The organism is Bacteroidales bacterium, from assembly GCA_021648725.1.
Taxonomy (GTDB): domain Bacteria; phylum Bacteroidota; class Bacteroidia; order Bacteroidales; family JAADGE01; genus JAADGE01.
The window spans coordinates 1-57671 of sequence record JAKISF010000013.1; the positions used below are offsets into that span (position 1 = coordinate 1).

The 57671-nt window shown below is 31.5% G+C and carries 38 protein-coding genes and 1 pseudogene; 25 read left to right on the forward strand and 14 right to left on the reverse strand.

The genetic code is table 11. The features are described 5' to 3' along the window. Positions 1–81: 81 nt before the first annotated feature. A pseudogene (locus L3J35_06550) lies at positions 82–1055 on the reverse strand (IS1380 family transposase). Between the two features lie 115 nt (positions 1056–1170). On the opposite strand from L3J35_06550, the gene L3J35_06555 reads away from it, so the two are divergent. The 5 genes from L3J35_06555 (at position 1171) to L3J35_06575 (ending at position 7470) form a co-directional block, all read left to right on the forward strand. Beyond that, positions 1171–1437, forward strand: a complete 267-nt coding sequence (locus L3J35_06555) for a hypothetical protein (protein MCF6365849.1) — start codon at positions 1171–1173, stop codon at positions 1435–1437. A gap of 62 nt (positions 1438–1499) precedes the next feature. After that, entirely contained in the window at positions 1500–2099 is a 600-nt protein-coding gene (locus L3J35_06560; GenBank protein ID MCF6365850.1) for a transposase, read from the forward strand. 66 nt (positions 2100–2165) lie between these two features. After that, the gene (locus L3J35_06565) at positions 2166–4283 is read left to right on the forward strand and encodes a competence protein ComEC family protein (GenBank protein MCF6365851.1); all 2118 of its coding nucleotides are present in this window, start codon (positions 2166–2168) and stop codon (positions 4281–4283) included. Positions 4284–4421: 138 nt separating this feature from the next. Beyond that, entirely contained in the window at positions 4422–6575 is a 2154-nt protein-coding gene (locus tag L3J35_06570; GenBank protein ID MCF6365852.1) for a tetratricopeptide repeat protein, read from the forward strand. 88 nt (positions 6576–6663) lie between these two features. Further along, the gene (locus L3J35_06575; GenBank protein MCF6365853.1) at positions 6664–7470 is read left to right on the forward strand and encodes a methyltransferase domain-containing protein; all 807 of its coding nucleotides are present in this window, start codon (positions 6664–6666) and stop codon (positions 7468–7470) included. A 241-nt stretch (positions 7471–7711) separates the two neighbouring features. On the opposite strand, the gene feoB is transcribed toward L3J35_06575, so the two are convergent. Next, entirely contained in the window at positions 7712–10192 is a 2481-nt protein-coding gene (gene feoB, locus L3J35_06580) for a ferrous iron transport protein B (protein ID MCF6365854.1), read from the reverse strand. Between the two features lie 132 nt (positions 10193–10324). On the opposite strand from feoB, the gene L3J35_06585 reads away from it, so the two are divergent. Continuing rightward, a complete protein-coding gene (locus tag L3J35_06585; GenBank protein ID MCF6365855.1) occupies positions 10325–11173 on the forward strand; it encodes a hypothetical protein in 849 nt (282 codons plus the stop codon). A 59-nt stretch (positions 11174–11232) separates the two neighbouring features. Continuing rightward, positions 11233–11865: a hypothetical protein gene (locus L3J35_06590; GenBank protein MCF6365856.1), complete on the forward strand. Its 633-nt coding sequence runs from the start codon at positions 11233–11235 to the stop codon at positions 11863–11865. A gap of 22 nt (positions 11866–11887) precedes the next feature. Here L3J35_06590 and L3J35_06595 read toward each other — a convergent pair whose 3' ends face one another. Genes L3J35_06595 through L3J35_06605 form a run of 3 tightly spaced genes read right to left on the reverse strand, consistent with a single transcriptional unit; the run spans position 11888 to position 13777 of the window. Then, the gene (locus tag L3J35_06595; GenBank protein ID MCF6365857.1) at positions 11888–12178 is read right to left on the reverse strand and encodes a DUF721 domain-containing protein; all 291 of its coding nucleotides are present in this window, start codon (positions 12176–12178) and stop codon (positions 11888–11890) included. A gap of 4 nt (positions 12179–12182) precedes the next feature. Next, positions 12183–13196, reverse strand: coding sequence for a UDP-N-acetylmuramate dehydrogenase (gene murB, locus L3J35_06600; protein MCF6365858.1), 1014 nt, complete (start codon positions 13194–13196; stop codon positions 12183–12185). 8 nt (positions 13197–13204) lie between these two features. After that, positions 13205–13777 (reverse strand): SiaB family protein kinase, encoded by a 573-nt coding sequence (locus L3J35_06605; protein ID MCF6365859.1) that lies wholly within the window; start codon positions 13775–13777, stop codon positions 13205–13207. A gap of 108 nt (positions 13778–13885) precedes the next feature. On the opposite strand from L3J35_06605, the gene L3J35_06610 reads away from it, so the two are divergent. From L3J35_06610 to uvrC, 13 genes are all read left to right on the forward strand, one after another. Next, positions 13886–16090, forward strand: coding sequence for a S9 family peptidase (locus L3J35_06610; protein ID MCF6365860.1), 2205 nt, complete (start codon positions 13886–13888; stop codon positions 16088–16090). A gap of 311 nt (positions 16091–16401) precedes the next feature. Beyond that, entirely contained in the window at positions 16402–17412 is a 1011-nt protein-coding gene (gene ruvB, locus L3J35_06615) for a Holliday junction branch migration DNA helicase RuvB (protein MCF6365861.1), read from the forward strand. A 10-nt stretch (positions 17413–17422) separates the two neighbouring features. Beyond that, the gene (locus L3J35_06620) at positions 17423–17938 is read left to right on the forward strand and encodes a hypothetical protein (protein ID MCF6365862.1); all 516 of its coding nucleotides are present in this window, start codon (positions 17423–17425) and stop codon (positions 17936–17938) included. Positions 17939–18185: 247 nt separating this feature from the next. Further along, positions 18186–18359, forward strand: coding sequence for a hypothetical protein (locus tag L3J35_06625; protein ID MCF6365863.1), 174 nt, complete (start codon positions 18186–18188; stop codon positions 18357–18359). 332 nt (positions 18360–18691) lie between these two features. Continuing rightward, positions 18692–19687: a hypothetical protein gene (locus L3J35_06630; GenBank protein MCF6365864.1), complete on the forward strand. Its 996-nt coding sequence runs from the start codon at positions 18692–18694 to the stop codon at positions 19685–19687. A 78-nt stretch (positions 19688–19765) separates the two neighbouring features. Continuing rightward, positions 19766–21520, forward strand: coding sequence for a tetratricopeptide repeat protein (locus L3J35_06635; GenBank protein MCF6365865.1), 1755 nt, complete (start codon positions 19766–19768; stop codon positions 21518–21520). 8 nt (positions 21521–21528) lie between these two features. Further along, positions 21529–22338: a DUF4292 domain-containing protein gene (locus L3J35_06640; protein ID MCF6365866.1), complete on the forward strand. Its 810-nt coding sequence runs from the start codon at positions 21529–21531 to the stop codon at positions 22336–22338. Beyond that, a complete protein-coding gene (locus tag L3J35_06645; GenBank protein MCF6365867.1) occupies positions 22331–23452 on the forward strand; it encodes a peptidoglycan DD-metalloendopeptidase family protein in 1122 nt (373 codons plus the stop codon). Before L3J35_06640 ends, L3J35_06645 begins: the two co-directional genes overlap by 8 nt. Positions 23453–23479: 27 nt before the next feature. Further along, a complete protein-coding gene (locus L3J35_06650; GenBank protein ID MCF6365868.1) occupies positions 23480–26812 on the forward strand; it encodes a hypothetical protein in 3333 nt (1110 codons plus the stop codon). 77 nt (positions 26813–26889) lie between these two features. Beyond that, the gene (gene ybeY, locus L3J35_06655; protein MCF6365869.1) at positions 26890–27333 is read left to right on the forward strand and encodes an rRNA maturation RNase YbeY; all 444 of its coding nucleotides are present in this window, start codon (positions 26890–26892) and stop codon (positions 27331–27333) included. 139 nt (positions 27334–27472) lie between these two features. After that, complete coding sequence (gene mnmG / locus L3J35_06660) at positions 27473–29350, forward strand: tRNA uridine-5-carboxymethylaminomethyl(34) synthesis enzyme MnmG (protein MCF6365870.1); 1878 nt, start codon at positions 27473–27475, stop codon at positions 29348–29350. Between the two features lie 159 nt (positions 29351–29509). Next, positions 29510–33238, forward strand: coding sequence for a DUF559 domain-containing protein (locus L3J35_06665; GenBank protein MCF6365871.1), 3729 nt, complete (start codon positions 29510–29512; stop codon positions 33236–33238). Between the two features lie 24 nt (positions 33239–33262). Then, positions 33263–35095, forward strand: coding sequence for an excinuclease ABC subunit UvrC (gene uvrC / locus L3J35_06670; GenBank protein ID MCF6365872.1), 1833 nt, complete (start codon positions 33263–33265; stop codon positions 35093–35095). A 506-nt stretch (positions 35096–35601) separates the two neighbouring features. On the opposite strand, the gene L3J35_06675 is transcribed toward uvrC, so the two are convergent. From L3J35_06675 to tsaD, 3 genes are all read right to left on the reverse strand, one after another. Continuing rightward, positions 35602–36306, reverse strand: a complete 705-nt coding sequence (locus tag L3J35_06675) for a hypothetical protein (GenBank protein ID MCF6365873.1) — start codon at positions 36304–36306, stop codon at positions 35602–35604. Between the two features lie 78 nt (positions 36307–36384). Next, entirely contained in the window at positions 36385–37197 is an 813-nt protein-coding gene (locus L3J35_06680; GenBank protein ID MCF6365874.1) for a hypothetical protein, read from the reverse strand. A gap of 98 nt (positions 37198–37295) precedes the next feature. Then, positions 37296–38315 (reverse strand): tRNA (adenosine(37)-N6)-threonylcarbamoyltransferase complex transferase subunit TsaD, encoded by a 1020-nt coding sequence (gene tsaD / locus L3J35_06685; protein MCF6365875.1) that lies wholly within the window; start codon positions 38313–38315, stop codon positions 37296–37298. A 131-nt stretch (positions 38316–38446) separates the two neighbouring features. Here tsaD and L3J35_06690 point away from each other — a divergent pair, with 131 nt between their 5' ends. After that, positions 38447–42904: a translocation/assembly module TamB gene (locus tag L3J35_06690; protein ID MCF6365876.1), complete on the forward strand. Its 4458-nt coding sequence runs from the start codon at positions 38447–38449 to the stop codon at positions 42902–42904. A 12-nt stretch (positions 42905–42916) separates the two neighbouring features. Here L3J35_06690 and L3J35_06695 read toward each other — a convergent pair whose 3' ends face one another. Next, positions 42917–43588 (reverse strand): hypothetical protein, encoded by a 672-nt coding sequence (locus L3J35_06695; protein ID MCF6365877.1) that lies wholly within the window; start codon positions 43586–43588, stop codon positions 42917–42919. 48 nt (positions 43589–43636) lie between these two features. Further along, on the reverse strand, positions 43637–45181 hold the full coding sequence (locus tag L3J35_06700) for a PepSY domain-containing protein (GenBank protein MCF6365878.1): 1545 nt from the start codon (positions 45179–45181) through the stop codon (positions 43637–43639). A gap of 190 nt (positions 45182–45371) precedes the next feature. On the opposite strand from L3J35_06700, the gene L3J35_06705 reads away from it, so the two are divergent. Beyond that, positions 45372–48176 (forward strand): insulinase family protein, encoded by a 2805-nt coding sequence (locus tag L3J35_06705; protein MCF6365879.1) that lies wholly within the window; start codon positions 45372–45374, stop codon positions 48174–48176. 84 nt (positions 48177–48260) lie between these two features. Here L3J35_06705 and L3J35_06710 read toward each other — a convergent pair whose 3' ends face one another. Beyond that, a complete protein-coding gene (locus tag L3J35_06710; protein ID MCF6365880.1) occupies positions 48261–51455 on the reverse strand; it encodes a lamin tail domain-containing protein in 3195 nt (1064 codons plus the stop codon). Between the two features lie 98 nt (positions 51456–51553). On the opposite strand from L3J35_06710, the gene L3J35_06715 reads away from it, so the two are divergent. The 3 genes from L3J35_06715 to L3J35_06725 all read left to right on the forward strand — a co-directional run bounded on the left by L3J35_06715 (position 51554) and on the right by L3J35_06725 (position 53914). Then, on the forward strand, positions 51554–52543 hold the full coding sequence (locus L3J35_06715; protein ID MCF6365881.1) for an aspartate-semialdehyde dehydrogenase: 990 nt from the start codon (positions 51554–51556) through the stop codon (positions 52541–52543). Beyond that, positions 52540–52992: a D-aminoacyl-tRNA deacylase gene (dtd, locus tag L3J35_06720; protein ID MCF6365882.1), complete on the forward strand. Its 453-nt coding sequence runs from the start codon at positions 52540–52542 to the stop codon at positions 52990–52992. Before L3J35_06715 ends, dtd begins: the two co-directional genes overlap by 4 nt. An 88-nt stretch (positions 52993–53080) precedes the next feature. After that, positions 53081–53914: a 5'-nucleotidase, lipoprotein e(P4) family gene (locus tag L3J35_06725; GenBank protein MCF6365883.1), complete on the forward strand. Its 834-nt coding sequence runs from the start codon at positions 53081–53083 to the stop codon at positions 53912–53914. 100 nt (positions 53915–54014) lie between these two features. Here L3J35_06725 and L3J35_06730 read toward each other — a convergent pair whose 3' ends face one another. The 3 genes from L3J35_06730 to L3J35_06740 form a co-directional block, all read right to left on the reverse strand. After that, positions 54015–54818 carry a DUF4249 domain-containing protein gene (locus L3J35_06730; GenBank protein ID MCF6365884.1) on the reverse strand — a complete coding sequence of 268 codons (804 nt, stop codon included), beginning with the start codon at positions 54816–54818 and terminating at the stop codon, positions 54015–54017. A gap of 22 nt (positions 54819–54840) precedes the next feature. After that, entirely contained in the window at positions 54841–57177 is a 2337-nt protein-coding gene (locus tag L3J35_06735; protein MCF6365885.1) for a TonB-dependent receptor, read from the reverse strand. Between the two features lie 172 nt (positions 57178–57349). Beyond that, complete coding sequence (locus L3J35_06740; GenBank protein MCF6365886.1) at positions 57350–57574, reverse strand: hypothetical protein; 225 nt, start codon at positions 57572–57574, stop codon at positions 57350–57352. Positions 57575–57671 lie beyond the last annotated feature (97 nt).

Here is a 57671-nt window from a genome sequence, read left to right on the forward strand (position 1 = left end):
TTTATTGTAGCAAAATTATTTATATATTTTTTAGATTTTATTTTCTTGCCCACACTTTTGTCTCAAAACCTGAGCCTTTGCCTATAAACAAAGGGGTAGACAGGTTTTAGGCTGATGAACTTCCGTTTTATCTTCAAAATTACTGATGATATATCTGACATTCAGCCCTTTACCTGTACTTTCAACTTTTGCATAGCATTTTTTTGGAGCATTCCATGTTCCTGCCTGATAATCAAATGATTCTGTAAACACTTGTTTCTTTATTTTTTTTGAAACACAAGAGTAAGTAACACATTTTTCAAGGAATTTTGTGCGTTTTTTTAAGACATTATTTGCAGCAATTCCAATAGTAAATTTCAAATTAAATTCTTGTGCTAAATCCACTGTCTGCACGTATAAATATCTTCATGTCAGGGTATTGTTCTCGAATTTTATTTATAATCCTTTTTAAAATTGCAACATACCACCAATTGGAATGTGCATTTCCGGGACGTAAAACCGGCAAGATGATTTCACCTGTATCCCCATCATGAAAAAAAAGTTCATTATACATTGTGTGATCATAAAATCCATTAAACATTGACAACTGTTGTTTTCCAAAAGTTTCTGCATCTGTAGCATCAGCATCAATTGTAATTTGAGTTCTGCCTTTAAGCCCGGAGACATATCTGTCAAGCCATGCTTCTGGCAGGGTGAACATTTGATGCTTATCAACTCTATTTTAAAACCTGGAAAATTGTTGGTTGAGAGCCTAATTTATTATCGAAAGTCTCATTCAGAATAGGGTCATTTTTCAGTTTATCAATATCGTTAGTATCTTCATAGTCTTGCATCAACAATAAAACCCTCTGTTTCAGTAATTTATCTATTGAGTGTTGTGTGTATGATTGATGTCTGTCATCTTTGATAAATTTGCTAAAGTAGTTGATTAGTTTGTGTTTACGCTCAAATTTATCAATAAGCAACAACCCGCCTTCTGAACTTATTTCCCTTGCGTTAAAATCTATTAAAACCGCTTTGTTTTTCTTGTAAAATACTGTACCTTTATCACTCATTATTGGGGTATAAATTTGCTTAGTTTTGTTTTTATAACAGATTTAAAATTAGCAAATTATACCCTTTTTTGCAAATTTATTATGAATAATTCGGGTTAAGCCTTATGCTAAAAAAATGGAAAATTTATGTGAAATAAGAGATGCCAGTAAAAATGAAAAAGCAAATGGATATTGGCTTTGTCAGGTTGTAGGCTCTAATATAACTGATAATGACGCAATTCCATTGTATAATGTAGCTTATTCGCAAAAAGCCAAAGATTTTAAAAGTGCTAATGCTGAAATCATTAAAGCCATTGATACAGTGAGTATTCACATCGAAAATAGAGGTATTTGGACAATTGACAGGGGGGAGATAATGTTCTGTTTTTTAGAAAATTTGTAACAGAAAATAAAAAATTTGTTATCCGAGTGAAACAGAACAGAAATGTCACACATAAAGGTAAGATGTTTAATATCAGGGATTTTGCAGATAAATTTGAGTGTAAACATAAGGCAAAAATTACGTATTTTAAAGAAGGCAAAAAAAAAGTAAAGAATATAAGCTATGGTTCTGCGGTAATAAAAATAAATGATTTAAAAGATGAAGAACTTAACTTAGTAATAATAAAGGGGTTTGGGAAAGTTCCTATGCTGCTTTTTACTAATAAAATGGCGAATAATATAGTTCCGGAATTGGTCTGGAAAATAGTAGAAATTTATTTAACCCGATGGAAATGCGAAGAGGTTTTTAGATACACAAAACAAAGCTATAACCTTGAAGATGTGAGAGTAATAAGTTATATTGGAATAAGAAATATTGTTGTTATGGTTTTGGCAATCGCATATTTTACATCAATATATGTAGGAAAAAACCTGAAATTGAAAATGATTTTTGAAAAGATTTTTTTTATGTCAAAACGGTTTTTCGGAATACCTACATTTTATAATTATGCAATGGCTGATGGAATTTATAACTATCTTTACAACAATAAATATGGCATAGAATATCTAACGAAAAAAACACCGAAACTACCAAAAAGTCAGTTGGAATTAATTTTTGAATAATTTTGAGGAAACTCAAGACTTATATTTCCATTTTTTTAATCACTTTAATATTATTAATTTAAAGCCGTGTATTTTAGCTTTCTTCAAATAATAAAACAATTACCTTTTATACGACTTATAATACCGTTTATTGTAGGTATAAGCTTACAAATCGGGATATCATATACTTTTGATTATTATCTTCTTTTTGCTGTTTTGCTTATTATTTTACTATTTATTGAATTTATAAAATATAACAACCGGAGGTATAAATTAAGATTTATTTCAGGAATTTCAATAAACTTATTATTTTTAATTACGGGAGCTTGGTTAGTTCAGGTTAATACCAATGATGTTTTTGAATATTACGAAAAGGAAATTATTGCAGAAGTATTATTATCGGAACAACCTGTTGAGAAAGAAAAATCATTCAAAACATTTGCCGAAATTAATAAATTAATTCTTAATGATTCGATTTATGGTTCCGATAAGAAAATTGTTATTTATTTTGAAAAAGACAGTTTTGCAAAAAAATTAAATTACGGAGACAAAATAATATTCAAATCAAGAATTAATGAAATAAAAACTTCAGGAAATCCTTATGAATTTGATTATAAACAATTTCTTTTCAGAAAAGGGATTGTCGGGCAAATATATTTAAGATCGGCAAACTGGAAAAGAACAGCAGAGGAACAAGCAAACAGTGTTTTTGCTTTTGCAAATAAGGCACGTAATTATTTAGCAAACATATACAGGAATAATAATATTGAGGGTAATGAATTTGCAGTTTTGCAAGCATTAACACTAGGAGATAAAAGCGAAATAGATGAAGACGTAAGGCAATCATATGTTGCATCGGGGGCAATGCACATTTTAGCTGTTTCGGGTTTGCATGTAGGAATAATCTATGTTTTGTTTAATTTCTTTTTTCGTTTTTTTGATAAACTGAAAACTAAAAATTATGCATACGGAAAAGTGTTAAAAGCCGCAATACTTATTATAATCTTATGGTCTTTTGCAATTATCTCAGGACTCTCACCTTCCGTAAGCAGAGCAGCAACAATGTTTACTTTTGTAATTATCGGCAGAGCAATGAAACGGAAAATTAACATTTACAATTCATTAGCTGCATCTGCATTTATTTTATTACTTATAAACCCTTACCAAATAACAAATGTAGGTTTTCAATTGTCATACGCTGCTGTTTTTGCAATCGTTTATTTTCAACCGAGGATTTTAAAAATATTTGTAATTAAGAATAAGGTCATCTATTATATTTGGTCATTAACTGCGGTTTCTATTGCTGCTCAAATAGGTACTATTCCTATTACTTTGTTCTATTTTCATGTTTTTCCTTGGTATTTTATGCTTACAAATATTATTGTGATACCTGTTGCCACATTAATAATTTATTTAGCAGTTGCTCTGTTGTTAACCTCTTTTATTCCTGCTGTTTCATCGTTTTTCGCATATATTCTTAACCTTTGCATTCAATTTCTGAATAACTCGGTTTCTGTTATTGAAAGTTTACCGTATTCCTTTTCAGAAAACATATCTTTTAATACATCAGACTTAATATTTTCATCTTTGTTAGTTATTCTTTTTGCCGCATTTATTAGTTACAAGCAAGTAAAAACTATTTACAACATTCTGCTTATATTGATTATTTGGCTGAGTTGCAACACATTTAGCAAGGCACACAACAATTCGAACAATAAACTTTTTGTATATAACATTAAAGATATTTCTGCAATAAATATTATAGGTGAAAAAAATTATCTTATCACAAGTAAAAATTCTTTTAATAAAAACACAATAAAATACGGACCTTTAAGCAATTGGCAGCATTTAAATAAAACTAATTATATTCCTGTTAATATCTCAGATTCCGTTTATATTTCAAATTCAATAGTAAAGTATAAAAACTTTATTCTCAGCAATTCAAAGAAAATTTTAATTATTAATAATGAAACCCAAATTCGTTTTCAAGGAAATGATAAATTTAACATAGATTATATAATTATATCCGGAAATCCGGAAATAAAAATTAAAGAAGTTCTGGAATTATTTAATACCGAAACAATTATATTTGATTCTTCAAATAAATATTATTCTGTTAAAGAATGGGAAATTGAATGTAAAAATTTAAATCAAAATTATCATTCTGTAATTGACAATGGTGCATTCTCAAAGAAGTTGCAATAAAAAAACAATTTAACTGTTAACTTAACACATTGACAAACTGCTCATTGTATCAAAATATTCTTAAACTACATATTAAACAACTTTAATAATCATTTTTTTTGTATCTTTATAAAATTAATTCCTCTTATTCCGTAACTTATGAAGCATCCTGTTATTAACTCAACATTATTTTTTTTATTCTTATTTTCAACAATAAATATAAATGCTCAAAAATCAGATATAGACAGCTTACTGCAAGTTGTTCAAAATGCAGGAGAAGATACAGTTGCCGTAAATGCTCTTCTTAGCTTAGGTGAAAACAGCAGTATTGAGCCTCAAGAACAATTGATATATCTTAATAAAGCAGTAAACCTGTCTGACAAATTGAAGTTCAAAACCGGAACTGCAAAAGCTTATTCTATTCTCGGGATATATTATACAAACCAAGGTAATTTTGATAAAGCAATCGAATATCTGGAAGAAGCCTCAGAGTTGTTTAAAGAACTTGGCATCAAAGATATGGAGGTAGCAACTCTCGGCAATACGGGTAATGTTCATTGTTATTTAGGAGATTTTGAAAAAGGATTAGAATGTTTCTTGAGTGCCTTAGATGTTATGTATGAATTAGGAAATAAAAGTTGGATTGCTACAGCAAAAAACAACATCGGCAGTGTTTATGTTTTTCTTGATGAAGACAGCCTTGCATTAGATTATTACGAAGATGCCCTATCGCTTTATAAAGAAGTTAATGACGAATCAGGAATGTCATTGGCATTAGGAAATATGGGAAATGTTTATAACGATAACAAACAACATGAGCTTGCAATAAAATATTACCTTAAAGCTGTTGAATTAGATGAAAAAACCGGAAATATTCAACAATTAGCTTTAAATTACACAAACTTAGGAACAGCATACGGTGATATTAAAGATAACAAAAATGCTATAAAATATCTTGAAAAAGCAATTTACGGTTTTAAGGAAATAGGAAATAAAAACGGTTTGTCAATAACATATTTAACCCTGTCATTTTATTTCAGAGATATCGGAGATTATTATTCAGCAAGAAAATATCTGGATTTAAGTTTCAATATTACAAAAGAAATCGGTGCCAAACATACACTTATGAGAATATATGAAGAATTGGCTTATCATGACTCAATAGACGGAAATTTCGTTTCGGCATTAGAAAACTATAAAACTTATTCAGCTTTAAAAGATACAATATATAAATCTGAAAAATCTGAACAAATTGCAGAAATGCAAACAAAATTTGACACAGAGCAAAAAGAAAAAGAAAATGAACTTCTGAAAGAAAAAAATACTAAAAATGAATTACTTAATCAAAAAAAGAACATATTAATATTTGCAGTAATCGGGGCATTAGTTCTGATGTTGATTATAGGAATTATTGTAGTAAGAACCAGCAGAACAAGAAAAAAAATAAACGAAGAACTAAAAGAAAAGAATTTTGAAATAAACCAGCAAAAAGAAGAAATTACAACTCAAAATGAAATACTGAACAATCAAAACATTAAAATTGAAAAAAGTCATAAAAAAATAACCGACAGTATAAATTATGCAAGCAGAATTCAAAAAGCAATGCTGCCGTCAGAAGAAACTATTAATCAATATCTTCCCGAAAACTTCATTTTTTTCAAACCCAGAGATATTGTAAGCGGTGACTTTTATTGGGTAAAAAAAGTGAGAAATCATTTAATAATTGTTGTTGCAGATTGCACAGGACACGGAGTTCCCGGAGCAATGGTAAGTATGCTGGGTATGTCTTTGTTAAATGATATCGTAAATAAAGAAAACGTTACAAAAGCAAGTCAAGTTTTGGAAGAATTGCGTTCCGGAATTAAAAAATCATTCAAACAAACCGGAAATATGGATGAACAAAAAGACGGAATGGATTTAGCTTTATGTGTAATTAATTCAGAAACTAATGTTATGCAATATTCCGGAGCAAATATTCCTTTATATCATTACAGGGAAAATGAATTATTAATATACAAACCAATACCGAACCCGATAGGAATAAGCTACAAAGAAACACCTTTCAATACCGTTGAAATAAATTTACAAAAAAATGATGTTTTTTATATGTTCTCCGATGGCATTGTCGATCAGTTTCACCATAAAACAAATAAAAAATTCAAATCTTCCGGCTTAAAAGAATTATTAAATAAAATCCACCAAGAAAGTCCTGAATACCAGAAAAATAAATTCGAAAATCTTTATAACGAATGGACAGGAAACTTAAATAACCAAACTGACGATATTTTGGTTATGAGTTTTAAAATAATATAAAATATTAGGAAATTCATTAAAATTTTATTCCTTTGCAAAGATATGAAACAAATTTGTTTCATAATAATTACTAATTACAAAAAGTTTTATGAGTAAAATTGTTGAAAAATACGCAGAACTGCCAAGACCTATCAGAAGACCTTTGTGGAGATTATGGCATAATTTAATCACTTCGTTTGACAAAAAGAAAACAACAGTTTTTATGAATTACGGGTATGCAAGCGATAACGGAGAATTTACAGATTTAAATCTTAAACCCGAAGATATTGCAGACAAATACAGCATCCAATTATATGATCATGTTGCCGGAAGTGAAGACCTTACAGATAAAGACGTTCTTGAAGTAGGATGCGGAAGAGGCGGAGGAGCTTCATTCTTAGCCAGATATTATAAACCAAAATCATATATCGGTTTAGACATTTCTAAAAAAACTACTCTTTTCTGCAACAACCATCATAAAGCAGATGGCTTAAAGTTTGTTAAGGGGCATGCAGAACAACTCCCTTTTGAAGATTCAAGCTTTGATGCAGTTGTTAATGTTGAATCTGCAAGAGTGTACGGAAATATTCCTAAATTTTTTCAAGAAGTTTACAGAGTTTTAAGACCCGAAGGCAAATTTCTTTTTGCAGATATGATAAAACCTAAAGATATTGATTTTATTAACAAATCGTTAGAGGAGGCAGGACTAAAACTAATTGAAAAGCAAAATATCAGAGAAAATGTTGTAAAAGCATTAATTTTAGATACTGAATACAGAAAAGAACGAATAAGAGAAGGAGCTCCTAAATTCTTACATAAATCATTTTTTCAATTTGCAGGTGTTGAAGGCTCGGAAAGATTTGATGCTTTTGATAAAAACAGAATTGATTATTGGAGTTATACCCTCACAAAATAATTTCAAAAACTACAATACAAAAAAAACAGTTCATATTTTGAGCTGTTTTTTTTGTATCAACTCTGTATATTTATTTCCTTTTAAAGCACACCCTGTACAACTTCCCGAACAAGAATGCAAATTATCAGTCTTTTTACTCGGCAACAGAAAAACAATAAAGTTATATGCAGTATATAAAATTGCGGCAATTATTATTATGTATGTTATTATTTCCTGAATCATAATAAAAACTAATTTTGAGTTATAATAAACTTCCTATTTGGTAAATTGCAAAAGAAAGCAACCAAGCTAAAGCCGTTGTGTAAACAACCAAAAAACCTGCCCATTTCCAACTTCCCGATTCTTTCCTTACTGCAGCAATAACGGCAATACACGGAAAATATATCAAAATAAAAACTAAAAACGAAATTGAAACCAAAGGAGTAAATATTTTTTCTCCTTTATGTTTTCCGGTTTGATATACTTCATTTTTTATAGCTTTTTTAAGGGCTTCCGATGCATCATCTTTATCAAACTCTGCTCCGTATAAAACTCCCATAGTGCTTACAACAATTTCTTTTGCAGCAACTCCCGTTAAAATACTCACTCCTATTTTCCAATCAAAACCCAAAGGTCTGATTGCAGGCTCAATAAATTGTCCTATTTTCCCTATATACGAGTTCTCTTGTAAAACAGTTTTTTTCTTATTTATAAGTCTTTCAATCTCTGCTTTATATATCTCTTTTTCTGTATTAAAAGCATGTTTAACATTCAAAACTTGAATTCTTTTATCAATTTTTTCAGTTACCTCATTACTTGTGGGAAAATAACCTAATGCCCAAATAATAATTGAAGCAATTAAAATAACACCTCCCATCTTTTTAAGATATTGAGAACCTTTATGCCACATATGTTTCAAAGAAATTCTCATAATAGGTTTTCTGTACGGAGGTAATTCCATAACAAAAGGAGCATCTTTCGACTTAAAAAATAACTTTTTAAAAATCTTTGCAACAACAATTGAAACTAAGATGCCCGCAGCATAAATCAAAAACAAAACAGTTCCTGCATTATCAGGAAAAACAGCACCGATAATTACTAAATATATGGGTAAACGTGCACTGCAAGACATAAAAGGGTTAATAAGCATTGTAAGTAATCTGTCATTTCTGTTCTCCAATGTTCTTGTTGACATAACAGCCGGAACATTACATCCGAAGCCCATTACCAAAGGAATAAACGATTTTCCGTGCAAACCTATTTTATGCATTAATTTATCGGTAATGAAAGCAGCTCTTGACATATAACCGGTATCTTCCATTAATGAAATAATAAAAAACAAAATTAAGATATTAGGAAGGAAAACAATTACCCCTCCTACTCCTCCGATAACTCCGTCAATAATTAAATCTTTCAGCATTCCTTCCTGCATAAATCTTTGAATAAGATTTGCAATAATTGAAACAAGTTCTTCAATCCATGCCATAGGAAATGCACCCAAAGTAAATGTTGCCTGAAACATCAACCACATAATAGCAACAAAAATAGGAATTCCTAAATGCCTATGTGTTAAAACTTTATCAATTTTGAATGTTCTGTCGTCAATTTTAACATCTCCTTTCTTATAAGTTTCTTTCAGTGCACCTCTTATAAATCCGTAACGAGCATCAATAATTAAAGTTTCTGCATCTTCTTTTAAATGGCTTTCAATTTTTTTTCTTAATTTATTTCCTGTTTCCAGAATTTCTTCTCCGTCAACAGTATTTTTTAATATCCTTTGTGTACGAGTATCATTTTCCAACAAACTCAAAGCAAGAAATCTGGGTGCAACTTTTCTCGTTAATTGCAAATTCTCCTCAGTATAAATCTTTTCTTGAAGTTGAGTAACAGCTTTTTCAAAAGGTTTTCCGTAATTAATGTGCACATGTCTTACAATAGTATCTTTATCCTCATAAACATCAATTAACTTATCAAAAAGTTTTTTTATTCCTTTTCCGCTTGAAGCAACAGTAGGAATAATCGGGACACCAATCATTGCTGCTAATTCTTTATAATTAAATTGGTCACCTCTTTTCTCTAATTCGTCAAACATATTTAATGCAATCACCAACTTAATATCCATATCAATCAGGCGAGTAGTTAAATACAAGTTACGTTCTAAATTTGAAGCATCAACAACATTTACCACAATATCAGGCATTTCATCAAAAATATGCTCTCTTACATATAACTCTTCCGGCGTATATGCAGTTAATGAATACGTTCCGGGCAAATCAGTAACATTAAATGTGTAACCTTTATATTTTTTAACCGATTTTTTTGCATCAACGGTAACACCGCTGTAATTCCCTACATGCTCTGTTGCTCCCGTTGCCTTATTAAAAAAAGTAGTTTTCCCGCAATTTGGGTTTCCGACCAAAGCAATATTAATTATTTTACTTTTTTCTTTCGCAGATTTCTTTAAGATATTATTACCTGTAGTTCCGTTATATTTTTCCGTAATAATATTTTTTGCTTCTTCTTTATTAACAACCTCAACTAACTCAGCTTCACGTCTTCGAAGAGATATGTGATAACCCATAATACTGTATTCTATGGGGTCTTTAAGGGGGGCATTTTTTATTACGGTAACTTTTTGACCTTTAATAAAGCCCATTTCGGTAATACGTTTTCGGAATGCACCTCGCCCCTTAACTTTAACTATAACAGCCTCTTCATTATTTTTTAATAAAGATAAATTCATTCCGATTATACTATTTTTTGTGTTGCAAAGTTATTTACTTATACAACTGATACAATCCCTATGTTTAGGTATTTTTTAAAAAAAATTGATTGTTACGATTAAAAAAGTATTAATTTTGTAAAAATTTGAAGAATGAAGGAAAAAGATATAAAAAAGTTGTTGCAAAATAAATTGAAAAAATCTTTTTCAAATGTAAAGATATTTGAAGAAGGTATTGATTTGGAAACTCAATTGGAGTTTGAAAAGATGACTAAACTATTTATTGAAAACAACAAAGAAAAGACGGAAGTTTTTATTTCAGAAAATGATTTATTTAATGAAAGTATTGAAACGGAATTTAAAAAAAACATTTTAATTGAATTAAGTTTCTCCGATGATGTAAAAGCATACAGATTAATAGAAAGATTTCAAAATGAATGTATTCCCGAACTAAAAAAATGGGCAGCTCTTGCACTTCAAAAAAGCAGAGCACACATAGAACATTCATTAAGTAACGAAGATAAAGTTTATATTTCTTCCGGTTTAGGCGGTTTAGGAGATAAACTCAGGTATTTTTTTGTGCTTTCGGCAAAAGACGACCTTCTGTTTAGTGATTTACATAAAAACATACTTAAAAAAGAAATTGAATTTACTATTTCAAAATATCAAGGAATAGTTGAGGATATATTATTTTATGATTATTATGTTACAATTGTATGTTTGGTTTCTTTGCATCACAGTTTAGATAAAATATTTAAAAATATTCTTGATGATTGCAATGAACTCGGAGACTTTCTTTCTGACAGAGTTATTGCAACTAATACAGAAAAGATTAATGAAGACACAATTGAAAAGATTTTAAATGAAGACCCGGAAACAATCCAATCATTTGAACAAAATGAAGAATCTGATTTTTTCGGAATAGATAATTTTGATGATGATGATGAATATTTTGACGATTTTGACGATGACGATTTTGACGATGACGACACACCCTTTTAATGATAATAATTTTTTTGTAATTTAAAAGAACAAAAATCAGAAAATATAACACTCTAATATTGCTGTTTTTTATATTGTTTTCTTGCCGAGATAACATTCGTCAAGCTGAACCTAAACTTCCTGAATTACGAAAAAACATAGGCGGTATTCCGAAACAAGTTTCATGTAACATTGCAGAAGAAACAGTATTTAAAAAGTTTGTTACAGATTTAACAACCGGAGGTTACAATATACAGAAATTAAAAGATTGGAATATCACATATAAAAATCACATTATTTCGGAAAACTATAACCTAAATGATAGTTTTATCGTACTTCCTGAAAATACAATATGGAAGGGTATAAAAAGATTAAAGACACACCATAATCGAGAAGTAACTGAAATAAAATTTGATAACACAAAAATAACTGAAATACTTGTGAAGCGTAATAAAAACAAATCTTTTATTGCAGATATTAAAATTGTACAGTTCTTATTTCAAAACGAAGAAGAGGTTCAAAAATCAACAGAAAAGTTAAAACTTATTTCATATTACACAATAAATACAGCCGGGCTAAAGAATCCGAACTGCTGGTGGATTCATAATTGTGCAATTTATTTTTGCAGAACTCGATCTGCTTCTACCTCATTTAAAACTGTTATAAAAACATTTGAGAAAAAGAACGGTAATGTAGAAATAAAGCGATGGTAAATTAATTCAAATAACAGAAATTTTACAAAAAAACAATATCATTGATTACCGTTTCTCCGGCTTCATTATTCAAACGTTCAATAATAACAGATTTCATCATCGACAATTCATATTTAACAACGGAAGAACTTATTTTTATATGAAAAACACTATTCTTTATAAAAATATATTCAGTTTGTCCGGCAACATTAACTCCCATTATCTTATCCCAACTGTTTTTTAATTGGATCTCCTTAATTTTTTGTTTTGCCCCTATTGCATGTAAATAGCGTTGAATAACGTTTTTTAAAGGTTCTGTATTATTTCTTTTCATACATTTAATTAATTAAAGTAACTTCACGTTCAATCTTCACTCCGAACTTCTCAAAAACAGAATTTTGTATCTTCTCAGAAAAATTTAAAATATCTTTTCCGCTTGCATTATTATAATTTACAATTACTAATGCCTGCTTATCATGAACACCTGTGCCGTTTTCTCGTTTCCCCTTCCAATTACATAAATCAATCAATTGTCCTGCGGCTAACTTTATCTTCTCGTCGGGAGCAGGGTAAGAAACTAATTCAGGGAATTTTTCTTTTAATTCTTTGAAATAACCGGTTTTAACAACAGGGTTTTTAAAAAAACTGCCGGCATTAGGAAACTCATCCGGATTAGGTAATTTCCTTGCTCTGATATTGATAACTGCCTGCCTTACATCAGAAATTCCGGGATTATTTATTAATTTTAATTCATCGTTAAGATTACCGTAATCAAGGTTTAATTTATGTTTTTTAGATAATTTGAAAGTTACATTCAAAATTATATACTTATTTCTTAATTCACTCTTAAAAATACTGTCCCTGTAACCGAATTTACAATTTTTATTCAGAAATACCTCTTTTTTTAATGTTTTTCGGTTTAAAACCTCAATTTCATCAATAATATCCTTAACCTCAACACCGTAAGCTCCTATATTTTGAACAGGGGAAGCTCCGACCGTTCCCGGAATAAAAGAGAGGTTTTCAACACCACCGTAATTATTTATAACGCAATACTCTACAAAGTCATCCCATATTTCACCTGCTGCTGCTTTTATAAAAACAAAATTACTGTTTTCTTGCACAACACTAATTCCCTTACTCTTAATTAAAACAATTGTTCCTTTATAATCTTCTGAAAACAGAACATTGCTGCCTCCGCCTAAAATATAATACGGCTCTTCTCTTCCTTTATCAGATTTCAAAAAACTGATTAGTTCATTTTCATTAAAACAAAAAAAGGAATAAACAGACTTAACATCAATGCCAAATGTGTTATATTCCTTTAATGACAGGAATTTCTTATAATTCATTTTAACTATTATTCTGCCGGTTCTGTATCAACTTTTACTTTTAAAACAAAGTATTTTTTGTCAACATCAGCAGGAAAAAACATATAATCCAACGGATTTTGAGTTTTCCTTGTAATATCAATTAACCCTAAACCTGCACCGCCTTTACCTGAAATTCTCCCTTCCCGTAATTGCTTTTTATACATTGACTTTAACTCTTCAGGTGTAGCTGCATTTAAATCATCTATTGTAGCTTTTAAACTTTGCTCTTGCTGTCCGTCAACCAAGTTTGCAGTAATTATATGATACGCATCATTTTTCTTACCTAACATAAACAAACCTTTGCCCATATTAATATCATGAAACATATTTTCAGAATGCTTTGTCATATTTTGCAAAATCTCAATCATTGTATGATGCAAAGTACGTTTTACTTTTCTGGATTCATTTTGTTTTTCTGTCTCATTTTCTGTTAATGCAGTAAACACTTTTGTAATCGTATGGCTGAACTTCCCGACATAAACTAAGGATATGCCATGCTCTTCAAAACTGTCATATAACAAAATCAAAGAACTTAAAAATGTTGAATCAAAATCTCTCATAATAGAATTTAGAAGTTTTTATTATTTAATCCCAAAATTAATAATAATTATGGAATTTTTAAGTCTATTTTATATCTTTGTTCAATAAATATCAAATTTTATACCATTATGAAGAATATTAAGAAAATTGCAATAATACTGTTAGGTTTTATTTTAATCTCAAATTTCTCTTTTTCACAAAAATATAAAGAAATTTCAGTTGCAGATTTATGGAAAAAATGGACTTTTTGGGCAGGCTCAGTATACGGCATCAGGTCTATGAATGACGGAACACATTATACAACAAGCACAAGAAACGGCGATATTATTAAATACAGTTATAACACAGGAGATGTTACAGATACAGTATTTAAAGCTTCTGAATTTAAAATTGTACCCGATGAATACGAATTTAATTCGAATGAATCAAAAATATTACTCCAAACAAACTATGAACGTATTTACAGAAGGTCATTTACTGCAAATTATTATGTTTATAACATTAAGACGAATAAAATTGCAGAAGTTTCAAAAAATGGAAAACAGCAAATAGCAAGTTTCTCTCCCGATGCCGAAAATATTGCCTTTATCAGAGATAACAACATATTTATAAAAAACCTTAAAACCGGTAATGAAAAACAAATCACTGCCGGCGGAAAGAAAAATGAAATAATAAACGGAATTCCTGATTGGGTTTACGAAGAAGAATTTGAATTTAACAAAGCGTATGAATGGTCGCCTGACGGAAAGAAAATCGCATACATTAAATTTAACGAATCCAATGTAAAAATGTTTGATATGACAGTTTATGCAGGTGATTTCCCTAAAATTGAGCAAAATAAGTTATATCCCGAAAACAGAACTTTCAAATATCCGAAAGCCGGAGAAGATAATTCAATTGTAAGTGTTCATATCTATAACCTTGAAACAGGAAAAACAATTCCTGTTGATATAGGCTCAGAAACTGACATTTACATTCCGAGATTAAGGTGGACAAAAGATATTAACAAGTTAGCAGTATTCAGAATGAACCGATTGCAAAATAAATTTGAATTATTATATGCCGACCCTAATACCGGAAAAACAAATACGGCATATACCGAAACAAATAAATATTACTTTGATGAAACTGATTTTGATAACTTACAATTTACCGATGACGGAAAATATTTTGTAATGACAAGTGAAAGAGACGGATACAGACATTTATATTTGCACGATATAAGCGGCAAAGAAATTATACAATTAACAAAAGGCAAATGGGATATTACCGATTTTTTGGGCTATGACTCTGCAAACAAAATGTTCTATTATCAATCAGCAGAAGAATCACCGATACACAGAGCAATATACAAAATAAATATTAAGGGGAAGAAAAAAGAAAAACTGTCAGAAAAAAAAGGAACAAATAATGCTGAATTCAGCAAAAACTTTAAATATTACATTAACTTCTTTTCTAATTCCGAAACCCCGAAATATATTACACTTCACAACTCTAAAAAAGATTTAATAAGAGTTTTAAAAGATAACAGCAGAATAAAATCATTAATAAAAGAATACGGAGGAGTAAATAAAAAGTTCTTCAAATTTAAAGCTTCCGAAAATGTTGAACTGAACGCATACATGATAACTCCTCCTGATTTCAAAGAAACCGAAAAATACCCGGTTATTATTACACAATACAGCGGACCGGGTTCACAACAAGTACTTGACCGTTGGAGCTTCGGTTGGGATAACTTACTGGCACAAAAAGGAATAATAGTACTTTGTGTTGACCCCAGAGGAACAGGAGGCAGAGGTGAAGAATTCAGAAAACAAACCTATCAACAACTCGGTAAACTTGAAACAGTTGACTTAATTGAAACTGCAAAATATTTAAAAACTTTGCCGTACATTAACAAAGAAAAAATCGGAATATGGGGTTGGAGTTACGGCGGGTTTATGACATCGCTTTGCATGACAAAAGGAGCTGATGATTTCAGTACAGGAATTGCAGTTGCACCCGTTACAAATTGGAGGTATTATGATAACATCTATACAGAACGATTTATGCGAACACCACAAGAAAACCCGACAGGTTATGATGATAATTCCCCTATTAATTTTGCCGACAAACTAAAAGGCGACTTTTTAATTGTACACGGCTCTGCCGATGATAACGTTCACCTGCAAAATACTGTCGAATTTACGGAAGCATTAGTTCAAGCCGACAAACAATTTCAACAATTTATTTACACAAACAGAAATCACAGCATATACGGAGGCAATACCCGATTCCACCTATACACAATGATGCTGAACTTTTGGGAAGAATATTTATTGAATAAAAAATAACCCCTCTTATTCTGTAAAACAAGCAATTGGTATAAGTAGGGTTTGCTGAAAAGCTCACAGGTGCATTAGATTTCAAGTTTCTCGTTTGAAGTCGTATATAAATACTGCGAAATAAGAGAAATTTGAAAGATAGTGTGTCTGTGGGCAGCTAAAATATTTTACACAAGTGCAGGGAAATAGGGCGAAATGAATTAAAAACCTTGCACTTGTATATGTAAATAATCTTATAAATGACTGAAAAATAAATATATTAGCGTTTTTCAGCAAGCCCTAAGTAATAAAGCATTGAACCATTATACCTTTGAATAAGTATGGATTTCAGAACAAACGAAATATCAAAAGCAGAAGAAATTTTTGAGCAACAACTAAGACCGGCACAATTTACCGACTTCAAAGGACAGCAAAAAATAATGGAAAACCTTAAAGTTTTTGTTAAGGCTGCAATTATGCGAGGCGAAGCTCTTGATCATGTTCTTTTGCACGGACCTCCCGGACTCGGAAAAACAACTCTTTCAAACATTATCGCAAATGAACTTGGTGTTAATATGAAAATAACTTCCGGTCCCGTACTTGATAAACCCGGTGATTTAGCCGGTTTACTTACCGGACTCGAGGAAAATGATGTACTTTTTATAGATGAAATTCATCGTTTAAGTCCTATTATTGAAGAATATCTATATTCCGCAATGGAAGATTTCAGAATTGATATTATGATTGATAAAGGACCGGCAGCTCGTTCATTACAACTGGAATTAAATAATTTTACTTTAGTCGGTGCAACAACCAGAGCAGGACTTTTGACTTCTCCTTTAAGAGCAAGGTTCGGAATAAAATTTTTACTCGAATATTATAATGCAGATGTTTTAAAAACAATTATTAAGCGTTCGTCCGGTATTTTAAATATTGAAATTAAAGAAAACGCAGCAATCGAAATTGCACGAAGAAGCAGAGGAACACCTCGTATCGCAAATGCTTTATTGAGAAGAGTTCGAGACTTTGCACAAGTTAAAGGAAGCGGAATTATTGATATTGAAATAGCAAAATACTCATTGGATGCTCTAAATATCGATAAAAAAGGATTGGATGAAATGGATAATAAAATACTTAATACCATTATCGACAAGTTCAGCGGAGGTCCGGTCGGTGTCGGAACAATAGCAACAGCTGTGGGAGAAGATGCCGGAACAATAGAAGAAGTTTATGAACCTTTTTTAATTATGGAAGGCTTCATTAAACGAACCATGCGAGGCAGAGAAGTAACCGAAGCAGCATATAAACATCTCGGAAAAATAAATTATAATAATCAAAACCAATTGTTTTAAATTATTTATTATGAAAAAACTTTTTGTTATATTGTTAATATTAAGCACTATACAAATTTTTTCTCAAACTAAAAGAAAAAAGTTTAATTTTCAAATAGGAGGAGGTCCGTCAATTCATAACTTTTATTATAACCAAATAACATTTGAAACTGAATTAAATTATTACATTAATAAATACTTTACAACTTCTTTTTCTTTTAACTATACAAAAGGAGATGTTTTCGAAATAGTATATTATGAGTATTTTCAACCAAACTTAACTTTGTTTATTTCTCCTTTTAAAAATAATCGGAAAAATGATTTTAGATTAGGATACGGAATATCTGAATTATTCTTTATTAATTTAACAAACGACAAAAAGATTCACAAAACAGGACACAATATTGTAATAGAAGACAATTATAAAATAAAAAATAAATATATAATAGGCTTAAAATTATTTGGACAAACCTATTTGCACTCTAAAAGAGAAGGCTATGAACATGGTGATTTTGGAGGATTATTAAAAATAGGAGTAATTTTTTAACATGGTATAAAATGAAAGATACTTTTGACAAAATATATAAATTCAGCATGATATTTTTATGCAAAAACCCTTAAAAGAAAAATTTTTGCTAAATCTTGAATTAACAGAACTTATGTGTGAAATGACAAGAATAAGAGTAATTAAAAAACAAATAAAATAAGCAGTTTTCAAAGAAATTTATCACGATATTTTTTCAGAAAAAGAATTTTAAGAAATACATCAAACTTTTAACTTAATATAATCAATTATGAAGAATGTTGTTTTATTTATTGTTATTATTATTACATTATCAAACAATGTTTTTTCGCAAAATAAAAAAATTAATTTATTTATAGGAGCCGGTATCTCAAATCAACTTTTTTGTTCTAAAGATTTTGTAATAGAAACAGAACTTAACTATAAAATAAATAATTATTTTTAGTAATACATCAGGAAAATGTAGTGTTTTTGGAACTCATTATATTAATTATTTTTCTGCAGATATTAATTTTTATATTTCACCTTTTAAAAATAATAAAAAAAATGATTTCAAATTAGGAGGAGGTTTTTCAGAATATATAGAATTAAGTAATAATGAATTTTTACCCGGTTATAATTTTGTTATAGAAAACAACTATTTGGTTAATCAAAAATTTATAATAGGACTAAAAGTTTTTTCTCATTATTATGAAAAAGAACGGAGAGAAGAACTAAATATTGGCGTATTATTAAAATTGGGAGTACCTTTATAGCTTTTAACTTTATACAAAAAAAATGAAACTAATTATACCGATGGCAGGAATGGGCAAAAGAATGAGACCACACACTCTCACAATTCCGAAACCTTTAATTCCTATTGCAGGAGAACCGATTGTAAAACGCTTAGCCGAAGAAATAACAAAAGTATCAAAATCAAAAGTTGAAGAAATTGCGTTTATTATCGGTCGTTTTGGAGAAGAAGTTGAACAAACACTATTAAAAATTGCAACAAATCTCGGAGCAGAAGGCAAAATATATTATCAAGAAGAAGCTCTCGGAACAGCCCACGCAATTTATTGTGCAGAACCGTCACTAAACGGAAAAGTTACGGTTGCTTTTGCTGACACACTTTTTAAAGCAGATTTTGATTTAAATGAAGAAACAGACTCAGTAATTTGGACAAAAAAAGTTGATAACCCCGAAGCATTCGGAGTTGTTAAAAAAGATGCACAAGGAAATATCACAGATTTTATAGAAAAACCCAAAGAATTTGTTTCAGACGAAGCAATCATAGGAATTTACTATTTTAAAGACGGAGAAAATTTAAGAGAAGAACTAAAATATTTAATTGAAAATAACATAAGAGGAAACAACGAATATCAATTAACCGATGTTCTTGAAAATATGAAAAATAAAGGCATCGGTTTTAAATCTGCTACGGTTACTGAGTGGTTAGATTGCGGTAATAAAGATGCAACAGTTCACACAAACCAAAGAATTCTGCACCATCTCGGAAACAAAGTTTCAAGCAAAAGCGAGCAAAACTTTTCCGTAATAATAGAACCATGTTTTATTGATGAAGGTGCAATTATAAACAATTCAGTAGTAGGACCTTATGTTTCAGTAGGAAAAAACACGATAATAAAAAACTCTGTAATCAGCAATTCAATAATACAAACTAATTGTAACATTAAAGAAGCAATCTTTGCAAATTCAATGATTGGAAACTATGTAAACATTAATAAAGAAAAAGATGATTTCAGCATCGGAGATTACAATTCAATTACCTAATTTAAAATAATATAATAATACAATGCTGAAATATATTGTATCATTGTATGTTTATTTCAACAAATAATTATTAAAAATTTGAAAAACAAACTATATATATTAGCAATATTTCTATTTATTATATCGTCATGTTCACAGCAAAAAAGCGGAATTAAAAAAGATAATAACCCTGAAAAAGACAAACAAAAATTTACATATCTTTTCAGTGAAGCAAACAAAAACAGATTACTCGGAAATCCGGAAAAAGCAGTTGAACTATACGTTTCGGCAATTGATATAAATCCTAAAAGTGCTGCATCAAATTATTATCTTGCAAGCATATTTTTATATGAAAAAAAATATAATACAGCTCTAACTTTTGCTGAAAATGCAGTAACCCTTAATTCAGAAAACATTTGGTATAATATTATTAAAGCCGATATTTTGTCCTTTCAAAATAAAACGGCAGAAGCTATTAATATTTATAATAACATTCAAAAAAAGCAACCGAAAAATGAATTGATTTATAACAGAATAATTGATATTCTTATAAACCGAATAAATTTGAATAAAATAAATTCAACAAATATTTCTGTTGTAAAAAACGATTATTTAAAACTAATTAACATTTATTCCGAAAAACAAACACATTTCGGATATGATACGGAAATTTCATATAACCTGTATAAACTTTATATGGACATTCGAGATTTAAAAAATGCAAAAGAAACACTTAATGCAATAATAAAAAATGAACCGAATGAACCAAAATATCAAGCATTACTTGCAGAATTTTACTTTTCGCAAAACGAAACAAAAAAAGCTGAAGAAATTTATAAAAAAATAAAGAAAAATTTTCCGAACGAATCTTCCGTAAAACTCTCTTATGCAATTTTCTGTAAAGTTACCGGAAAACAAAAAGAATATCTAAAATTAACCAAAGAACTATTAAGTTCTGATATAGAGCTAAATACAAAAATTAATCTGTTAATTTCCGGGCAATACCCCAACTTTCCGAAGCAACAATATGAGCAACTTATAAATGAACTTTACAAACATCATTCTGATGATTTAACAGCAAACACCTTACTTGCAGAGTATTACATTAATGAAGATAAAGAAAAAACAATACCCTATTTAAAAAAAGCAGTTGAATTAAGTAATTCCGACATTAATTTAATTTTAACATATTTTGAGATTTTATACGACACAAAAAACTTTGAATATTTATATAATGAATCAAAAAAGTATTTGGAACAATATCCTAATCTTCCGAAAATATTTCTGTATAACGGATTGTCAGCATACAAAATAGGTAAATTTAACGAAGCAATTTTTATATTAGATTCAGGTAAAGATTTAGTAATTGAAAACAATAAATTATTAGTTCAGTTTCATTACTACCTTGCCGAAAGTTTTCATGAAAAAAATGAAAATAGCAAATCAGACGAGCAATTTGAAAAAACCCTACAAATCAACCCCAAATTTTACTTAGCACTAAATAATTATTCATATTATTTGTCCGAAAGAAACCAAAATATTGAAAAAGCGTTGCAAATGGCAGAAACGTGTATCAATTATCAAAACAACAACCCTGTTTTTTGTAATACTTATGCAAAAGCACTGTTAAAAAATAAAAAATACGATAAAGCCCTTCCATTTTCCGAAAAAGCAATAAATACTATTCCCGATAATGCTGAATTTTTAGAAACTATCGGAGATATTTATTTTGCAAAAAATAAAAAAGAAAAAGCAAAGGAATTTTGGGAAAAATCTGAAGAAAAAGGAAATACATCAAAAACACTTGAATACAAACTTAAAAATATAAATAAACTCACAATTGATGAGTTATAAATGATAAAATGAAAAAAACAAACATTTTTATAATATTAACCTTACTATTTTCTTCATGCGGTATTTTTAAAAAATCGGTACAGCCGGAAGACAAGTATGATAATTCTTTTATCGAAAAAATAAAAGTTCAAACAGCACTCGATTCCATTCAAAAGCATTATCCGAAAATCGAAACCTTTTATTGCGGATTTACCGGAAACTATGAAAAAAAAGACCAAAAATTACCGCTGAAAGGATTAATTAAAATAAAAACAGATGAATTTATTTGGATTTCCGTAAGACCCGTTATGGGAATTGAAATATCAAGAATTTTAATAACACAAGACAGTATCAAAGTAATTGATAAAATAAAAAATGAATATTTTGCAGAAAACATAAACTATTTAAAATCAAAAGTCGGCTTTGAACTAAACTACGAAACTATACAAGCAATCTTTTTAAACCGGTTTTTTATTTTTCCGCCCGAAAACAAAATAGAATCATATTTTCTAATTAATGTTGAAAACAACAAAACATTAAGTGCAACCGGAATTTTTTCCGGAATGAACATAAGCCACAATACAATTTTTTCCGAAAACAACTTTATAATTTATGAAAATAATTTAAAACTGTTTAATAAAAACCAATCGTTGAATATTGCCTATTCAAACTTTCAACCTTTAAATAAAAAAGAATTTCCGAATACAATTCAAATTATTATTAAAGATGCTGTAAATTTATCAATGTTTAATATTTCTTATAAAAACATTAAAATTAACGAAACAATAAAAGCGTCCTTTAAAATACCCGAAAATTTTAAACGCGTGAAATTTGAATAAAAAAACCATCATATATGCGAGCATAATTTTTCTTTTCTTTTGTTTTTCAAAAAAAACATTTGCCCAATCTAAATTAGAAAAAGCAGAAAAGGAATTAAACAAAGCAAGAAATTTATTAAAATCTCTTGATAAAAAATCTACAAGAACATTCACAAAATTTAAAATAAGAAAAAAACAAATTGAGCTTCAAGAAAACTTATTAAAAAACATAAAAATAGAAATTAGTAACTTAGAAAAAGAAATTGAAAAAAACACCGAAAGAAAAGAAGAATTGCAAAAAGAAATTAAAAGACTTCAATCTGAATACGAAGAATTAATTTTATACGCATACAAAACAAGAAAAACCCGAGACAAAACAATGTATATTTTTTCTGCAAAAACATTCAGCCAAGCATACAGAAGATTTGTTTATTTACAATATCTCACAGAATATCTCGAGGAAACAACAAAAGATTTAGAGATAAAAAACGACAGCATTTCAATCATAAACGAACACTTAATTTCTCAAAAAGACGATAAACTTTTATTAAAAGAAAAACAAACAGACGAACTTATTCGTTTGAACGAATCAAAAAAAATACTTTCAAATATTTTAAACAACCTTCAAACAAAAAAGGCAGAATTAATTGCCGAAGTAAAAAGAAAAGAAAAAATAGCAGCATCTTTAAGAAAGTCTATTAAAAAAAATGTAGGAACAAACACAAGTGCAAAAAAAACAAAACTATCACTAAATTTCGAAAAAAATAAAGGACGTTTCCCGTTTCCCGTTAAAGGAATTATTACATCTTCTTTCGGAAAACATACTCATTCTGTTCTAAAAAACGTTCAAGTAAATAATGACGGAATTGAAATTGCCTCTGCAAAAGGCGAAAAAGTAAAAGCAATACATCCCGGAGTTATTTCACAAGTGTTAAAAATACCCGGAGGGCAAAATGCGATTATCATAAAACATGGTCAATATTATTCCGTTTATTCAAATATGCAAGATGTGTATGTAAGCAAAGGAGCAAAAGTTAAAAGAGGAGAAGCAATAGGAACCCCGAATGCAAGAATATTAAATTTTCAAATTTGGTTTCAAAATAAAAAGCTTAATCCTCAAAAATGGTTAAAATAGAACACAAAATAATATTAAGAACTTAAAATGCAAGCATATAAAAATCTAATACAAAAACTTGATATTTTTATAAAAAAGTATTATAAAATCAGGCTTATAAGAGGACTTATTTTGGCATTTACAATACTATTGTCCTTTTATTTGCTAATTTCTCTTTCCGAATTTTTCATTCATTTTTCTGTTTTAGGAAGAACAATTATTTTCTTTTTATTAATTTCTGTTTTGTCGGCAATTTCTGTATGGTTTATTATAATTCCTGCTTTAAAACTTCTGAAAATAGGAAAAATAATATCTTACAAAGAAGCTTCAAATATTATAAAAAAGCACTTTCCTGAAATAAAAGATAAACTTTTGAATGTTCTCGAACTTCATGAGCAAAATAAAGAAAGTGCTCTTGTAACGGCGGCAATAAACCAAAAAGCAGAAAAAATTAAAGTTTTTCCTTTTAAAAAGGCTGTTCAACATAAAGAAAACATTAAGTATTTGAAATATGCCGTTCCCGTTTTATTAATTTTTATTGCAATACTAACAATTTCTCCCTCTGTTTTTAAAGAAAGCACAAAAAGAATCGTAAACTATAAACAAGAGTATATTGAACCCGCTCCGTTTTCTTTTATATTGTTAAATGATACACTAAACACAAAAAGAGGAAATGACTTTACCGTAAAACTAAAAATTAAAGGAGAATATATTCCCGATGAAGTTTTTATAAACTATGCCGGAAATAATTTTTTAATGAAAACCGAGAAAAACAAAAAAACAGAACATTTTTACGAATTTAAAAACTTAAACAACTCATTAGATTTTTACTTTTCGGCACAAGACATTAAATCAGAAAACTATAAAATCCAAGTTTTGCCGTCTCCCACGGTTTTAAATTTTTTTGTAGATATAAATTATCCGGCATATACAGGAGAAAAAGATACAACTTATAATAATATAGGAGATATTGTTGTTCCGTACGGATCAAAACTAAAATGGAAATTTACAACCAAAAATGTAGATTCTCTATACTTGTTTTCAGAAAAAAACAGGATAAAAACAAAAAAGAGCAATACATTTTTTGAATACAACAAAACTATTTATAACAACTTTAAATATTCTGTTTCTGTTGCAAATAAATATTTTATAAATCGAAATCTAATAAACTTTAACATTTCAGTAATCCCCGACCTTTATCCGTCAGTTGCCGTTCAAGAATTAAAAGATACGGCAAACTTTTTTCTTTCATATTTTAAAGGAATTATTAATGACGATTACGGAATAAAAAAATTAGAATTCAAATTCAGAATTGTTCCTAAAGAAACGGAGGAAGGCGATAAATCACATAAATACGAAACAAACTATTTACAAATAAACAACAACGAATTAAAGCAAGAGTTTTATTACACGTTTGATTTTAACTCTTTAAATGCAAACGAAAACCAAATTATTCAATATTATTTTCAAATTTGGGATAACGACGGAGTTTCCGGAAGCAAATCATCTCGAACACATATTATGACCTTTAAAATACCGTCTTTCAAAGAAATTAACGAACTTGAAAATGCCGCAGACGAAAACATAAAAGAAAAATTGGACAAAAGCATGAAGCTTGCCGATGAAATCCAAAAAGATCTTCAAAAACTAAGAGAGCGTAATCTTGACGGAAATACTACCGATTGGGAAAACAAACAAATGCTTGAAAACATTCTTGAAAAACAAGACCTTCTGAAACAACTGACGGAAGAAATTGCTCGCGAAAATGAAGAAAAAAATAAAATGCACCATAAATTCAACGAGCAAGATGAAGAAATTTTAAAAAAGCAAGAAGAAATTCAAAAGCTTTTAGACGAAATAATGACTGACGAACTAAAAGAGCTAATGAAACAACTTCAAGAACTTCAGGAAAAATTCAATGAAAAAATGATGAACCAAATTCTTGAAGAAAACGAATTTTCCTATGAAGAAATGAAAGAGAGGCTTGACAGGACCAAAGAACTTTTAAAAAGAGAACAGATAGAACAAAAAATTAATAAAACAATTGACGAGCTTAATAAATTATCGGAAGAACAAAAAGAACTGTCCGAACAAACAAAAAGTAAAGAATTAAATAAAGAAGAACTAAAAAATAAACAAAAAGATATTGAGAAAAAATTCGATGAAATTCAAGAAGAATATGATAAGGCACAAGAACTGAACAAAGAACTAAAAAGTCCCATGAAACTTGATGATTTTGAAAAGCAGAAACAAGAAATACAAGAAGAGTTTGAGAAAACAAACTCAAACCTTGAAAAAGGAAAAAAAAGTAAAGCATCAGATTCTCAAAACAGCAACTCTCAAAAAATGAAAAAAATGGCTGACTCTATGCAGTCTATGATGCAGGCAAACTCCTCTCAACAACAAGGTGAAGATATTGAAAGTCTGCGAAAAATTCTTGAAAACCTTTTAACATTTTCTTTCAAACAAGAAGACCTAAAAAACAAATTTAAAAACACAAGAAATTCCGATCCAAAATATATTGAACTTTCAGGCATACAGCTGTCAATGAAAGACGATTTTACGATTATAAACGATTCTCTTAAGTCTTTGGCAGAAAGGGTTGCTCCAATATCAAAACCAATTTTAGATGAACTGTATAATATAAACACAAACCTTAGAGAAGTTCCCAAATACTTAGAAAAAAGAAAAATCGCAAATGCAAAAATACTACAAAACGAGATAATGACATCTTCAAATAACCTGGCACTGCTTTTATCTGAAATTATTAATCAAATGAAAAAACAACAAAGCGGTAGCGGCTCCGGCGGAGGAAAGTCAAAACCGAAAAAAGGAAAGCAGCAAGCAAAAGATCAAGGAATGCAAGACTTAAAAGGAATGCAAGAGGGGCTAAAAAAGCAAATGGAACAAATGCTGAAACAAATGAAAGAAGGAAAAGGAAAACCCGGAGGAAAAAGTCAAAACAAGCAATTGGCAAAAATGCTTGCACAACAAGAAATATTCAGGCAAATGATGAAAGATTTAAATGCTCAGTTCTCTTTAAGCCCCGAAACACAAAAACTCCTGAGAGAAATTGACAAATTAGCGGAAGAAAACCAAAAAGACATTGTTAATAAAAGAATAACTCCCGAACTTTTTGAACGACAAAAAAAGATAGAAACACGTTTGCTCGAAGCCGAGAATGCTGAGAACAAAAGAAAAACAGAAGACAAAAGAAAATCAACCGAAGGAAAAGACAAGATTTATAAATCTGCCGAAGATGTATTTAAAAAATCAAAAAAGAACAACTCTTTTAACGAAGACTTATACAGAAAAAACATACAGCTAAATAACTTTTATAAAAAGTTGTATGACGAATATTCAAAGTCAATCTCAAATTAATTCATTAAAATTTACCTAACTTATTATAAACCCCCAATTTAAAAACATGTTCCACGTGGAACAAAAAACAAACAGGAATGAGCATTAATTGTTTTTTCGAAAATATTGAAAGTTTCATCTTAAATAAAAATATATACTCTTGGATTTCTAAAGCAATTGAAAATGAAAATAAACAACCGGGAGAAATAAATATAATTTTTTGTTCTGACGAACACTTGCTAAAAATGAATATAGAGCATTTAAATCATAATTTCTATACCGATATTATTACTTTTGATTATTCCGAAAAAGAAATTGTTTCAGGAGATCTGTTCATAAGCAAAGACAGGGTGGGAGAGAACGCAATAAAATTTAATGTTTCTTTTGCCGATGAAATACACAGGGTAATTATTCACGGAATTCTTCATTTATGCGGATACAACGATAAAAAAGAGGAGCAAAAAGTGAAGATGCGGGAACGAGAAAACTATTATTTAGGTAAGATTAGCCAAAAACCTGTAAATCAAAAAAGAAGTGATTAATAAAACATTTTGAAATCCCCGGTATATCCGGCTTTCCGGAAGTGTTCCACGTGGAACGTTTTAAGAACACAAAAATAATAATTTAGTTTTTTAAAACCGGCTTTGTCGGTTTTCTTATATTTGCAAAAAAGATTTAAAGATGACAGATAAATATGATGTAATTGTTGTGGGTGCCGGGCACGCCGGAAGTGAAGCTGCTGCGGCATCTGCAAATATGGGCTCCGAAACCTTATTGGTAACAACAGATATGGCTGCAATTGCTAAAATGTCTTGCAATCCGGCAATAGGCGGTATTGCAAAAGGGCAAATTGTACGGGAAATTGACGCTCTCGGTGGTTACACCGGAATAGTTACAGACCGAACAAGCATTCAATTCCGAATGTTAAATATGTCGAAAGGTCCTGCAATGTGGAGCCCGAGAGCACAGTCAGACCGTGTTAAGTTTTCTGTTGAGTGGAGAGAAATGCTCGAAAAAACAAAAAAATTAAGTTTTTGGCAAGACACGGTAACGGAACTTATAATTGAAAATAATAAAGCAGTCGGGGTTAAAACGAAATTGGGTGTACGTTTTTATGCAAAAGCAGTAGTTCTGACAAACGGAACGTTTCTAAACGGTTTAATGCACGTAGGACAAACACAAATTCCCGGAGGAAGAGACTCCGATGCCGCTTCATACGGAATCTCAGAACAACTTGAAAAATATAAAATCCCCGTAAAAAGAATGAAAACAGGAACTCCGGCAAGACTTGACGGCAGGACAATCAATTTTGAAGCAATAAAAGAGCAAAAAGGAGACGAAATAATTAAAAAGTTTTCGTTTTTACCGGAAATTAAAGGAGAACTAAATCAAAGAAGTTGTTATATCACATACACAAACAAAGAATCTCATGAAGAACTAAAAGGGGGATTTAAATTTTCTCCGCTTTTTACGGGAATCATTGACGGAGTTGGACCGAGGTATTGTCCGAGCATTGAAGATAAACTCGTAACCTTTGCAGAAAGAGACTCTCACATGCTTTTTTTAGAACCCGAAGGAGAAGACACTGTTGAATACTATATCAACGGATTTTCTTCATCTTTACCTCTTGATGTTCAAATCAAAGCTCTCAGAAAAATTCCGGGATTAGAAAACGTAAAAATGTTCAGACCTGGTTATGCAATTGAATATGACTATTTTGACCCCACTTATTTAAACTTAACTTTAGAGTCTAAAAAAGTTGAAAACCTTTATTTTGCCGGACAAATAAACGGAACAACCGGTTATGAGGAAGCTGCTGCACAAGGTTTAATTGCCGGAATAAATGCACATCAAAAAATCAACAAAAAAGAAAATTTTATTTTAAAAAGAGATGAAGCATATATCGGAGTTCTTATTGATGACCTTATTAACAAAGGTGTTGACGAGCCGTACAGAATGTTTACATCAAGAGCAGAATACAGAATTTTACTGAGGCAGGATAATGCAGATGCCCGGCTCACGGAAAAATCCTATAAAATAGGCTTAGCATCAGAAGAACGCTACAAACTCATAAAAGAGAAAAAAGAACTGACAGAAAAAACAATAAGTTTTCTGAAAAAAACAAGCATAAAACCCGAGCAAACCGCAGAACTGTTTAAAAAATTAGATACGCCCGCAATGAAACAAAAAGAAAGGCTGCATAAAATCCTTTTACGCCCGCAAATAAAAATAAATCACTTAACGGAATCGTGTAAACCGTTTAAAGAGTTTGTTGATGCAAACATTATTAACAGAAAGTCAGAAATTTTAGAATCTGTCGAAATAAATATAAAATACGAAAGCTATATAGAAAGAGAAAAAAACTCTGCCGATAAGTTAAAACGTTTGGAATATGTTAAAATTCCCGAAAATTTTGATTTTAATAAATTACAATCAATTTCTACGGAAGCAAGACAAAAATTAAAAAAAGTGCAACCGAAAAATATCGGACAAGCATCCAGAATTCCCGGCGTTTCTCCGGCAGACATCAGCGCATTATTGGTATATTTCGGAAGATAAACTCGTAGAGACAGACCGGCAGCTGTCTCAATGTTAAGAAAATCCGAAAATTTTGGACGAAACAAACAACTTTAATAAACACAACATAACACACACAAGATTAAACAAATAAAAACAGGTTCCACGTGGAACATACAACTGTAATTTAAACCCGGTTAAATGAACATCCAAGAATACATAACAACAATAAACAAACGTTATCAGTCCGGCATAGCAAGAGAACATACTTACAGAACTGATTTAGAAAGTTTAATTCGAGAACTTGTTCCCGAAGTTGAAATTACCAACGAACCGGCAAACGTAACCGATTGCGGTAATCCGGACTATGTAATTACAAAAAAGAAAATACCCATTGGATTTATCGAAGCAAAGGACATAGGCAAAGACATTACAAGCAAAACCTATAAAGAACAATTCGACAGATACCGAAAAGCCCTTGACAATTTAATCATTACCGATTATATTTATTTCCGGTTCTACGACCACGGAAACCTTGTGCATGAAATCCGCATTGCTGAAATTGAAAACAATACAATAAAAGCCTTTCCGGATAATTTCGCACAATTTGAAAACCTAATACAAAACTTTTGCACCTTTATAGGGCAAACCATAAAATCAAGTAAAAAACTTGCTGAAATGATGGCAGCAAAAGCACGTCTTTTGCAAAACATACTTGAAAATGCCGTTACTTCCGATGAAGAAACACAAGAAAACACATCTTTAAGAGACCAATACAAAACTTTTAAAGACATCTTAATTCACGATTTAACACCAAAAGCATTTGCCGATATTTACGCACAGACTTTGGCTTACGGAATGTTTGCCGCACGATTACACGATAAAACGCTTGATGATTTCAGCAGACAAGAAGCCGCAGAACTGATACCGAAATCAAATCCTTTTTTGCGAAAACTATTCGGCTATGTTGCAGGTCCCGATATTGACGAAAGAATTGTAAGAACAGTTGATAATCTTGCAAATGTTTTTCTGGCAACCAATGTTGAAGAACTTTTAAAGAATTTCGGGAAAAGCACGCAAACCAACGACCCTATAATTCATTTTTACGAAACATTTTTGGCAGAATACGACCCCAAGCTCCGTAAAAGCAGAGGCGTTTGGTACACACCCGAACCGGTTGTAAATTTCATTGTGCGTGCCGTTGATGATATTCTGAAAACAGAATTTAATTTGCCCGACGGATTAGCCGATACCTCTAAAACAAAAATCAAGGTTAAAGAACAGGGTAGCAACAAAGCCGTTGAAAAGGAAGTCCATAAAGTTCAAATTCTCGACCCTGCAACAGGCACGGGAACATTTCTTGCCGAAGTAGTAAAACATATTTACAAGAAAAAGTTTAAAGCCATGCAAGGCGTTTGGAGTTCCTATATTGATGAGCATTTAATACCTCGACTAAACGGTTTTGAGCTTTTAATGGCATCCTACGCAATGGCACATCTTAAATTAGATATGCTTTTAACGGAAACCGGATACAAAGCTACCAAAAACCAACGTTTTAATATTTATCTTACAAACTCACTCGAAGAACATCACCCCGATACCGGAACATTGTTCTCAAATTGGTTAAGCACCGAAGCCAACGAAGCAAACCATATAAAACGTGATACTCCGGTTATGTGTGTAATAGGAAATCCGCCTTATTCTGTTAGTAGTTCAAATAAATCTGAATGGATTAATAATTTAATGAAAGATTATAAGAAAGATTTGAATGAAAGGAATATTCAACCTTTATCTGATGATTATATCAAATTTATCCGATATGGTCAACATTATATTGAAAAAAATGGAGAAGGTATTTTAGCTTATATTTCTAATAATAGTTTTATTGATGGAATTATTCATCGTCAAATGAGAAAAGATTTATTAGAAACTTTTGACAACATTTACATTCTGGATTTACATGGAAATTCAAAGAAAAAAGAAAAGCACCCTGATGGTTCTGCCGACCAAAATGTATTTGATATTATGCAAGGCGTAAGTATTAATATCTTTATAAAAAAATCAAAAAGCAAGAAATTAGGAAGCGTTTCTCATATTGACCTCTTCGGAAAAAGGGATTATAAATATAGTTTCCTTAATGATAATTCCATTAATTCAATTAATTGGAACATATTAAACCCTCAAAAAGAAGAATACATTTTCATTCCCCAAGATTACGAATTAGAAAAGAAGTATAAACAATTTTGTTTTGGTATTAATGATTTATTTGAAATTGGAAGTAATGGAACTCAAACTAAAAGAGATAGTTTATTTGTTGATTTTAATGTTGTTGATTTAAATACAAGAATGTTTAATTTACTATCTGATGAATTTTCCAAAGAATTTTCATTAAAGTATAATATTCAAGACTCATCATCATACCCATTATTAAGACGGATAAAAGCAAGTGACTATGACAAGGAATACATTTCAGATTATTATTATCGACCATTAGATTTTAGAAAAATATATTACGATAAACATTTATTAGGAAGACCTTTTTATAAAGTATTAAAACATGTCTATAAAAGGGATAATTTAATGCTAGTTTTAGGTAGACAAGGACAGGCAGTTGGCTCTTCAACTTGGGATTTAATATCCATTTCTAATATTATAATAGATACAAATCTATTTTACAGAGGTGGAAATATGGCTTTCCCCCTCTATCTCTACCCTGACAAAGAAACCGAAGGAGTATTTGCCGAAGAAGGCTTATCCGAAAAAGGCAGAAAACCCAACTTAAATCCGGAGATAGTTCAAAAAATTGCAGATAAAATAGGATTAAAATTTGTTGCCGAAAAAAAACCCAAATTACAAGATAATTTTGTGCAAAGCCCGGAGGCAAATTCCCCTCCTTTGGAGGGGTGCCCGCAGGGCGGGGTGGTAAAACCGGAAGTAATCACAACCATAAACAACATCCCAATAAAAAGAAATTTTGTTAAAACCCTTCCACACAACCCCAAATTAAATCAACTTGCCAAAGACAAAAGAAAAGCAGGAATATTATCAGAAGTTTTGTTCTGGAAACAGGTACACAAAAAGAAATTTCATGCAATAGATTTTGACAGACAAAGAATAATAGGAAATTATATTGTAGATTTTTATGTTAAAACATTAGGTTTGGTTATAGAAATTGATGGAAGTAGCCATAATAATAAAGAAGAATACGATGCAAAAAGACAAAAATATTTAGAGAGCTTAGGTTTGAAAGTTTATAGAATTTCAGATAACCATGTAAAAAAAGATATTAGCCAAACTATGATAGATTTGGAAAACTATATTGTTAATGAATATGGAGAAACCACCCCGCCCGCCGGGCACCCCTTCATAGGAGGAGAATTTGCTCCGATTGATATTCTGGATTACATCTACGCCGTATTACACAGCCCGACATACAGAGAAAAATACAAAGAATTTCTAAAAATAGATTTCCCGAGAGTACCATATCCGAAAGATGCAAAAACCTTTTGGCAACTCGTAAAACTCGGCGGAGAAATCCGGCAAATACATTTATTGGAAAGCCAAAAAGTAAATGAATACATCACACAATATCCGATTGATGGCGACAATAAAATCACAACAAAAATTGCAAAAAAAGACTGGGTAATAACCCAACACGGGGACACGTCCCCTTGCAAAGACACGGCTGTTACCGGCAGAATATACATCAACGAAACACAATACTTTGATAACATTCCGCTTGTTGCGTGGGAGTTCTACATAGGCGGTTACCAACCCGCCCAAAAATGGTTAAAAGATCGCTCACCTAAAAAAGGAAAAGAAGGCAGAGTCCTAACATACGAAGACATCACCCACTATCAAAAAATAATAGTTGCCCTTACAGAAACGGATAGGATTATGAAAGAAATTGATAAAATAAACATTGAATAAAGTATGATAAGTAATTGATTCTAAATGCCCAAACAACCAAACATAAAAGAACAACTAAAAAACGAAGCCCAAAAACTTCCGCGAAACCCCGGCGTATATCTTTATTACAACAGTAAAGACGAAGTTATTTATGTCGGGAAAGCAAAGAATTTAAAAAGTCGTGTAAGTTCATATTTTACAAAAGATTACGACAACAATAAAACAAAGATACTTGTTCGTCATATCGTTCGTTTTGAGTACATTGTAGTTGAAACCGAAATCGATGCTTTACTTCTTGAAAATAATTTAATAAAAAAGTATCAACCTCGCTACAACATAATGTTGAAAGATGATAAAACCTATCCTTGGATTTGCATCAAAAATGAAGCCTTTCCTCGTGTTTTTCAAACTCGAAACATTATAAAAGACGGCTCAAAATATTTCGGACCTTATACATCTGTGCGTTTGGTAAGAGTACTGACAACATTGTTCCGAAACTTGTTTTTGCTGCGAACATGCAAGCATAATTTGTCTGATGAAAACATAAAAAAAGGAAAATTTAAAGTTTGTCTTGAATTTCATATAAATAATTGTAAAGCTCCCTGTGTCGGGCAACAAACACCGGAAGATTATAACGAACAAATAAAACAAGTTCATAACATTTTAAAAGGAAACTTTAAACCGGTTAAAGATTATTTAAAACAAATAATGAAAGCCTTTGCTGAAAATTTAGAATATGAAAAAGCACAAGAAGTAAAAGAAAAACTGCAAATTTTAAAAGATTATCAAAGCAAATCAACGGTAATAACTACAACAAAAGGAAATTTTGATGTTTTCACCATTGAGTCGGACGAAAAGTTTGCCTATGTAAACTTTCTGAAAGTGGTTGACGGGGCAATAATTAATGTGCACACAGTTGAATATGTAAAAAAATTGAATGAAAAAGACCATGATATTTTACCGACGGCAATTATTGATATTATTTCTGCCCAACAATTCGGATTCAACGAAATTGATGAGCTGATTTTACCCTTTCAAATTAATTTACCGATTGATAATTTAAAAATCACAATTCCGAAAATCGGAGACAAACAAAAACTATTGGAACTTTCGCACAGAAATGCAAAATACTACAGGCTTGATAAAATTAAAAAAAGAACATTAGTTTCTGCCGACAGACGAAACACCGACATTTTGCTTCAAATGAAAACTGATTTGCGAATGAAAGAATTGCCTGTGCATATCGAATGTTTCGACAATTCAAATATTCAGGGAACGCATCCGGTAGCAGCTTGCGTTGTGTTTAAAAACACAAAACCCGCAAAAAAGGAGTATCGAAAATTTAACATAAAAACTGTTGAAGGTCCTGACGATTATGCCTCAATGGAAGAAGTAATTTACAGACGATACAAGAGATTAACCGATGAAGGGAAAAGTTTGCCGCAGTTAATTATTATAGACGGAGGAAAAGGACAATTAAATTCTGCCGTAAAAAGCTTAAAAGAATTAGACCTTTTCGGAAAAATTACTGTTATAGGAATTGCAAAACGCCTTGAAGAAATCTTTTTTGCAGGCGATAATATTCCGATGTATTTAGATAAAAATTCGATTACTTTAAAAATTATTCAGCATGCTCGAAATGAAGCTCACAGATTCGGAATAGAATTTCACAGAAACAAACGCTCGAAAACATTTTTAAATTCTGAGCTGGAAAATATTCCCGGGGTGGGGGAGAAAACAATCCAAGATTTATATAAAGTATTTAAGTCCGTAAAAGAAATTTCTGAAGCAGAATTTGAAAATCTCAGAATTGTTATCGGAAAAAAACGAGCAAAAGTAATTTTTAATTATTTTAAGGAAAAAAAAGAATCGAAATAAAAAAATGGCTGAAATTTCCTAAAAACAGTCAATTTTTCTTCTGAATGCAAAATTTTCTAAAGGTTTTAATTTGACAATAAGTAGCAGATTGTCAGAGAAATAAAACCCATTATCAAGAGCTTTAACTCAATCTCTTTTTAATATTTTAACCTTCTCTGTATAACGGGCAACAAAATCAAAACCTCCGAGACTTATTTTTTACAAAAAAAGATTTTTAAAAATTTCTGTGCTTCTTGTGTAAAAAACTAAGAGCGGTTTGTAATAAAATTATTTAGGGCTTGTTGAAAAGCTCACAGGTGCATTAGATTTCAAGTTTCTCGTTTGAAGTCGTATCTAAATACTGCGAAATAAGAGAAATTTGAAAGATAGTGTGCCTGTGGGCAGCTAAAATATTTTATACAAGTGCAGGGAAATAGGGTGAAATGAATTAAAACCCGTGCACTTGTATATGTAAATAATCTTATAAATGACTGAAAAATAAATATATTAGCGTTTTTCAGCAAGCCCTATTTAAATTCAAAATCAACATGAAATAAATCATCGTATTTTCGATTTACTTTTTTGTTTAAATATTTTGCAAAATAGAAGTCTCGTTTTTTTAATTCTGCTCCGGCAGAACTTGCATAAAGTTTTTTCAAAAAATGCCTGTTAAACACAATTCGTTTAATTTTTAAACCGTATAAATTTGCAGCGTCATCTAAATTTATAATGTATTGAGCCAAACTTTCAAAATCAATACAAATATTGTTGTTTATTTTTGAAAAACCTTCCGAATTAAAATGAATGAAAAAACGAAAAAGACCTGTTCGGTAATAAAACTTAACGGGTCTGTTTTTCTTTTTCACAGGAGTCATAAAATCTACATTTAAACCGCTTTTTCTGTCAATATAAGGGAGCAAATAACCAAAACTCCGTCTTGTTCCTTTTAAAATCTTAAAATTAACCTGCGGACAGTTATTTTCGGAAATTTTAAAAGATTCAACAATGGTATTCTGAACTTTGCAATCGGCATAAGCCTTTCCGAAAACATGATAAGCTAATGTGCCGTAAAACTTATAGTTTTTGCCCCTGTAAGGCAGTTTATAGGCTATAAACGAGCGAAAAATTTCTTCTTTATTTTCAAAAGGTTCAATTTTAATCGGAAAATAATCGAGCTGGGAATATGCAAAAACCGGAAATACAAAAAATAATGAAAACGCAATTAATTTCATAACACAAACAACTTAAATTAAAGAATTAAAAAAAGTAGCTGTGTTACATATTGTTAATTTAAGAAATTAATTTTTAACTCAGTTTTGAAAAACCGGGAAAGGTTCTCCTTTTATCCATTTCAAAAGTAAATCATCATTATGTGTAATATCTGCAATCACATAAACATTACTTTGAAAAGCATCAGAATATTCTGCTTTTTCAATCATAACATACCCGTCAATATAATTGGAATGTATAAAATAAAGCTCATTATCTTTAACGTAAATATAACCGACATGATTGCTTAAGCCTACAAAATATAAACCATCTTTTAATGCCTTTTTCATTTTTGCAAAAACAGTTTCAAGCTCCTCCGAATAACTATAACGATAAATCAATAAATTTTGTTCAGGCTCCAACGTTTTCGCTTCGTTTAATCCGGCCTGTTGTGCCATTTTATATCGATTTACTTTTATTCCCATGTGCCTCAATGTTGTTGAAACAAAATAGCCGCAAGCAATAACTCCTTTGTTCGGCGTGTTTGTGTAACCGTCAAAATCCCAAACCGTTCCGTACCAAAACGGAATAATTTTATTAACTAACTGATTCGTAAAATGTTGACGAGCATCATCTAAAATTGAATCTTTTTTCTTTTTGTTGCTTAAGTCGGAAAGCTCCTGAAAATATTTTAAACGCCGGATGTTTATTTGCTGTTTAATATCGCTATAGTTTCCCGAAGGAAAAAAAACAATTCCGACTGCCGAAGAGTCTAATACAAATATTGTTTCAGAAAAAACAGGAATACTGTCTGTATTAAGAGAATCTTTATTTTTTGGGTTTTGTGCAGAGTTGTTTTGATTGCAAGAAACAAACAAAAGGAAAAATAAAAGAAAAAGGTTTATTAATTTCATAATCAAAACAAACAAGGTTTTATTTAAACAATAAATCGACATGAAATATTGCCCAAAAAAACAAAACTCTGTTTGTTAAACAAATTTTTTCTTCACAATCAAATTTCTTTTAATTTTGCCTCTGCCGTAACAGATTGCTTTGCAAACTTATTCTGTAAAAATTTATGGTATGCAGTTATGGCAATCATTGCTGCATTATCTGTTGTATATTTAAACTCGGGAATATGTAATTTCCAATTATTTATTTTAGCCTCTTCTTTTAACCTTTCCCGTAATCCTGAATTTGCAGAAACACCCCCGGCAATAGCAATTTCTTTAATTCCTGTTTTTTTTACCGCATTTTTCAGTTTATCTGTTAAAATATCAATTATTGTAAATTGAATCGAGGCACAAATATCATTTAAATTTTCTTTAACAAAACTCGGATTCTTTTTTACCTCATCTCGCAGAAAATACAAAATAGCCGTTTTTAACCCACTGAAACTGAACTGTAAATCTCCGACCTTCGGTTTTGTAAATTTAAATTTACCGGCATTACCTTTTTTTGCATACTTGTCTATTAAAGGCCCGCCCGGATAAGGCAAGCCCATAATTTTTGCACTTTTATCAAAAGCTTCTCCTGCAGCATCATCAATCGTTTCGCCAATTATTTCTTTTTCGAAAAAACTTCTTACTACAATAATTTGTGTATGTCCGCCGGAAACCAGTAAAGCTATAAAAGGAAAACTCGGGTTTTCGTGTTGCACACCTTTTTCTTTTAAAAACAAAGCAGAAATATGACCGTGTAAATGGTTTACGGCAATTAACGGAATATTGTTTGCCAATGCAAAACCTTTTGCAAAAGAAATTCCTACCAATAAAGAACCAAGCAATCCGGGACCTCTGGTAAAAGCAATTGCACTTATGTCAGAAATGTTAATCCCGGCTTCTTCTATCGCCAAATTTACAACAGGAACAATATTTGCCTGATGTGCTCTTGATGCAAGCTCCGGAACCACTCCTCCGTATTTTTTATGAACATCTTGGTTGGCTGTTACATTTGACAGCAACCACCCGTCTTGAATAACGGCAGCAGATGTATCATCACAAGAAGATTCTATTGCTAAAATTGTTTTCATATTTCGATTTTAATATATTAGCTTCGTAAATAATTATCCGGCATTTAGTTTGCAATCTTATTATCGCTTGATTGCTAATAAAAACTAAAAAACAGTTTAAACTTTTATAAAATTCATTATTTTGCAAAAATATGCAAAACCACGTATTCCAAATAGAAAAGTTGAAAAAAATTACATTATACGGTGTTTTGCTTATAATTGTTTTAATCATTTTATTAATATTACTTCTGCAAACAGCTTATATTCAGACTAAAATAACAAAATTTATTACAAAAGAACTGTCTGAAAAATTAAACTCTGAAATTGATATTGATAATGTAGAAATCAGCTTATTCAAAGGTTTCATTTTTAAAGGAATTTATATTCAAGATCAACAAAAAGATACCTTGCTGTTTATTAAAGAATTATCGGTTATCCCGGAAGGGCTTCAAACAGACTTTAGCAACATTTCCTTAAAAGAAATAAATATTGACAGCCTATACCTTAACCTATATGAAATAGGAAAAGATACTCTTAACCTTCAATATATATTGGATGCGTTAAGTTCAGACGAAAAAGAAAAAACAGACGAAGATTTTAAGTTGGACATAAAAAACATTTCAATAACAAACTCTTCTTTTTCGTATTTTATTCCCGATACGGTTAAAAAACACGGATTTAATTATAAAGACCTTGAACTTGACAGCATAAATATTAAACTTAAAAAACTTGAACTGAATAACAAAAATATTTATTCTGAAATTGAATCAATATTATTAAAAGACAAAAGCGGATTCTGTTTAAAAAACTTTACCGGAGACAAAATAGAACTGAGCCCGAAGCATATTCATTTTAACAATCTTAGCCTACAAACACCGGACTCAAAACTATCTTTTGACAGTTTATACTTTGATTTTCCGGGCAATTATGACTTCTCGGAATATAAAACAAAATTGAAAGCTAATATCATAATAAATAAATCAAGCTATTTATCATATAATGATGTAAAGTATTTTATTACAGATACAAACACCTATTCCGAAAAAGTGCAAATTTCAGGAAAAATAAAAGGCACGTTTGATAAATTTGATATAACAGATTTAGATTTAAAATATGAAGGGCTCATAGATTTAAAAATGAACTCTAGAGTAAGTGATTTTAAAGACTTTGACAACCCGTTACTATTTGTCCATATTAAAAAACTTGAAGTTGATTTTCAAAGGTTTCAAGAAATGAAAATTCCCGGGCAAGATATTATTTTAAAAGACCTGCCGGAAGGTTTAAAGAAAATAAAAAACATCAGCTACTCGGGAGTTACAAAAGGACACCTTTCAAAATTTCTGACAAAAGGAGAGATTTCAGGAGGTTTCGGAAGTATTTCAATTCTTGCTCTTGCAAAAAAAGACTCTTCTTCAATTATTAACGTTAAAGGAAAACTTTCGGGAACAGACTTAGATATTGCACAAGTATTTGAAAACAATGATTTTGGTACAATGAGCTTTTCTCAGAACTTTGATTTTTCATTACTAAAGAATAAAAAAATAAAACTTAAAACTTCCGGCAAAATAAATGATGTTTTTTATAAAAAACATTCTTACAAAGATATTGCACTATTTGCTGAATTATATGACAAAAAAGTGGACAGCCTGAGCGTTAACATTAAACAAGAAAATATCAGAGCATCAATTTCCGGCAAAATTAATTTCTTGTCAGATATCCCGGAAATAAACCTAACCGCCAATGTTTATTCTGCAGATTTAAAAGCATTAAATTTAAGTAATGCCGAAACAGAATCAACTGTAAGTTTTTCAACTGTTGCGGATTTTAAAGGATTGAATATTGATGATTTTTTGGGAACAATTAATTTAACAAGTCCCTTTGTCTATTCAAAGGATTCTGTAACTGTAAGAATAAATGCATTTCGTTTAACCGGACAGCAAACACCAAATATACAGGCAAATGAAAAACAAATTGTTTTAAAGTCAGACATTGCAGACTTTAAAATAATTACGACAAACAAAAGTTCCGAAATTTTTAAAGCCCTGCAAACTCTTGTTTCCGGCTTATTTAAGCAAAATCAAACCGATACAGAAGCAAAACCTATAATAAAAGGCTCTGTTGTTATAGAAGCCGACATTAAAAACCCCGAATTTATCAGTTCTCTGTTTTTCCCAAAATATCATATTTCAAAAAACACAAAATTATTCGGATTTTATGATCCCGAAAAAGAATCTTTAAACCTCTCTTTAAATTCGCAGCAACTAAAATACAAAAATTTCATACTAAACGATTTTTTTATAGTAGCATATACAAGGAACAAACGATTATTCGGAGGTATAGGCGGCTCATCATTAAAACCGAATGAATCAATTATAATTGAAAACATAAATTTAGAAGGAGATTTAATTAATGATACAATTAACTTTAACCTAAATTGGAATAATTTTAAAGATACGGCAAACTACTCAGCAAACATTGCCGGAATCATTGAAATTATAAAAAAAGACAAGAAAAAAACAGTTTATAATTGCGATTTTCACAAATCAAATATTAGCATAAATGATGTTCTTTGGAGTTTTGATAAATCAAATGTTTTGATAGACTCTGTAAGAATCAAAATTACAGACCTAACCCTGAAGAATAAAGACCAAAAAATATATCTTGACGGAAATATTTCTGAATACCCCGGAGATATTCTTTTTGCAGAATTTACAAACTTTAACCTTTCAAATATTCAACCGGCTTTGTCCGAAGATTTTATTATAAAAGGAAAACTTAACGGAAGCACTACTTTAGCCCAACTGTATGAAGCCCCGCTGATATTTACAAAAGATTCAATTATTAACTTTAACGTAAACAACATCGACTTCGGTAATTTTTATTTTAAAAGCAACTGGGATGACGCAGAGAACAAAATTCATGCAAATGCATATAACCTTAAAGGAAAGAACAACAAATTCATGAACGATACAATTTACGGCGACTATTGGCCGGATAAAGATAAAATAAACTTTACGCTGGATATAAGAAGCATGCTTTTGAAAACATTTAAAGACTATTATTCAGATTATGCCGAATTTAACCCTACTGCATTCATAACAGGAAAAATAAATATTGCAGGAAATATTAAAAACCCTCTTTTACTCGGAAACTTGAAACTAAAACAAACAACGGCAAAAGTAAAATTTCTGAACACATATTACAGCATCAACGAAATGGATATTCTTATTAATAATAAAACAATACGTTTTGATGCAACAAAAATTTATTCCCGAAATAAAAACGGATTCGGGTTTTTAAAAGCAGATATTTCACACAATAATTTTTCAAATTTTGATTTAGATATTGACATTGATGCCGAAAACTTAAAACTTATCGCCCTTAAACGAACAGACTCATCCTACTTTTACGGAACAGCATTCGGAACCGGAAATATTAATTTTTCCGGATCATTAGATAATATTTTTATGAATGCTAATTTAAGCACCGAAGAAAACACCTCTGTTTTTATCCCTATTGCCACAAGCGAAACCCTCGAAGAAGAAAAAAACTTTATACAATTTGTTTCAGATACTTCCGAAACCAAAAACCAAACAACAAATGAAAACTATGAAGTTGATTACAGCGGTTTCAGCATGAATATGAAATTAGATGTTACGGATAATGCTGAAATACAAATTATTCCCGACGAAAGCGGAAATATTAAAACAACAGGTGACGGAAGCCTCAACCTAACTTTAGACAGAGAAGGTAATTTTAACATGTTCGGAACATATATTATTTCTGACGGAACATACTTGCTTGACTTAAAAGTGCTTCCAAAACTTTTTAATATTGTTGAAGGAAGCCGAATTATTTGGTCTGGAGATCCTGATGACGCATTAGTTGACATTAAAGCAACCTACAAAATTAATAAAGTCCCCGTAAATAACTTAGTCCCGGAGCAATTAGAACAGGCAATAGAAAAAACAGATGTAACATGTCTTATTCATTTAACTGGTGCATTGTTAAACCCGACACTAAATTTAGACATAGAAATTAATGATAATGTAAGCAATAAATATGTACAAAAGCTAAACTCTTTTAATGAAAAAGAAATTAATGAACAATTTTTAGCTCTATTGATTTTTAAACGGTTTATGGGAAGCACCGCAGATAATTTAGGAATTGACGATCCTGCTCCGATTACCGGAGATTTAATTACAAGCCAATTTAATAAAATGCTCGAGCAATTCAGCAAAAACATTGAAATTAATTTAAAATATGAGCCGGGAAAAGACAACGAAACAGACGAGATAGGTTTTTCGGTTGAGGGTGATATCCTAAACAACTGGATTACATACAAAGGTTACGGTGGCGTAGGCGGCAATGACGGTTACAGAGAGGATAATTATATCGGAGAATTTGAAATCGAAGGGAAACTTAATAAGAAGGGAAATATAAAAGCAAAATTCTACAACAAAGCTAATGATACGCGCTTAAATGACGGTGATTATACACAAGGCTTCGGTCTGGTTTTCAGAAAAAAGTTTGATTCATTTTTTTATTGGAAACGCCGAGAAGAAAAAGATACCGTTTACCCGCTGCCCATAATTGAAGATAAGAATTAACATCATTTGTTCTCACCATAATATTGTATCCAAATCCGGCATATTCCCGTCAAAACCTTTCGGACGAGGAAAACCTGTATATGCCTCAAAAATTTCTTCTTCATGTGCTTGAATAACGTCAATATCTGCTTCATTAACAATTAGCCCCGTAACTTTTTTTGCTTTTTCAAAAACCCAATCGGCAATAACTTTGTTTGATTCGTACTCTTCTTTCAGCTCATTTGAACCTTTTTTTAACTCTTCCAGTGTTATTCGAAGCTCTGCTTTTGTTTCCTCTGGTATATCCGGGTCATTCAGTTGCTCCTCTATAAAGCGATAGCCGTCACTAAACATTTCTTGACTGCTTTCTTGTAGGTTTTGTTGTTGATTCATTCCCCTTGATGCCTGAAGTATTGAAAAAACAGAGCCTATTTTTGCATTTAATCGCACAAACTCAGCATAACTTTCAATATCGCTTTCCTTTATAATACTTTCAAACGAGTTAAATCCCATTTTCCCGGCATTTGAACCATTTACATTTTCATTAATGTTTCTTAAAATATCCGGAGCCTTTTCTTTGAGCTTTTTATATGCTTTCAAATAGTTTACTACTTGCTCATCAGTTATTGTCCCCTTTTCCCCCGTAACCTGTACACAAGAAAATAAAACAACGGAAATAACAGAAATAAATATTGCTTTTTTCATGATTGATAAATTTTACCAAAGATACGAAATAATATATTTATCGCCAATTCATTTTTTTACAGCTCTTTTTTGTTTCTGTAAGCTACCCTTCTTGTTTCTGAAAAACCTAAACCAAATAATAACCCCCGAAATTATTAAAAACAAAGAAATTAACCCGGTAAGCGGAACTACTAAAATATAAAACGGTCCTAAAAAAGGTTTGTAAATTCTGCCGGTATGAAGCTCTAAAGAAACATTCCAAAGAGAAATCGGAAGAGATTGGATTTTTTCAGGCATCTCCGGATTAAAAGCCGGGTTATTTATACTTATTAATCCGTTATTATAATCGAACCAAATTTCTTCAGAAAAATCCGTAGAATAACCTGCAAGCATTTCTTTCCCGATAGGAATTCCTCGTTTTTTCGGTTTTATATATGGTTTTTTTGTTATATAATTTTCAATATAGTTTGTTTTCAAATTTAATGTGAACAAACCTTCAAAAGAACCTACAAGAACCACCGAATCTCTTTGTAGTTTAAAAGCATTTACACCCATAACGCTGACAGGAGGTTGCACTTCTAATTTCTTTAACGGTTTCGAAAAAAAATCATCAGAATAGAATATCCCGCCAAGAGTTGCAACATAAAAACGCTCATTTTTTTCGTCATAAATAAAACGTCTTAGTTTATCATTCCACGGATTGGGATTGTCTAAAACCGTTTTCGGAATTTTCGCAACTTTTTTTTCTGCAATCGGTATTAATAACGGCGGTCTCAAAAACATTCCGGTTAAACTTGTAATAACTAAAAGAATTGCTGTTATCCAGCCTATTTTATTATGCCATTTCAAATTCCATCTTATGTTTTTTAAAATTGATGTTCTTTTTTCATTTGTTACGCTTTCTTTTAATATCCTCCGTTTTTTAAAAAACAGGATTAGCCCCGTAACAGTTAAAAAAACAAGGATTAATGCTGCCGAGTCAACAATTAACTTTCCTGTTTCGCCCCAAACCTCTCCGCTGTGAATAACCCAAATCGTTTTAAATAGCCCGATTTTGTTGTCATAATTTTTCGGTTGCGGCAACATAAATTTTTTATAGCTGTTTGCTTGTAGGTTGAATATTGTAATATCAGAACGACTTAGCAATAAAAGCGTATTGTTTTTTTCAATAATATCTACTATTTGGCTTGTATTTTTTGTTTTTCGAATTAAAAACCATCTTGATTTTTCAAAATCATACTCATAAAACCCGAACAATGATCCTGCGAACAATCTCCCGGAATATGCTTGATACACAACAGAAACTTTTTTATTATCAACCCCTTTCGGGAAACCTTGCGAAAAATTGACAAACTCGGAGAAAGTACTGTCAGTTTGCCAAACACCGATGTTTCCGTACAAAAGAATTTTTCCGTTGTTAAGTTTAACCGTGCTTTTTACGGCAGCATTATTCCAGTTTTGATATTGAAGCTCGTTCGGTAAAAATTTTCTGCTTACATCAATTGTCGAAAAGAATTGCCGGTGGTTCAAAATAATTCCCGAAACCGAAAAAATTACCATCAATAAAACAATTAGTACTCCGAGCCACTTATGATATTTTCTTATAAACCCCATTTATTAAAGTTTAGCACCTTCGTTAAAGCGAGCAAAAGTATAAAAAATATCAGAATTAAGCATATTCTTATCTGATTTTATTTTTTACACAAACAACATTTATTAACATATCAATAAACTTGTCCTTTGTATGATATATATCTAATTTAGCACTTTAATTATATTACAAACACACAAAAAACAACAAAAAATGAAAAAAATTAAATTAACAATATTCATTTTATTTATTGGTTTATTATCATTTTCTCAAAAAACGAATGACTTTGGGGGAAGGCTCCCTCTAGATGAAAAAGTTGTTTACGGAACTCTTCCGAACGGAATGAAGTATTATATTCGACACAATGAAGTTCCGAAAAACAGAGCAGAATATTATATTGTTCATAATGTAGGTGCCGTATTAGAAAATAAAGACCAAAACGGTCTTGCACATTTTACCGAACACATGGCTTTTAACGGAACGAAAAATTTCCCCCAAAAAGGCATTTTAAATTTCATGGAGTTAAACGGAGTTGCATTTGGGCATAATGTAAATGCCTTTACCTCACACGATGTAACTGCCTATATGCTTTCAAAAGTTCCGACAACACGTTCCGGAATTATTGATACATCTTTACTTGTTTTGCATGACTGGTCAAGCTTTATTTCTATGGAAGATGAAGAAATAGACGCCGAAAGAGGAGTCATCCGCGAAGAATGGAGAACCGGAAGAAATGCTGACAGAAGGTTGAGAAAAAAAACAGCAGAAGTGTTATACAGCGGAACAAAATACGTTGAACATGATGTAATAGGACGCATTGAAGTTATTGATAACCACAAATATGAAACAATTAAAAGCTTTTACCACGATTGGTACAGACCTGATTTGCAAGCATTAATTATTGTCGGAGATATTGACCCTTCAGATATTGAAAAAAGAATAAAAAAGATTTTTGCAGATATTCCGAAAAGAGAAAGTCCTAAAAAACGCTATTATATTGAAATCCCGAACAATAAAGAACCGCTGATAAAAGTTGCAACAGACCCGGAAGCTAGCAGAACAATGGTACAGCTAATTTACAAGCATGATATTGTTCAGCCAAAGGATAAAAACTCAAATTATTACAGAAGTTTGCAGACAAAGTCGCTATACCAAATAATGTTTAATAATCGACTTAACGAACTGACGCAATCAGAACATCCTCCGTTTATTTATGCTTATAACTTTTATGGAGATATTGTAAGAAAAAAAGCTGCATATTATTCTTTAGGAATGGCAAAGCCGAATGAAATACACCTAACATTGGCAACTTTACTTACAGAAAACAAACGATTAAAAAAATATGGTTTTACAAAGCCGGAACTTGAGAGAGCAAAAGCAGAATACTTAATAAAAACAAAAAAACAATTTAATGAACGAGATAAAACAAACTCCGGAGATTATGTTTGGCAATATTTCAGTCATTTTCTGAACAATGAACCCGCACCCGGAATAGAGTATGATTTCGAATTTACAAAAAAAACTCTCCCGAACATTAAGCTTGAAGAGGTTAACTTACTTGCACAAAAATGGATAACAGAAGACAATATGGTTATTACCGTTACAGGTCCCGAAATTGAAGGTAAAGAATTATTCTCAGAGCAAGAAATAAAAGAAATAATACAAAAAATAAAATCAAGACCTGTTGAAAAATACGAAGAAACAGTATCGGATGAACCTTTAATTAAAAACATCCCGAAACCGACCAAGGTTATAAGCAACAAAACAAAAAACGGGGTAACAGAAATAAAGTATAAAAACGGAGTAACTGTCGTAATAAAACCGACAGACTTTAAAGATGACGAAATTTTAATGACAGCATTCAGTTTTGGCGGCTACTCGTTGGTTGACGACAATGATGTTCCTTCTGCAATTATGGCAAATAATATTATTCCCATGGGAGGTGTAGGCGAATTTTCGAATATTGAACTGAATAAAAAACTTGCCGGAAAAATTGTCAGGGTAAGCCCGTTTATTGATGAAAACGATGAGGGTTTTACAGGAAATTCAACACCTGCCGATTTTGAAACAATGCTGCAATTAACATATCTGTATTTTACAAGCCCCCGAAAAGACAAAACAGCATACTCTGCTTTTATGCAAAGAATGAATGCCTGGCTCGAAAATAAAAATTTAGACCCTAATTCTCGATTTAAAGACACAATTTCTGTTACAATGGCAAACAACCACAAAAGAGTTATTCCCTTTAACAAAGAAATGTTGAGCAAAGTTGATTATGAAAAACTATTCAGCATTTATCAAGACAGATTTAAAGATGCTAATGACTTTGTTTTTATTTTTGTCGGAAACATTGACATAGAGAAAACAAAACCGATAATCGACTCATATATTGGAAGCTTGCCATCGAGCGGAAGAATTGAAACATATAAAGATAACAATATCAGATACCCTAAAGGAATTGTTAAGAAAGAACTTAACCCAAAGTTAGAAGTTGATAAAAGCACCGTATTTGTCGATTATTCCGGGGAATATAAATACACTCCCGAAAACAACATGAATCTTTCGGCATTGAAATATATTTTAAGTTTAAGATACATTGAAACTATCAGAGAAAAAGAGGGTGGCTCATACGGAGTAAGAGTAAGTAAAGTCAGCAACCATTTTCCTTACGGAAACTACCAATTAAAAATGAAGTTTGATTGTGCTCCTGAAAAATCAAAGTATTTAACATCAATTATTTACAGAGAAATCGAAAAAATAAAAAAAGATGGACCGACAGAAGCCGATGTTAAAAAAACAATTGAATATTTTAAAAAAACTCGTGAAGAGCAATTAAGAGAAAACAACTTTTGGAAATCAGCTTTATTACACGAGTATTATCACGGATATAGCCTTGCTGACAAAGCAAATTTCGACAAATTATTGGGAAAACTTAATGTGAAAAGCATTAAAAAAACTGCAAATAATTTCTTAAATGAAGATAATATTGTTCAAATTGTAATGATGCCGAAGGAATAAGCCTGTTTTGCGAGTACGGCCGCCTCCCGAGTCGACTTGAAACGGGAGGCGGCTTTGCCTTGTCATACAAACAGAAACTAATTGTTATAACCGCCTTGTCGAAACAACCGGAATCTTATAAGCCCGAATATTCCCGTCTAAATTAAACACTTTAAAATAAATTAAATATGTTCCGGAAGGAGCAAGTCTTCCGTTGTCATACAATCCGTCCCAAACAATTGTTCCCTCTGTTGAGAGCAAAAGATTATTTGCCAACTGTCTTACCTGTCTTCCGTTAGCATCAAATATAATGACAGTGGCAACATATCCGGGGCTTTCAAATTTGTAATTAATATTTGCATAATCTTCAAACCCGTCATTATCCGGAGAAAAAATATACGGCTCTGCCGTTACGGGATTTTCTCCCGGATTTACGTCTTCGCTGTATTGTGAGTTCTTGTACGCCGGAGTGGCAAAACCCACATATTCCGATGCTGAATGCCAGTTTGAAATATCTTGTGTCGGCTTATCATAATTAACTCTTTCCAGAGAAACTCCCTTTTCACTGTCTAAAAGACTAAAGTGCATATCTTCATTATAGTCAAACCGGTCAATTATTGTGTCATTTTTGTATAAAACCAAAACAGTTCCGAAATCACTCGGTAAAGTCGGAATGTCCGGTATTTCTATGATATTTTCTTGATCTTGGCTCATATAAAAAGACGAAACGCCCTCTTTGCTTTCGGTAAAAGCAAGGTAAGTTCCCGGTTCAAAATACAGGTTTGTTTCTGAAAGAGGAGAAATCGAAATTATGCTGTCTGTTATGTCTTTGTCATAAGTTGCTATCTGAATGTTAATCAAATCAATTCTTTTCTCTGATCTGTTATAAAGTTCTACAAAATCATTTCCGCCGGTATTCGGATAAAAAAGGACTTCATTAATTGCAATATCATCTTTTTGAGGTGTATAATATGAAAACATCATATTCGCAGTGACCATCGTGTTTCCGTTTATATCTTTTACTCCGGATATGTTTAAGGTTATATCTTCTCCCTGCGGAAAAGCATTTGTAAAAAACATATAAACTACGGAGGTATCAACATTATCTCTTGTAATGAATTCCGGACTCCCGACACCTTTATCTGCAAAATAGTTCAAAACATTTGTTCCGTCGGGCAAACCAACGGTTTCCGAAAATTTAATTTTTAACTTATTTTCATCCTGTGTCCACAGATCCACAGGGTAAATTAAAAAATATGTGAAATTAAAACCGGTTGCCTGTATCGTATTTCCGCAATTGTCTTTTATACCCTCAACAAGCAAAGTATTTTCTATTTCGGAAGTAAATTGTGTGTTAAAGAAAAGGTGAACCCGGGTTCTGTCTTCTCCGTCAACAAATGCAATCGTCGGATTTTCAATGCCGTTGTTTATAGAAAAATTCAAGGTGTCTCCTCCGCTTTCATAACTGATATTATCATCAAATTCAAGTAATAAATAATTCGAAGACAAAACTTGTACATTTACAAGTTCCGGGGCAATGTTATCGGGGTTATCTCCAAAAACAGAGTTTTGCCTTCCCGGGGTTCCTCCCCAAACATCCTTTGTTGCTGTCCAGTTATCGTCTTCTCCGCAAAAATTGAACGGATCAATTCGTTCAATAGAATATCCCCCTCCGTCTTTTTCGTCATCATCATACCATTCTTTGGAATATGTAATATCTTCTATAACTGTGTTATTGTTATCCCGAATAACAATCCTTTTTCCCGATGTTGTTAAGTCAAAAGATGTAATACCGACAGGCATTCCGTAAGGAGAAAAATCTGATTCAAAGCCCGGTCTGCAAATGATTGCATAACTTCCTGCCGGAATTATTGAATCGGGAAAACTTTTTACCGTATATCCCTCTATTTCAATTGTCCAACCGGAGAGGTCTATATCATACGGTGTATGATTATAAAGCTCAAGGTATTCAAGAGCGGGCAAGGCTGCCGGAGCGGGGTTTACATCACACATAATTTCATTTATGACGATATCATAAGGCAAAGTTTCGTGGAATGAAAAGCTCAGGTTTGTCGGATTAATAATGTTGCCGTATGTATCTTGAACACTGTTAACGGTAAGAGTATATGCCAAATCAACCTGAAAAGATGTTGTAAACGAAAGGTGAACCAGCTTACCATTTGTTCCGTCAACGAATGCACTTGCAGGGCTGCCGATTCCGTTATTTACGGAATAATTTAAAAGCGTTTCTGCACTTGCAACATCAACAACTTTATTAAAAGTAACATCAAGTTCTGTTGCAGAAACCGGGAATATGTTTATTGCTGCAATTTGATAATAAATAAATGCTCCTATAGAGTTAGTTGTTGCATTTCCGTTTAAATCTTCAACATTATTTACCGTAAGGGTATATTCGTTGTTATCAACAAATGTTCCTGAAAATGTTAATTCAACTTGTTTGTTATCAGTCGTGCTTAGAACCGCTCCTGTGGGAGAGTCTATTCCTCCGTCAACAGAATAGTTTGAAATGTTTTCTGCCGTTGTCTGCAAAAGACCTTCATTAAATTCAACAAGAATTGTGTTGTTTGAAACTGCATTAATACTTGTTACTTGGGGAGCTTCCGTATCCGGCGGTCCGACAATTGAAAAGTCATCAAACCAAAACCCCCCGGCTCTTGTTAATGTATATTCAAAGAAGGGTCCTGTATAAAAAGCGTTAATGTGGGTGTTGTCTGTTGCCGTTCCCCCAGACAATAAATTATCAAACCCTCCGGTTTCATCATAAAACAATTCCCAGCCACCGGATGCCGTTCGTGTTACCTTAATTCCAATTGTAGCAGATGTCGGCCAAACATAAGGTGTTTGAATCAGCACGGAAAAAACACCGTTTGTTACTTTCCATAAAGAAAGGATGTCATCCGTACCGGACATATTAACTCCCACAACATAACCGTTCAAACTTGATGTTAAATCAGAATTATCTGCAAAAAGATAAACGCCGAAATAATTGCTGCCGGAGGGATTCCATGCACCGTTTTTAAAATTAAATTGCCAAACCGTTTCTCCGTTTCCAATTGTTATACCGGAAAAGGGTGTTGTAACATAGCTTATTCCGGCAACAGAACTTAAATTATGCTTCAAAGAATAAACCCCGTTAATCGGTGTGTCGGTTGATGCTGCCCAGTGCCCCGTTACATTTTCTGCCCATCCGTTAAGGTTTCCGTTTTCAAAATCATCGGCAACTTGAGAAAATAATGTAACAGAAAGAAGTAAAAGAAATAAAAGAAATATATTTTTCATCGTTTTTAAAATAAAGTTCGGAATAGTATTGCTATTTTTGCCAAGGTTTCAAAAATAATACTTTTTGACAGAATAATAAGGAATTTAAAGTTTTTAAAATGAAAATAGCAATAATCGGTATTACCGGAATGGTAGGTCAGGCAATGTTAGAGGTCCTGAAAGAACGAAATTTTCCTGTTTCAGAACTTATCCTCGTCGCATCTGAAAAGTCTGTAAACAAAGCTATTAAGTTTAAATCCCAAAACTATAAAGTTGTAAGTATTGAAAGTGCAATTTCTAAAAAACCCGATATTGCAATTTTTTCTGCGGGAACTTTCATATCACTAAAATATGCTGAATTATTTGCAGGAAAAGGAGCTTATGTAATTGATAATTCATCGGCATGGAGAATGGACTCAACAAAAAAGTTAATAATTCCTGAAATAAATGCCCGAGTTCTCACAAAAGAAGATAAAATTATTGCAAACCCCAACTGCTCAACAATTCAAATGTTAATGGTTTTGGCTCCGTTGCACAAAAAATATAATATTAAAAGAGTTATTGTTTCAACTTACCAATCTGTTACCGGAACAGGAGTAAAAGCTGTAAAACAATTACTGAATGAAGAAAAAAATATAGTCGGAGAAAAGGCATACCCTCACCAAATTTATAAAAACTGTTTACCGCATTGCGACGATTTTACGAAAAATGATTACACTAAAGAAGAAATGAAGTTGGTAAATGAAACACACAAAATTTTAGATAAAAATATTAAACTGACGGCAACAGCGGTAAGAGTTCCTGTTGTCGGAGGCCACTCTGAATCTGTCAACATTGAATTTAAAGAAGACTTCGACACTGCAGAAATAAAAACATTACTTAGCAACACAAAAGGGGTTGTGGTTCAAGACGATACACCAAACAATATTTATCCAATGCCTATAAACTCAACGGGCAAAAATGATGTTTTTGTTGGTAGAATACGAAGAGATTATTCAAATCCCAACAGTTTAAATTTATGGATAGTTGCTGACAATTTACGAAAAGGTGCTGCTACAAATGCGATTCAAATTGCAGAATACATTAATATTAATTTTTTGAAAAAATGAAAGTTGTAATTCAAAGGGTAAGCGGAAGTTTTGTCAGTATCGGCGGAGAAGTTAAATCTCATATAGGAAAAGGCTTGATGATACTTGCCGGCTTTGAAAATAAAGATAACGATGAAGACATTATGTGGACGAGCAAGAAAATTTGTTCCCTTCGTATATTTGATGATAACGAGGGGGTTATGAATCTTTCGCTTGAAGACGTGTCCGGAGAATTGCTTGTAATAAGCCAATTTACGCTTCATGCAAAAACGAGAAAAGGAAACAGGCCCTCTTACATTAAAGCCGCAAAACCGGACATTTCAATTCCGTTATACAATAAATTTGTAAAACAACTTGAAGAAGACAGCAAAACAGAAGTAAAAACCGGAGAGTTCGGTGCCGAGATGCAAGTTTCTTTAATTAATGACGGTCCGGTAACGATTATTATTGACAGCAAAAACAAAGAATAGAAATATTGTGTTTTCAAACAAGAAACTTTTAAGCCCGTTTTTCATATAGTTTTATTACATTGCACCACTTATTTTAAACAAAAAGAACATGAAGAAAATTTTTATTTTAGGCATTATTGCCACATTTTTTTTAGCATCTTGTTGCGAAGAAAAAAAAGTTGAAGAAGTAATAATTGAAAACACAACAGATACTTTATTAAACTCCGAACATCTGACAATGGCAACGCTTTGGTTTCAAAAATCAGCCGAAGTGCAGGCAATTTTTTATCAAAACTTTAACCTCGCAAAATTAATGCTGGATGAAACAACAAAAGGCAAGGTTTTTAAAAAATTGAAAAAATCAAAACCTTTGGCAGTAATAACGGACATTGACGAAACAATTTTAGACAACAGTCCCTATAATGCAAATTTGATAATTAACGGAACCTCCTACAATAAAGAAAACTGGGCTGCGTGGGTAAATGAAAAAAGAGCAAAAGCTCTTCCCGGAGCGGTTGATTTTTGTAATTATGCAAAAGATAAAGGAGTTGAAGTTTTTTATGTTTCAAACAGAAGTGCCGATCAAACTGATGCAACAATAGAAAACATGAAAAATGAAGGTTTTCCGTTTGCAGATAAAGAGCATATGTACCTAAAAACAAAAACATCAGATAAAACAGCCAGAAGAAACAAAATTCTTGAAAATTATGATGTGGTTTTATTGTTGGGAGACAACTTGAGGGATTTTGATGAGGTTTTTGGCGGAAGGGGTGAAGATTCCGGATTTACGGCAACAGCCGAAAATAAAGACAAGTTCGGAGCAAAATTTATCGTTTTCCCTAATCCGATGTACGGAGAATGGGAAAAGGGATTTTACAACGGAGACTTCAGCAAATCGAATGACGAAAAAAGAAAGTTGAGACGAGGTGCCCTAAATAGATAACGGCGTTTTTCAAAATGTTTCTTTTTTGTGAGAAACTATGAATGAACCGGGTTGTTTTAAGGTCAAGGTTTTATGTGTTTAAGGCTCTCTCAGCTTTTTATTAAGGCAGCATAAACTCAAATTCTGAGACACCGTAAATCCCAAAATATCCTAATGCCCCGTTATTAAAGTTTCCTTTCGGATTATAAGGTGTTGCAGAACTCGGACCTTGTCCCTGAATGATTGCTAAGTCCATAAAATAATCAAAATACTTTTTATCAGTTGACAACAACTCTAATTTTAATAAATCCCCGCTGTACAATTCTAATACAATAACAACACCCAAAGTGTCTCCGTCGCCGACCCTGTCATCTGTTAAAATATAATCTTTTGCACTAAAGCTATTGTTTACATAAGCCTTCAAACGATAGTAATTATCAACACCTAACGAGTCTTTCCAAAGAGTCATAATTTGAAAGTATTGTGTTGTGTCGTTTTGTTGTCCGCCTCCGGGGGGAATGAAAGGTGCCGGAATTATATTTGCTATTTCCGCAGAATACGGTGTTTTAGTTGTGGCCTCATATACTTTTCCGTCAATTGTTATGCTCAATTGAAACTCGTCATTTGTAATTGTTTCTATGTTTTCTGAAAAATATATACCGTCTTCTGTTTCGGGAATACTATACGATATTTCATCATTCTTCTTCAAAACAACCTCTGCCTCGCTGATTTTTTCAAAGTCGCCTGTTTCATAAAAGTCGTTGCTCATTGTAATGTCTACTTTAAAAGTGCTGTCACTTGCGTTTAAAACAGCCTCAATAACAACTCTGGGTTCTGTATTTTTTAATTTCAAATCTATAATCTCGGTACAAGAACCAAAAAAAAGAACAGCAATAACTGTATATGTAATAACAGGTTTTACCATTTTTGATACTATTAATTAAAGTTTAAAATCGGAAATTCCAAGAAACAGACGGAACTATACCAAACAAAGCCATTCGTTCTGCCTCCGGATTTCCGGTTTCTTTGTTTTCTTGAAATGTTATTGAATATGCATTTTTTCTGTTATATACGTTATATACTGAAACATTTAAATCATTATAAAAATTTGTTGTTTTTTTTAAAACAAAAGTTACGCCGAGATCCAAACGATGATAATTCGGCATTCTGTCTCCGTTTCTTTCTGTGTAAATATTTACGATTACACCGTCTATTTCCATTTTTCCTGCAGGAAAAGTAACAGCATCCCCCGTATAATATATCCAAGTTCCCGAAGCTGTTATTTTTGCTGTTATTTTATAACTCGCAACAAAAGAAAGGTCGTGAGTTCTGTCTTGCCTTGCCGAGAACCAGTTTCCGTTATAAATATCATCAAACTGTCTTTCTGATTTTAATAAGGTATAGCTTGCCCAGCCTGTTAATTTTCCTATGTTTTTCCTCAATAAAAACTCTGACCCGTATGCTTTTCCCCTTCCGAAAACCAGCTCTGCTTCAACATCTGGATTTCCGAAAGCATCTGCTCCGTCTTCAAAATCAACCTGATTAATTAAATTTTTATAAAACCCCTCTACACTAAATTCAAACATATTATTTTTGAAATTTTTGAAATATCCGACGGCAAATTGATCGGCAGTTTCCGGTCTTATTAACGGTGTGCTCGGCATCCACATATCTGTAGGAGACCCGGATGTTGAATTAGACAGTAAATGTAAATATTGGCTCGTTCTGTTATAAGAAGCTTTCAGAGAACTTATCTTATTAAGCATTAATGTTGTGTTTATTCGCGGTTCAAGGCAAAAATAAGTATTGTAAAATTCATTTTTTTTGTAAGCGGTTGAATCAATAATGTCATTTTCTTCATTGTATTCTTTTATAACATACGGACCGACATTGTTGAACATTGATGCACGAATACCGTACTCTATTGAAAAAAGCCATCCTATTTTTTGCTTGTTTGAAACATAAATCGCAGACTCTAATGCTTTTTGTTCTGCAATTTCCGTTTTTATCTCCCTGTTTACCGCATCTTCTGTTGTGTCGTTTTTCATTGTTACAGTAAAGTTCATCGGTTTAAACCGAAGAAAAGCACTTTGAACCCCGAAGCTGATTGTGTTATTTTTGCTTAAATACCACTTATAATCTTGTTTAACACTATAATCATAAACACCGGCATTTAAATTTACATCAAAAGAAGAAAAGCCGACATTAAAACCATAGTTAAAATCACTGTATATTAATGATGTATTTGAAAACAATTTATTGCTATACAGATGGTTCCACCGTAATGTTGCTGTTTTATTGCCCCAGTCAAAACCTGCAAAATCCATCCCGAAGGCATCTCTTCCAAAATAACCGGATAAGTATATCCTGTCTTTTTCTCCGATTTTTAAATTCGCTTTTCCGTTTACATCATAAAAGTACAATGTCAGAGATTTATAGTCTTTTTTAAAAGTTCTGACAAACAAATCTGCATATGTTCTCCTTGCTGAAATAATAACAGATGCTTTGTTTTTTATAACCGGACCCTCGACAGTAATCCTGGTCGAAACCAAACCGATTCCTCCTGAAACTTCAAAGTTTTTCATATTGCCGTTTTTCATTCTGATGTCTGTAACAGAAGATATTCTTCCTCCGTATTGAGCAGGAATTCCGGCTTTATACATTTTTAAGTTTTTTAAAGCATCTGAATTAAATACAGAGAAAAATCCGAGTAAATGTGAAGCATTATAAACTGTAGCCTCATCTAATAAAATGAGATTCTGGTCAGAGTCGCCGCCTCTTACAAAAAAGCCGCTGCTGCCCTCAGAGCTAGGGCTTACTCCGGGCATCAACTGCATAGTTTTCAGCACATCTTGTTCTCCGAAAAGAACGGGGATTAACCTGCTTTCCTTAATATTTAATTTAATCGTACTTACTTCCGTTCCCGTAACATTTGCATCATTTCTTTCTCCTGAAATAATGACCTCGCCAACATCTGTTGTTTTCAACAAAAGTTCAACGTTTTGTGTTATATTATTGTTTAGGCTCACACTTTGCTCTTGCGAACCATACCCGATATAACCATAAGAAAGCGTATATTTCCCTTTTGGCAACGAAAGAGAATAAAAGCCGTATTCATTTGTAGTACACCCTATTGATGTGCCCCGAACATAAACCGAAGCATATAAAAGCTCCTCCCCGCTGTTTTTATCTCTAAGATAACCGCTTATCGTATAGTTTTGTGTATATACAACCGACTGTGAAAAAACCAAGAATATAATTAAAAAGAGAGTACTTTTATTCATGGCTTCAAAGTTAATTTTACGATGTTAAAAGCTACATCAAACATAAGACGATTTATTAATCGGTTATATTGCTTATAAAAGCAGAAACATCAAAAAAACAAACCGTTCTTACAAACAGAAAAAACAAACTTCTGCAAATTAGTAGCGAAGCAAATTTTGTTTTGTAAAGCAGTTAATCCGGATCTCCGTTTTCCTCACTGTCAAACAAAGAGGGATAATCTCTGTCGAATTGTCCGAGAACTTCTGTCATTACGGTTTCTCGAATAAACCTAGATTTATTTTTTATTTTATATTTTTTACAATACCTTTCAAAAGCCTCGAGTTCGAGGTCGTTGAACAAAAATTGTACAGTGTGTTTTCTTTTTAGCTTTTCTTTTCTGTTAATAGCTTTGTCCATCCCAAGTAAGAAATTATGCAACAAAGTTATATTTTTTTTATATCTGTACAAAACTGCTTTTCAGAGGATTTAAAAAAAGCCGAACAGAAAGCTCGGC

Coding starts and splice junctions, on each gene's coding strand:
- L3J35_06560 (MCF6365850.1), top strand. CDS start 1,500: ATGTTTAATATCAGGGATTTTGCAGATAAATTTGAGTGTAAACATAAG.
- L3J35_06555 (MCF6365849.1), top strand. CDS start 1,171: ATGGAAAATTTATGTGAAATAAGAGATGCCAGTAAAAATGAAAAAGCA.
- L3J35_06625 (MCF6365863.1), top strand. CDS start 18,186: ATGAAGAATGTTGTTTTATTTATTGTTATTATTATTACATTATCAAAC.
- L3J35_06735 (MCF6365885.1), bottom strand. CDS start 57,177: ATGAATAAAAGTACTCTCTTTTTAATTATATTCTTGGTTTTTTCACAG.
- L3J35_06740 (MCF6365886.1), bottom strand. CDS start 57,574: ATGGACAAAGCTATTAACAGAAAAGAAAAGCTAAAAAGAAAACACACT.
- feoB (MCF6365854.1), bottom strand. CDS start 10,192: ATGAATTTATCTTTATTAAAAAATAATGAAGAGGCTGTTATAGTTAAA.
- L3J35_06695 (MCF6365877.1), bottom strand. CDS start 43,588: ATGAAAAAAGCAATATTTATTTCTGTTATTTCCGTTGTTTTATTTTCT.
- murB (MCF6365858.1), bottom strand. CDS start 13,196: ATGAATTATAAGAAATTCCTGTCATTAAAGGAATATAACACATTTGGC.
- L3J35_06630 (MCF6365864.1), top strand. CDS start 18,692: ATGAAACTAATTATACCGATGGCAGGAATGGGCAAAAGAATGAGACCA.
- ruvB (MCF6365861.1), top strand. CDS start 16,402: ATGGATTTCAGAACAAACGAAATATCAAAAGCAGAAGAAATTTTTGAG.
- L3J35_06640 (MCF6365866.1), top strand. CDS start 21,529: ATGAAAAAAACAAACATTTTTATAATATTAACCTTACTATTTTCTTCA.
- L3J35_06680 (MCF6365874.1), bottom strand. CDS start 37,197: ATGAAATTAATAAACCTTTTTCTTTTATTTTTCCTTTTGTTTGTTTCT.
- uvrC (MCF6365872.1), top strand. CDS start 33,263: ATGCCCAAACAACCAAACATAAAAGAACAACTAAAAAACGAAGCCCAA.
- L3J35_06690 (MCF6365876.1), top strand. CDS start 38,447: ATGCAAAACCACGTATTCCAAATAGAAAAGTTGAAAAAAATTACATTA.
- L3J35_06620 (MCF6365862.1), top strand. CDS start 17,423: ATGAAAAAACTTTTTGTTATATTGTTAATATTAAGCACTATACAAATT.
- L3J35_06575 (MCF6365853.1), top strand. CDS start 6,664: ATGAGTAAAATTGTTGAAAAATACGCAGAACTGCCAAGACCTATCAGA.
- L3J35_06725 (MCF6365883.1), top strand. CDS start 53,081: ATGAAGAAAATTTTTATTTTAGGCATTATTGCCACATTTTTTTTAGCA.
- L3J35_06675 (MCF6365873.1), bottom strand. CDS start 36,306: ATGAAATTAATTGCGTTTTCATTATTTTTTGTATTTCCGGTTTTTGCA.
- L3J35_06730 (MCF6365884.1), bottom strand. CDS start 54,818: ATGGTAAAACCTGTTATTACATATACAGTTATTGCTGTTCTTTTTTTT.
- L3J35_06665 (MCF6365871.1), top strand. CDS start 29,510: ATGAACATCCAAGAATACATAACAACAATAAACAAACGTTATCAGTCC.
- L3J35_06610 (MCF6365860.1), top strand. CDS start 13,886: ATGAAGAATATTAAGAAAATTGCAATAATACTGTTAGGTTTTATTTTA.
- L3J35_06570 (MCF6365852.1), top strand. CDS start 4,422: ATGAAGCATCCTGTTATTAACTCAACATTATTTTTTTTATTCTTATTT.
- L3J35_06705 (MCF6365879.1), top strand. CDS start 45,372: ATGAAAAAAATTAAATTAACAATATTCATTTTATTTATTGGTTTATTA.
- L3J35_06595 (MCF6365857.1), bottom strand. CDS start 12,178: ATGAAAAGAAATAATACAGAACCTTTAAAAAACGTTATTCAACGCTAT.
- ybeY (MCF6365869.1), top strand. CDS start 26,890: ATGAGCATTAATTGTTTTTTCGAAAATATTGAAAGTTTCATCTTAAAT.
- mnmG (MCF6365870.1), top strand. CDS start 27,473: ATGACAGATAAATATGATGTAATTGTTGTGGGTGCCGGGCACGCCGGA.
- L3J35_06650 (MCF6365868.1), top strand. CDS start 23,480: ATGCAAGCATATAAAAATCTAATACAAAAACTTGATATTTTTATAAAA.
- L3J35_06605 (MCF6365859.1), bottom strand. CDS start 13,777: ATGAGAGATTTTGATTCAACATTTTTAAGTTCTTTGATTTTGTTATAT.
- L3J35_06700 (MCF6365878.1), bottom strand. CDS start 45,181: ATGGGGTTTATAAGAAAATATCATAAGTGGCTCGGAGTACTAATTGTT.
- L3J35_06715 (MCF6365881.1), top strand. CDS start 51,554: ATGAAAATAGCAATAATCGGTATTACCGGAATGGTAGGTCAGGCAATG.
- L3J35_06710 (MCF6365880.1), bottom strand. CDS start 51,455: ATGAAAAATATATTTCTTTTATTTCTTTTACTTCTTTCTGTTACATTA.
- L3J35_06585 (MCF6365855.1), top strand. CDS start 10,325: ATGAAGGAAAAAGATATAAAAAAGTTGTTGCAAAATAAATTGAAAAAA.
- dtd (MCF6365882.1), top strand. CDS start 52,540: ATGAAAGTTGTAATTCAAAGGGTAAGCGGAAGTTTTGTCAGTATCGGC.
- tsaD (MCF6365875.1), bottom strand. CDS start 38,315: ATGAAAACAATTTTAGCAATAGAATCTTCTTGTGATGATACATCTGCT.